Here is a 46,753-nt window from a genome sequence, read left to right as displayed (position 1 = left end):
AATGAGCCCGATACAATATCGAACTCATTTTTATAATTATTAATTTTTAATCTGTCCAAACTTTTGGGTGCAGTCTACAATGGTTGGCTTTGTTTTTATTGTTTAAATCGTTCAAATTGATGCTAATATTTATCTATTGTGAATAGAGATTGAAATCTCGAACCGACTACAGATTTTGTTACAAATACGTCAAAATATTCCCTCTAGTTTTCAACCAACCTGTAATACTATATCTTGGTCGATGGACGGTTTTTACTTCGTGCGGAATACTTTTACTATCAAAAACAGCCAAACGACCAGCTAGAGGTAAAATATCTAATTCTTTTTCTACCGTATTTTCATCTGACAAATGCAAAGTCAATTGTCCTCCAAATTCATCTTTCCATTGTTCATCATTCAAATACAACACAACAGATAATGTTCGTCTATCATCATTTTTAAAGGCATCAATGTGCTTCTGATAAAAAGTTCCTTCAGGATAAATCGCATAATGAAACTCACTTTCTTCAATTCCCATGTAGCATGTTAAGTTGAGATAGTCAATGAAATCATTTATTTTCTGAAAGAAAATATCTTCTGTGTGCGATTTATTTTCTTCATCAATCCATTTAATTTTATCACCTCTAATTGATTTTACAATCTGTTCGTTAACCGAACTTCCAATGGCTGCTTGATGAAAATTTTGTTTATCTTCTTTACGAATTATGGCTTCGCGAAGTTGTTTAGTTTCTTCTTCTGAGAAAAAAAAGTCTGAAATAGAGTATTTTTGATTTGATAAGTCATCAATAATCTTTTCATAAATTGGGTTTAATGTAATACTACTCATTCATTATTATGAAAACAGCAGTAAATGTAGATTTAATTAAAAAAACAATAATCATAAATATTATTTTTTTTCAAAAAAAAGACAGAACTATTCTCTTGCCTAATAGTTATATGATCTAAAAATCACTTAAACCACTCATCTTTATCAAGTTGGTAAATAAAATTTAATTTTGGTTCTTCTCCAAAATAAGTTATTTCTTCTGTTTTTACTTTTCTACAACCTAATCGTTCTACTGCAACCTGAGAACGTTTGTTCTCTGCACCAACATGCAAATAAACTTTGTCCACAAATTGAAAAATATAATCGAACATCATTTTTTTTACTGACGGATTATAGCCTTTTCCCCAACAATTAGTGGAATAAAACGTATAACCAATTAATATAGAAACATCTTTTTCATCATAATCATAGAAACGAGTACTTCCAACAACAAGATTTGATTGCTTATCTATTACTTTGAAAGCGCCCTTGCTTTGAATTGCACCTTCAAAAAAAATCATAAAAACATCTCGTTTCCAACGATTTTTATTGGGATGTTGTTCCCAAATTTTTGGATCTGAAGCCGCAGCATAAACCTCTTCAAAATCACTAGATTTTAAAGGTTCTAATCGAATTAAATCATTTTCTAAATGTGGTTGAATATTGATCATTTGCTGTTTTTAATACATGACTAATTTATCTAAATCTAACAATAAATAATTAATATTTTGATTAATTGTTCGTGTTGCAGATTGCATTTGATTAAGCATTCGCGATCGATTATACAATTCTTGTGCGGTGTAAGTCCCACCAATTCCGAAATTCACAGATTGATTGGCTTCTTGCATATTATTTTCAAAATTGAATTCTAACCAGCGACCTTTTATATTCCCTATAATTGAAGTTCCGTCTGTATGATTAGAAAACTTTTTCTCGGTGTACATGTACCAAACAAATGGTGGAAAATTTTCTGATTCTAACTTTTGTGTCCAAATATCACGCAATAAATTTCGTTGATGTATAAATTCTATTTTTTTCCCTTTCGGATTAAGTGTTGCAAACCCCAAACCAGCACCCAAAACACCTCCACCAATATCTACTGCGCTTCCCCAGCTATCACTTTTTATAATTCCACTTGCAACAGAGGCCGCTGCACCAGCAACAATAGAATAGATTACTAATTTATTATTTCGATTATCATTCATATTTTGCAAATAACTCGCCATTTGTTCAACCCGTTCGCCTTCGCAATCAAATTCTGCTGCAACAGCGTCTAATTCTGTTAATGCAATTGTAATTTTATTATTAATCGAGTTTTTAAGTTCTAAAATTTTCACTCTCGATTCGAGCGAATTATCTTTTTTCAATTCATTGATAGTTTTTACTTCGTCTAACGAATTAAGTGCATTTAGAATTAAAATACTTTGCTCTGAAAAATCATTTCTCAAATCAGCATTAGCTAAAAGAATAGAATCGGCGTTGTAGGAAGGCAATTCTTTTTCGTAATTATACTTGTGGGGTGCCTTACAATAACTATTTTTTAGCGTAAGAATATGTTCGTTAATATGCTGATTTTTCTGTGAAACACATGAACTTATAGCTATTAAACAAATAAGTGTTGGTATCAATAATTTCATAAATCATAGGTTAGTTGTTTTATAAAAAATAATGCTTCGTTTTATTTGTCCAAATACTCGTTAATTAATAGTACTTTTTGATCAAAATAAATTAACTTACAGCATATATAAAAATAAACAATATGTTTCTAAATTTTGACGATAAAGAGAATTTAATTTCAAAATTAAAAACCTTAAAAGTAGATCAACAACCTGAATGGGGAATTATGACTCCTCAACACATGGTTGAACATTTAATTGTAACAACTAAACTATCAAATGGAGGTTTAAGTGTGCCTTGTAGAATTCCTGTTGAACAAATTCCACAATATAAAGCGTTCTTATTAGAGTCTGATCAAGAAATGCAAAAAGGAATTAAAGCAAATGGAATGGAAGGTTTATTGGATTTACGTTATCCTTCTTTAGAAGCTTCTATCGAAAAATTAGAAGAAGAAATAGATAAATTTAACACCTATTTCGAAAATAATCCAGATGCTAAAATTACAAATCCTGTTTTAGCCGAAATTGGATACGAAGATTGGAAAACGTTTCATAAAAAACATTACACGCATCATTTCAAACAATTTGGATTGTTGTAAGAAATGATAAAAGCCGCTATTAAGCGGCTTTTATAACATCTATTCAATTCTTAAACAGTGTGATATTTAAAACTTTGTTCGTTTTTAATTGTTTTAACCGATTCGTAAATCAATTCGATTACATTTTTCACATCAGCTTGATGAACCATTTCAACAGTTGTATGCATATAACGCAAGGGCAACGAAATTAGTGCAGAAGGAACACCACCATTGCTATATGCAAATGCATCTGTATCCGTTCCTGTTACGCGAGAACTTGCAGCTCTTTGAAAAGGAATATTATTTTTTTCAGCTGCATCAATAATCAATTCACGCACATTATTTTGAACTGCTGGAGCATAATATACAACTGGTCCATCGCCACATTTTTGCTCTCCTTCTTTCGATTTTGTAATCATAGGAGTCGTCGTATCATGCGTTACATCTGTTATTATTGCTACATTTGGTTTGATTGTTTGTGTAATCATTTCTGCTCCACGCAATCCTACTTCTTCTTGTACAGCATTTACAACATATAAACCAAAATCTAATTGATCTTTATTTTCGGCTAATTTACGTGCAACCTCTGCAATCATAAACCCTCCCATTCTATTATCAATGGCGCGGCAAACGAAATAACGGTCATTTAAGGTAAAAAACTCATCTGGATATGTAATGACACAACCAACGTGAATTCCAAGTTCTAGCACTTCTTCTTTGGATGTACAACCTGTATCGATCCAAATTTTATCTGGCGTTGGCGCTTCATCTTTACCTGCTTGACGTAAGTGAATTGCTGGCCAACCAAAAACTCCTTTTACAATTCCTTTTTTGGTATGAATATTCACCACCTTTGATGGTGCAATCATATGATCTGAACCTCCATTACGAATAACATAAATCAATCCATCATCAGAAATGTAATTTACAAACCAAGAAATCTCATCCGCATGTGCTTCAATCACTACTTTATATTTCGCGTCGGGGTTAATCACACCATATGCAGAACCGTAATTGTCTGTTTTTACTTCGTCTACATAAGGTTTAATATAATCCATCCAAACTTTTTGCCCTTCACTTTCAAAACCTGTTGGTGAAGCAGTATTTAAATATTTAGACAAAAAATCTAACGATTGTTGATCAAACAAATTATTTGTACTCATTTTAGTTTATTTATCTAACAAATGTACTAATTTTAGGAACAATTTTTGAACTAATTCACACATGAAATTTTATATCTATCACATAACATTAATGCTCACTTTTTTGGGATTTTCACATCTAAATGCCCAAATTTTCGGCTTAGATTTAGGAGGTAAAAGCCCATCTCAAGAAATCAAAAATGACTCGATAAATATTGATGAATTAACTTTTAGTCCTTTCGATACTATACATTTAAATGAATCAAGTTTTTATTCTGTTCATTTAAAATCAGATTTAGAAAAAAAATATTATATATGGCTAAGAAAGCGCGTGCGTGATGTTTGGCCCTATGTAAGAACAGCTGTTAGAGAATATAATTATGTTTCTGATACCATTCAAACAATGGATAAAAGACGAGATAAAAAACGTTTTATTAAAACGAGACAAAAAGATTTAGCAGATCAGTTTGAGAATCAATTAAAAAATATGTCAAGTTCTCGAGGTCAAATTTTAACGAAATTAATTTACAAAGAAACAGACAAAACAACTTACGATATTATTAAAGAATTACGTGGAGGATTAAATGCTTTTCTGTACCAAGCTGCAAGTGGAGCATTTAACATCGATTTAAAACAAACCTTTGATCCTAAACGTACTCGTGAAGATTTATATATCGCTGTCATTCTTCAACGAGATTTTGCCGATGGTATTTTAAAACCCGTCGACGAAGATTAGTTTATCTTTAACAATTACCTGTTACAATAATATTCTGTTTTTTTATTATATTTGATTTAATAAGGGAAAAACGTGAAAAACAATATAAAAAGAATCGGTGTATTAACCTCTGGAGGTGATGCGCCAGGAATGAATGCTGCCTTACGTGCCGTAGTTAGAGCATGCAAATATTACAACATTACATCTGTTGGCATTCGTCAAGGATTTGAAGGCTTGATTAACAATGATATGATAGAACTTGGACCTCGTTCAGTTAAAAATATTATTAATCAAGGTGGTACAATTCTTAAAACTGCTCGTTCAGCTGAATTCAAAACTATGGAAGGTCGTCAAAAAGCCTATGAGCATCTCAAAAAAAACAACATAGATGCACTTGTCATAATTGGTGGTGATGGATCTTTTACTGGAGCAAATATCTTTCACAAAGAGTTTGGGGTTCCGTTTATTGGAATTCCTGGTACTATTGACAACGATATCTTTGGAACAGACTTTACAATTGGTTATGACACAGCGTTGAATACTGTAATTGATGCGATTGATAAATTAAGAGATACTGCAACTTCGCATGATCGTGTATTTTTTGTAGAAGTGATGGGACGTGATGCAGGTTTTATTGCATTAAATAGTGGAATTGCTTCGGGAGCACAAGATATTTTGATTCCTGAACAACGTGATAGTGTAGAAGAATTATGCTCATCGTTAGAACGTTCAGAAAAATCTGGAAAAAAATCAAGTATCGTTGTGGTAGCAGAAGGCGAAAAATTAGGTGGAGTTTATGAATTAGCGAAACAAGTTCAATCGAAACATCACGAATATGATATTCGCGTTACAGTATTAGGACATATTCAACGTGGAGGATCACCATCATGTCATGATCGTGTGTTGGCAAGTCGTTTGGGAATTGCTGCTGTTGAAGGTCTTTTACAAGATCAATATAACTTAATGGCGGGTATTCGTTCCAATAAAGTGGTCTTCACCCCTATTGCTGAAGCTATTAAAAAACACAACGAAATCGATATGGAATTGATAAAAGTTGCAAATATATTAGCCATCTAATCTATAAATAAAAATATAAAGGGAAATTATATACTATGTCAAAAATTAAAATTGGAATCAACGGATTCGGAAGAATAGGTAGCCTTGTTTTTGGGGTTGCGATTGAAAGAGAAGATATTGAAATCGTAGGAATTAACGATTTAGTAGACGTTGATTATTTAGCTTATATGCTAAAGTACGACTCTGTTCACGGAAAATTTGACGGAGAAATTAAAGTCGAAAACGGAAATTTAATTGTCAATGGACAAACCATAAGAGTTACAGCTGAAAAAGATCCAGCTAACTTAAAATGGGACGAAGTTGGTGCTGATATTGTCGTAGAAGCCACAGGTTTGTTTTTAACTAAAGAAACAGCAGGTAAACACATCGAAGCTGGAGCAAAAAAAGTCGTTTTAACTGGACCTTCTAAAGATGATACACCAATGTTTGTAATGGGAGTTAACCATAAAGATGTTACTGCAGCTGATACCATTGTTTCGAATGCATCTTGTACTACAAATTGCTTAGCACCATTAGCTAAAGTTGTACATGAAAAATTTGGAATCGTTGAAGCTTTAATGACAACTGTCCACGCAACTACAGCAACACAAAAAACTGTCGATGGTCCATCTAATAAAGATTGGAGAGGTGGTAGAAGTGCAATGGTTAATATTATTCCTTCTTCAACTGGAGCAGCAAAAGCCGTAGGAAAAGTAATTCCAGAATTAAACGGGAAATTAACAGGAATGTCTTTTCGAGTACCTACAGTTAATGTTTCCGTAGTTGATTTAACAGTTAAATTAGCAAAAGAAACTAATTATGACGAAATCAAAAAAGTAATGCAAGAAGCAGCTGAAGGAGAACTGAAAGGTATTTTAGGATACACTGACGAACCTTTGGTTTCTCAAGATTTCGTAGGAGATACAAGAACTTGTGTTTTCGATGCGGGAGCAGGAATTATGTTAAATCCAACTTTTGTTAAATTAGTTGCTTGGTATGATAACGAAATTGGTTACTCAAACAAAGTTGTTGATTTGATTCAACATATGGCAAAAATTTAAAAGCTTAAATACTTTATTTTTAAAGTCTTCTCTTTTTTGAGAAGACTTTTTATTTTTTCACATTCTATTCGTATTTTATGGTTTAATATTTGATTTTGGATATACTAAACATTAATATGAAAAAAGAAATTGAATTTTCTGGTCCTAAAAAATCAACCATAGATAAACTATTGGCTTATTCTAAATCTATAAAAAATGTTAACACACAGAAAAAAGTTCATAAGGTTTTTATTTCCTTAAATTAATTTTATACATCAGAATTTTAAAGCATTACAATATTCTTATTAATACTACTTAATTATTAAGAATTAATACAAAAATTAACAATTATTTATTTTTTTAAGAATTTATTAATTTATTTTAAGAATAATTATGTTAAAAAACTTGTAAGATTTTTTTGTTTAACTATATTTGGATAAACAAAAAAATTACAGCCTATAGATTTAACTCTACTTTAAAATTAACATTTACTATTATGAACTATGAAGACGACTCTTTATTAATCCAAGATTATTTGAGAGGTAACGAAAATGCTTTAGAAACATTGATAGAGAAATACAAAGGAAGAATCTATAGTTTTATATACTCCAAAGTCTTAGATAAGGATATAACTGAAGATATATTTCAGGACACTTTTATCAAGGTTATCCTTACATTAAAAGGAGGACGATACAACGAAGAAGGTAAGTTTTTGCCTTGGGTTATGCGTATTGCTCACAATTTAACTATTGACTATTTTCGATCAAACAAAAGAATGCCGACTGTTAGTGAAACTGTAGGATACAATGAAGATTATAATATTTTTGATTTCATTGGGATTTGTGATGAATGCTCTGAAACTAAACTTATTAAATCTCAAATTGAAAATGACTTAAGAAATTTAGTTACTCAATTACCAGAAGACCAGAGAGAAGTTTTAGAATTAAGGATTTTTAAAGAACTTAGTTTTAAAGAAATTGCAGAGGAAACAGATGTAAGTATCAATACGGCATTAGGAAGAATGCGATATGCGATTATTAACTTAAGAAAAGTGATTGATAATAATAACATTATTTTAACAGTTGATTAAAAAATAAACTTATCTATTTAGCGTTTTTAGAATAAATAAGTTTAAAAATGATAGAATTATACTCTGAAAATATTGAGCCCTCTCAATTAACAATTGATAAAATATTAGCTTTTTCAAAATCGATAAAGAGTATAAATTCGACTATTTTAAATAAAAATTTCATCATTAACATAAATTAAATTGTTTTTAAATTTTCAATAAAAAAGGTCTAAAATGTAAACATTTTAGACCTTTTTTTATACTGATATTCTCTAATTACTTGTGTGTAAAAGTAGATGTGATATTTAATTCGTCCATTTGAGTTTGATCAATTGGAGATGGTGCATCAATCATCACATCACGACCTGAATTATTTTTCGGGAACGCAATATAATCACGAATTGTTTCTGATCCATCTAAGATTGATACAAAACGGTCAAATCCAAATGCTAAACCTCCATGAGGTGGCGCTCCATATTTGAAAGCATTCATTAAGAATCCAAATTGAGCTTCTGCTTGTTCAGGTGTAAATCCTAATAATTCGAACATTCTTGCTTGTACTTCTTTATCAAAAATACGGATAGAACCTCCACCAATTTCATTACCATTTAGCACTAAATCATAGGCATTTGCACGCACTTCTCCTGGATTAGTAGCAATCAAATCCATATCTTCTGGTTTAGGAGAAGTAAATGGGTGATGCATGGCGTGGTAACGTTCAGATTCCTCATCCCATTCTAATAAAGGGAAATCGACAACCCATAAAGGTGCAAAAACATCCGGATTACGTAATCCTAAACGTTCAGCAATTTCCATACGTAAAGCAGATAATTGCGCACGAACTTTGTTTGCATTTCCAGACATCACTAACATTAAATCGCCTGGTTTTGCATTCATTCGTTCAGCCCAAGCGGATAAATCTTCTTGCGAATAAAATTTATCAACAGAAGACTTGAATGTTCCATCTTCATTGTAACGTACCCAAACTAAACCAGTTGCGCCAACTTGTGGACGTTTTACCCACTCGATTAACTTATCAATCTCTTTACGTGTATAAGAATTACATCCTTCGGCAGCGATACCCACGATTAATTCTTGCTCATCAAAGATTTTGAAATCATGACCTTTTGCTAAATCAGTAATTTCTCCGAATTCCATTCCGAAACGGATATCAGGTTTATCATTTCCATAACGACGCATTGCATCAGCAAATGTCATACGCGGAAATTCTCCAAATTCTAAACCTTTGAAGGTATGTAATAAATGTTTGGCTAAACCTTCAAAAACATTCATAATATCTTCTTGCTCAACGAATGACATTTCACAGTCAATTTGAGTAAATTCTGGTTGACGGTCTGCACGTAAATCTTCGTCACGGAAACATTTAACAATTTGGAAATATTTATCTAAACCTCCTACCATTAACAATTGTTTGAACGTTTGAGGAGATTGTGGCAATGCGTAAAATTCACCTGGATTCATACGAGATGGTACAACAAAATCACGTGCACCTTCTGGTGTAGATTTAATCAAAACTGGTGTTTCAACTTCAACAAAATCTTGCGCATCTAAATATTTACGAACTTCCTGAGCAACTTTAGAACGGAAGATTAATTTATTTTTAACTGGATTACGACGAATATCCAAATAACGATATTTCATACGAATATCTTCTCCACCATCCGTATTATCTTCAATCGTGAATGGAGGTAATGCAGATTCATTTAAAATCGTGATATTTTCTGCTAAAATTTCGATATTTCCTGTTGGAATATTTGGATTTTTTGAAGCTCTTTCGATCACTGTTCCTGTTACTTGAATTACGAACTCGCGTCCTAACTGACGAGCAGTTTCAAATAATTCTTTTGAAGAACGTTCTTCGTCTAAGATGATTTGAGTGATTCCGTAACGGTCACGTAAATCGATCCACATCATAAAACCTTTATCACGTAAAGTTGATACCCAACCGCTTAACGTAACTTTTTCATTAATGTTGGCTTGTGTTAATTCACCACAAGTATGAGTTCTAAACATTTGTCGTCAAATTTATTGAACAAAGGTAAAGTTTTGAGTCGAAATAAAGAAGTTATCTAACTTTTTTGAGCAAATAAATTCAATAAAAAAAACGATTCAAGATTGAATCGCTTTTATCAAATTATGATTTCTGGTTTTTCAACTTACTATGTTTATAACCGTAAGTAAAATAAATTGTTAAACCTATTGCAATCCACACCAAGAAAATCATCCAGTTTTTTAACCCTAACTGCGCCATCATATAAAAACAACACAACATACCTGCTAATGGAATGATAGAAGTTCTTTTGAAAAACGTTCGGATGACCATAAAAACATAAATGAATAAGAAAATCACCATTGGAATTTTGTGTTTAAAAACATCCCAACCTTTCTCCATTTTCTTTTCTTCGTAAACAGGTAATTTTTCAATTGTAGATTTGTATTCTTCTGCTGATAAACTCGCTAAATAATCATCCAAATATTCTACCTCATCTCCAGTCAAACTATTAATTGTTGAATAAGAATCTTTTAATTCCTTTGGTGTTAACGAACCAACAAATTGCTCAATAGGCATAACTTGTGGTTCATTTGTAAAGAAACTAACTGTGTCTTCCTTGAATGTCGTTGCGCATAAAAATACAATCACGGCCGTAACAATTGGCATAACAAATTTAGCATCTATAAAAGGTGTTTTGAAATTACCTCTTATTGCATTTGGATCTGCATCCATCTTTAAAACAGCAGCACAAACTAAAACAAAAGCAAATAAAGTTCCGATCGAACAGGCGTCTACAACCAACTCTAAATCTGTAAACAAAATTGGAACACCAACTACAAATCCTGTGAAAATTGTTGCAAAAGATGGTGTTTTAAATTTTGGGTGAATGGTAGAAAATTTCTTTGGTAATAAACCATCTCTGGACATTGTCATCCAAATACGTGGTTGTCCAATTTGAAATACGATAAACACACTCGCCATTGCTACCACAGCTGAAAAAGCAATAATTCCGGCGAGCCATTTTAGGTCTTTAATTTTATCAAAAACATAAGCTAATGGATCACCAACATTTAATTCAGAATAATGCACCATTCCTGTAATCACCAAGGCGATCAACACATATAAAATGGTACAAATAATAATTGAAGCAAAAATACCACGAGGTAAATCTCGTTTCGGATCTTTACACTCTTCCGCAGTCGTACTAATCGCATCAAACCCAATATAGGCATAGAAAACAGATGAAACACCAGCTAAAACACCTCCTACTCCATTTGGTGCGAATGGATCCCAATTATCTGGATTCACATAAAAAGCTCCAACAACAATCACTAATAAGACAACAGCTAATTTTAAAACAACCATTGCATTACTTGCTTTTCGAGATTCGTTAATTCCACGATAGACCAAGGCAGTAATCAAAAAAGTGATGACTAATGCAGGAATATCCACTACCATGTTAAATCCTAAATAAGGAGCATCTTTAAATGCTAAATATTTTGGAATTTCTTGTGCATAAGCTGAATTTGCTATCCCTTCTAAAGTTTTACCTTTTGCCAATTCATTCGAAACAAATTCAAAACCTTCTTTTGCTGTAAAGTAGTCCATTGTCATCCATTCAGGTAAATGTATTCCCAATCCGGAGAGCAAGGTGGTAAAATAATCACTCCACGAGATGGCGAGTACAATATTTCCAATTGCATATTCCATAATCAATGCCCAACCAATTACCCAAGCAAACAACTCACCAAACGCAACATAGCTATATGTGTAAGCACTTCCGGAAACTGGAACTAATGAAGCAAATTCGGCATAGGCAAAAGCAGTAAAACCACATGCAATAGCCGTAAATATAAATAAGAAGATAACTGCTGGACCGCCTTCGTAGCTTGCTCGACCAATGGTACTAAAAATACCAGCTCCAACAATTGCGGCGATACCAAAACCTGTTAAATCTCGAACACCTAAGGTTCTTTTCATTGTAGCAGTATTCTTCGCTGATTCTGCTAAAATAGATTCTACAGATTTTTTTCTGAATAATTGTGACATAATTTATTTAAAAACGGGCAAATATAAAAAAGACAAACCCAAAAACGGATAGAATCCGTATAAATATTGGTTTTTTATTCAGATTTTCTTTTTTATTCTGCTTGGTTAGATTAATTTTAAATTTAATTCAAAAAATTTACATGAAACAATTTTTATTTGCAATTGCTATAGCGGCGACGTTAGTAAGTTGTGATTCTACAAAACCAATTTCACAAGAGAAATACCAAAAAAGTCTGGTAAAATATACAGATAAAGTTTCTGAAGCCGAACTAAAAAAACAGTTATACATCATTGCTGCTCCTGATATGGAAGGTAGAAATGCAGGAACTGAAGGAGAAATAAAAGCGGGGAATTATATTTCGAATTATTACAAAGAATTAGGAATTAATGGACCAAATAATAATTATTTCCAAATTATTCCTGCTGGAACTTTTAATCGTGTAAAAGGTCAAATGCGTAATGTAATGGGATTCATCGAAGGAGCTGAAAAGCCAGAAGAAATCGTTGTTATTTCTGCACATTATGATCACGACGGAATTAAAGATGGAAAATTATATCCTGGTGCTGATGATGATGGTTCTGGAACTGTTGCTGTGATGGAAATTGGTCGTATTTTCCGCGAAGCTGAGAAGAAAGGAATTCGTCCAAAACGTTCGGTTCTTTTGTTGCATGTTTCAGGTGAAGAAAAAGGATTGTTAGGTTCTAAATATTATTCAGATCACCCAATTTATCCTTTAGAAAACACGATTGCAAATGTTAATATTGATATGATTGGTCGTGTAGATTATGAGCATAATGAGAAAACAAGAGATTTTGTGTATGTAATTGGTTCTGAAATGCTATCGTCAGATTTGCACAAAGCTGTTTTAGCAGCAAACGAAGGTTTAGGAATTAATTTGGATATGCGCTACAATACACCAGACGATCCAAATCGTTTCTATTACCGTTCTGACCATTATAATTTTGCAAAACATAACATACCGTCTGTATTCTTTTTTAATGGCGTTCACGATGATTACCACAAACCAGGCGATACACCAGATAAAATTGAATATGATTTGTTGACGCGTCGCACAAAATTAGCGTTCAATACAATTTGGATTTTAGCAAATGCTGAAAATAGACCAGTTGTAGACAAAGAATCGCCAATGCCTTCGACAAGATAATTAAAAACTATTATATAATAATAAAAAAGGAAGCTTCTCGTTGTGTAATGAGAAGCTTCTTGTTGTGTAACAGCAAGGCAAAACTTATTTGCGCCCTACTTACCAATAGTTATAAACTTGCCTTTGTTATACTTTTATTTTAGTGTTTTTACTAATCAAATCAAGCTTCTGACCATTATAAAAAATAGTATAAAATGAATGATTGATGCAACGTTAACTTTATAAAATAAATTTAAAACTTCTTTCATAAAACTATATTGTCTCAATTCCGTAACTTTGGAGAACAATAAAAAAACGAACAATGAATAACGATATTCTTAATTTGGAACCAAAAGCAATCTGGAAAAACTTCTCAGCATTGAACTCAGTTCCAAGACCTTCTAAAAAAGAAGAAAAAGTACGTCAGTTCATCATCAAATTTGGTGAAGATTTAGGTTTACCTGTCGAAACGGACGAAGTAGGAAATGTTTTAATCAAAAAAGCAGCTTATCCAGGAATGGAAGACCGTAAAACAGTTGTGATGCAATCGCACTTGGATATGGTTTGTCAAAAAAATAACGATGTAGAATTTGATTTCGACACACAAGGAATCGAAATGTACATTGAAGACGAGAAGTTTGTAACGGCAAACGGTACAACTTTAGGTGCAGATAATGGAATTGGAGTTGCGACAATTATGTCTATTTTAGAATCGAAAGATATTCCTCATCCAGCTATTGAAGCATTCTTTACAATTGACGAAGAAACGGGCATGACAGGTGCTTTAGGATTGAAAGCTGGTTTTTTATCTGGTAAAATTTTGTTGAATTTAGATACAGAAGAAGATGATGAATTAGACATTGGTTGTGCTGGTGGAGTTGATGTAACCGCTACAAAATCATATACTGCTGAAACAGCAAACGGAACCGCTTTTACTTTAACTTTAAAAGGTTTGAACGGAGGTCACTCTGGAATGCAAATTCACGAAGGTTTAGGAAATTCAAACAAATTAATTGCTCGTTTGTTAAATGCTGGAACCGAGTTTGGTTTACAAATTGCGCATATGGAAGGTGGAAGTTTACGTAACGCTATTCCTCGCGAATCATGGGCGACAATTGTAATTCCTACAGACAAAGTAGATGCTTTCAAGGCTGCATACGAAACTTTAAGAGCCGAAATCATCGAAGAATACGAAACAAAAGAGCCTAAAATGGTGATTACCTTAGAGTCTACTGATACTACTTCTGCAATGTCAGCGCAAGAATCTAAAGTTTTTATCCAAACTGTGATGGCTGCTTTCAATGGTGTTTACAGAATGAGTCCAGACGTTGAAGGTTTAGTCGAAACATCTAATAATGTTGCACGCGTAGAAATTATCGAGGGTAATATTCGTATTTTATGTTTAACTCGTTCTTCTGTAGAATCAGGTAAAGAAGCATTGGCTCAAACCTTAAAAGCTGGATTCGAATTAGGAGGTTTTGATGTCAATTTTTCTGGCTCATATCCTGGTTGGAAAGCCAATACTCATTCAGAAATTTTAGAAGTTTTAAAAGAAATTTATATCAAACAAAATGGTGAAGAACCAAAAGTTGTGGCATGTCATGCTGGATTAGAATGTGGGATTATTGGTACAAATTATCCTGGTTTGGATATGATTTCATTTGGTCCAAATATTTCGGGAGCACATTCACCTGATGAAAGAGTTGAAATCGTATCAGTTCAAAAATTCTGGAAGTATTTATTGGAGATTTTAAAAGAAATTCCAAATGATGGTCCAGTTGATTACAGCTGTGCAAATTCAAAAAACATTTAGTTTAAGGTATTAAAATAGATCAAAAGCCACTTTACAGTGGCTTTTTTATTACCTATATAATTAATTAATCTATTATTTATTCAAAAAACCACAATAAAAGATGATTAAATTAACAAAGATTAGGACAACTACAGATAATCAATTATTTTAGCATTTCGTAAAATTGAAGACTAACAAATAATGAAAAAATTTTTATTATCCACTCTCTTAGTGGTTATGCTTTTTCCTTTTAAAGTGAAAGCTGACGAAGGAATGTGGTTTTTGATGTTCATCGAACGTCTGAATCACCGTGATATGGAAAAACAAGGGTTACAATTAACTTCAGAAGAAATCTATAGTATCAACAACAACTCTTTAAAAGATGCTATTGTTCAATTTGGTGGTGGATGTACTGCTGAAATGGTATCTGGTCAAGGTTTAGTTTTGACAAACCACCATTGTGGTTATGGTGCAATTGCTGAATTATCTGCTCCTGAACACGATTATTTAAAAGATGGTTTTTGGGCTAAGGATAAAGCTGCTGAGTTAAAACCAAAAAACTTAAAAGTACGTTTTTTCGTTCGTATGGATGATGTTTCTAAACGTATTTTAGGTGTTGTGAACGATAAAATGTCTGAGTTAGATCGTGAAAAAGCAATTAACCAAGAGATTGCTAAAATTGAAAAAGAAAACAGCGAAAATGGGAAATATGTTGTTTCTGTTCGTTCATTCTTCCAAGGAAACGAATATTACTACTTCGTTTACCAAGATTATGAAGATGTACGTTTAGTAGGAACACCTCCAAGCTCTATTGGTAAATTTGGTGGAGACACAGACAACTGGGAATGGCCTCGTCACACAGGAGATTTTGCAATGTTCCGTGTATATGGTGACAAAGATGGAAATCCTGCGGCTTACTCTACTTCAAACAAGCCATTACAACCAAAACATCATTTACCTGTATCTTTAAAAGGTTACCAACCAGATGATTTTGCTATGATTTTGGGTTATCCAGGTCGTACAAACCGTTGGATGCCAGCTCAAGGTGTAGCTCAAAATGTTGAGTTCGCTTATCCTGCATGGGTAGAAGCTTCAAAAGTAACAATGGATCAAATGAAAAAATATATGGATCAAAATCAAAAAGTTAATATTGATTATGCATCTAAATATGCTGGAGTTGCGAACTATTGGAAAAACCGTGATGGTATGATTGAAGCATTAAAACTTCATGGAACAGTTGCGAAAAAAACAAAAGAAGAAGAAAAATTCAATAAATGGGCTCAAAAAGGAGCTAACAAAGCTGAATATGGTAATGTTGTTTCTAATTTGAATGATTATTATGCGAAAACAAATTTAGATGCTCGTCATAACAATTACATCAATATTTTATTACGCTATTCTACTTTAGCAAGTGCACCATACTCTATCGGTAAAGCGTTAGAAAATTATGCGGCTGCAAATGATGCAAAACGCAATGAAATGCGCCCTCGTATTCAGAATGCGATCAATGCATACTATGAAAAAATGTACTTGCCTTTAGAAAAAGATTTATTGGCTGCTCAATTAAATCTTTATACTTCTAAAGCAAATGAAGCGGGATTAGCACCTTATGTTGCTGATTTAGCAAAACAAAATAACAACAATTTTACTGCTTTTGTAAACGATGCTGTTGAAAGAAGTTTCTTCGCTGATCAAAAACAAGTTGAGAATTTCTTAATCTCTCCAGATGTAGAAGTATTGAAAAAAGATCCATTATATGTTTTATCAAACGCTTTAGTAGAAAGAGCTTCTAAGCAAACAGATGAGCAAGCGAAATTAAATGATGTTTATTCTAAAAACTTCCGTTTATTGGTAAAAGGTTTACGTGAGTCTAAAATCGGAAATATCTTATATCCTGATGCAAACTCTACGTTACGTTTAACGTACGGATCTATCCAAAATTTACCAAAAAGTACAAATCCAAAACGTCAACCAGACGTTGCATCTAACTACTTTACAACTTTAGAAGGTACAGTTGCAAAACACATCCCTGGTGACGAAGAATTCGAAAATCCACAACGTTTATTAGATTTGGCTAAAGCTAAAGATTATGGACAATATGCGGATAAAGACGGATACTTACACGTAAACTTCTTATCAAACAATGATATTACAGGAGGTAACTCAGGTTCTCCAGTAATGAATGGGAAAGGTGAATTAATCGGTATTGCATTTGATGGAAACATCGAAGCAATGGCTGGTGATGTTATTTTCGATCCTAAATTACAACGTACGATATCTGTAGATATTCGTTATGTTTTATGGGTTGTTGATAAATTTGCTGGAGCAAAACATATTGTTGATGAAATGACAATTGTAAAATAAATTACAACAATCATATCGCTTAAGGCTTCCGTTTTGGAAGCCTTTTTTGTGGTGATAATTTAAACAAATACCTTTGTAAAAAGTTTTAAAAAAATGAAAGTTATTCCACTATTTGAAGGAGTTTATCATGTAGATGAAAATAAGGAATTTCAATTTAAAAGTCAAGATATAATCGAGGGCAAACCAGAAAGTGGTTATTATTTAAACGTTCGTCCTTTTTTGGTTCAGGTTGCAGACGATAATATTTTGATTGATACAGGTTTTGGAGGAGAAATAGATTGCGAACCTATTGTACTTAGGAAGTTGCGCGAACATCATATTGAGCCCAATCAAATTACAAAAGTATTGATTTCACACCTGCATAAAGACCATGCAAATGGATTAGGAAATTGGGTTGGTGAACAATTTGTATGTAATTTTCCGAATGCTCTTATTTACATTCAACAACGTGAATATGATTACGCAATTTCTCAAACAAATAATTCGTATAATTACGAACATCTAGAAAAACTAAAATCATTCAAGAACATTATTTGGATGAATAAAAATCAAGGTCAAATATCAAATCAAGTTGAATTTGAACTCACAGGTGGACATGTTCCTTTTCAACAAGTTTTCTGGATTAAAGAAAATGATGAAACTGTTTTTTATGGAGCTGATAATTTACCTCAATTAAATTATCTTAGATATCATGCAGCTTTCAAAAATGATATTGATGGTATAAAAGCAATGGAAGATCGTTTGCGTTGGGAAGTTGAAGCTAAGAAAAAACATTGGACGATTCTTTTCTATCATGGAAAACGGACAGCTACAAATAAATTTTAATAAAAAAGTCAGGTAAGTTACCTGACTTTATTAACTTATAGTTTTTCCTCACTATATTCTCCAATTAATGCATAATAGCCAAATAAAGCCATTCCAAAAACTATAATTGGAGTCAAAACAAAGAGTATAATAATTCCAAAAACCAAATCATCTTGAGAACCTGATGTTAATTTTGGAATTCCAAATTCCATAATACAAAAGTATGCCACAACGAGTGATAACGCGATCCATACAATTCCTAATATTTTTTTAAGTATTTCCATTTTGTATTTTTTTTTAATTCACATTTCTATCTTTGTTACTAATATAAATTGCTCCAATTATAAAACATACTGCAGCAATACCAATAGGATACCAAAGTCCTTCTAAATAAAATTGAGGATCACCATTGTTCTTTGCATTTGTAACTAAATACGTAGAAACTGCGGGTAATAAACCACCAAATATTCCATTTCCGACATGATAAGGCAACGACATTGATGTATAACGAATTTTGACTGGAAACATTTCTACTAAAAATGCTGCTATAGGTCCATATACCATTGTAATAAACACGATTTGTATCCAAATTAAACCAATTAATTTCCATTTATTACCGCTTGTAATATGCGTTGTTCTTTTTACAATTTCACTTACTTTACCATCTACAATCTTCGCTTGTCCATTTTCTAAATGACGTATAGTCACTTGTTTATACGTTGTGCCATCTGTAAACGACTGATTAAGAGTATAAATAGAATCCGTAACTTCGCCATTCACTTTCATTTCTGCTTCGTGCTTTGTATCTGCTACTATTTCTTGTTTATTTTCTAAATTAGAAGTTTGATACATTGATTCGTAAATTGGACGATACGAAAAGACAGCTAAAATCATCCCTATTAACATCACCCATTTTCGACCTACCTTATCACTTAACCAACCAAATACAACAAAAAAAGGAGTTCCAAATAACAATGCTATTCCTAACAATGAATCAACTTGATTTGAATCTACATTCATAACAGTTTTCATATAGCTCATCGAATAAAATTGTCCCGTATACCAAACAACACCTTGTCCCATTACCGCACCAAAAAGAGCTAATAGTACGAATTTCATATTATAGCGGTTACCAAATGATTCTTTCAAAGGATTTTTAGATGTCGTTCCTTCATCTTTTGCCTTTTTAAAAGCAGGAGACTCGTCCATATTTTTTCGGATTATATAAGAAACATATACCATAAAAATAGATAAAACAAATGGCACCCTCCATCCCCATAAATCAAACTGTTCTTCAGAAAGAACTGATTTAGTTAATAAAATAACCAATAGCGATACAAACAAACCAATTGTAGCAGTTGTCTGTATCCAAGAAGTCCAATAACCTCTTTGTCCATCTGGAGCATGTTCGGCTACATATGTCGCAGCACCACCATACTCACCACCTAAAGCCAAACCTTGTAATAAACGTAATATTAAAACCAATAATGGTGCAAGAAAACCTATTGTTTCATAAGAAGGTATACAACCAATCAAGAAAGTAGCACCTCCCATCAAAATTAGAGTTGCCATAAAGGTATATTTTCGACCAATTATATCTCCTAATCTACCAAAAAATAAGGCTCCAAATGGACGAACTACAAAACCAGCTGCAAATGTTGCAAGAGTAGAAAGAAAGGCTGCGGTAGGATTTTCTGCAGGGAAAAATTTTGTGGAAATAACAACTGCAAGACTTCCAAAAATAAAGAAATCATACCATTCGATCAAAGTTCCCATAGAGGAAGCTCCAATCACTTTCCAGATTGTTTTTTTACTTGTTGTTTCACTCATAAATTTTGTTTTTTTTTGTGTTAATTATAGTTATAGTGTTATTTTATAATAATATCATTGCTTGTAGTGTGATCATATCATCCATATGTTTTGGTTGATCGAAAGATTTTTGGTATTCAACTGATATTTTTGCATTCTGCCCATCGATGTACCAATTGCCACCAATTTTAAATTCATTTGCAGGTTTTACTAACCCTTTAAAATCTCGATATGAATACCCTACATAAGGTTGAATTCTATTGCGAAATTTCCCCTCTCCTTCTTTAATATTTTTAGGTAAAAGATAACCAACATGACCAGAGAATTGACTACCATCACCTACAACATTCCCCTGAACATAAGCATCTCCCATATCAGAATATTGATATTTTGTATAAGCAGTAATAGAAGAAGATTGTCCAATTGGCGCATCATAAAAAGCATCAACTGCAAGATGTGTAACATTTTCTCCTATCAAATTATCATGCTCTTTTTTTACAATTGCATTACTTTGATTAAAAAATCCTGCTCCAATATTAAACACTTTTTTTGTTCCTAAATAAGTTCCTACACGATAAGGTAATGCATTCGATTCTTGATCAAGAAATTGATAATCAAAATAACCTGAAACAGCATATTTCCCTTCACCAAGTAAAGCTTTACCTAAGTATTTTTCTTGTCCATTCTCTAAAATTGAATTCGAATTTCCATCCAACGTATTTGTAATTGCATCGCTTAATGCTAAACGGTAATTTAATTTTCCTACACGTCCTTTTGCAAAAACCCCTAAATGATTTGAAAATTGATCTGACAAACCAAGTGTAGCCCAATCTGCGCGATTATTATCTAACATTAACATATTAATAGATCCTTGAGCATTACCTCGAGAAATCCCTCCAAAATTATGTACTCCTGCCCCTAACGCTAAGTTATTTGTGACTTTATATTGTAAAAACATTTCGTGTAAAAAAAATGAAACATCAGAACTCTTTCCAACTGGAGAAAGATTATTGTCGTAAATTCCATTTGCACCAAAATGAGTTAAGATCATAAAACGATCATTAATTTGTGAATAAGCCAAGACACGAGCTCTTTTAATCGAAAATCCATCATTCGCATGTTTTCCTTCGTAATCCTGAAACCAAGTTTGTCCCCATAAAATAAAGCGAACATATTTGTTTCCTTCTGGATTCAGTTTAACCACTAAACCTCCATCATACTCCGAAGCATATTGCGCTTTTGTATGCGATAATCCAATGGTTAATAAAATGCTAATGGCCAAAATATTTTTCTTCATGATATAATAATTAGGTGTTAATTTTACAATAGTTATGATTAAATATTTTCAAAACACAAAACCTTAACTTTATCTAAAATAATATGTTGAAAAATAAAAATATCATATTTTTCAAAAAAATGAATGATTTTATTAATAGTGTAATTAAGACACTAGTATTTTTTAGAAATCCTTAAAAAAAAATGATAAAAAAGTTTAAATTAATAATTAACGATCTTCATTTTCTTAAATTTTTTTAAAAAAGACGATAAAAATTTAAATGATTTTTATTTAATCAAGAAGCAAATAATTTCATTTTTATTAAAATCGAATCAAAAATTTATAAATTCTATCTAATTGCTACTATTATAATCAATTTGTAAATATTCAAATTCTCTACTTATATTTATAAAAAAACGAATGTTTATAAATCGATACCCTCAACGCATTGTTTGCTTAACAGAAGAAGGAACCGAAATTTTGTATACTATTAACGAACAACATCGTTTGGTGGGTATTAGCGGCTTTACTTATCGACCACCACAAGCACGAAAAGAAAAACCAAAAGTTTCAACTTTTTTAGATGCAAAATTTGAAGAAATTATTGAACTTAAGCCTGATTTAGTTATTGGATATTCAGATTTACAAGCAGATATTGCTGCTGAATTAATTCGAAGAGGAATTAATGTTTTAATTTTTAACCACCGAACAGTTGAAGAAATTTTAAATATGATTCTTCAATTTACTTCATTAATTGGTTGTCAAGACAAAGGAATAAAATTAGTTGAATCGTATGAAAAACGAATCGAAACAATAAAAAAACAAGCTTCTCTTCTTCCCTATCAACCAACTGTTTTCTTCGAAGAATGGGACGAGCCAATTATTTCTGGAAGTGCTTGGGTAAATGATTTGATAGAAATTGCTGGTGGAAAATTAGCTTTTCCTGAACTTAAAAATAAAGCATTAGCAAAAGATCGAATTTTATTGGATAAACAAGTGATTGAACGAAATCCTGAAATTATTATTGGGTCTTGGTGTGGTAAGATGTTTAAACCCGAAAAAGTAGAACAACGAATAGGTTTCGAAAAAATAAAAGCTGTGCAGAATAATCATTTATATGAAATAAAATCTGAGTTGATTTTGCAACCTGGTCCTGCTGCTTTAACAGATGGTTTGGACGAAATTGTACAGATAATTAACAATTATAAATAAAAAAATTCTGCTAAAGGCGTGATTTTAATTATTGCATTACATTAGAAAATCATCAAAATAGGAAAATAGACATATCACCACGTAGCACTAATTTTTCACAGAACTATAACTAATAAAGATTTTCAAACTTTTATTTATCGAACTGAAAATCACCTCACTTATCTTTACCAACAATTTAATTAAAATAGAAAAAGTAGCCCGATAAAGACTACTTTTTTTTGACAATTTTTTATTTATACCAACTACTATACATCAAATAATTATTTGCAATACGTTCAATTTCGCCTTCTTTTAATTCTTTCGGGACATCTTTTACTTTTTTTGCAGGAATTCCAGCCCATAACTCACCTTCTTTAACATGTGTACCTTTGGTTAAAATAGCTCCCGCTGCTATCAACGAATTAGACTCTACAATACAATCATCCATCACAATTGCTCCCATTCCAATCAAAACATTGTCATGAATAGTACATCCATGCACGATTGCATTATGTCCAATCGAAACATTATTCCCTATAATCGTCGGAGATTTTTGATACGTGGCATGTATCGTAGCGTTATCTTGAATATTCACTTTATTACCCATTTTTATAAAATGAACATCTCCACGTACCACAGCAGAAAACCAAATTGAGCAATCATCGCCCATTTCTACCTCACCTACAACCACTGCGTTATCCGCTAAAAAGCAGTTTTTACCGAACTTTGGTGCATGTCCATTTAATTCTTTAATTATTGCCATAACAAAATCTATAATTCTTATGATAAAGATACATTTTTATAGTGTATTTTTGTACTATTATGAGAGTATACGAAGAAATTACACCAAATAATAATGTGATGAAGTTTGTTTGTGACGAGACTTTAACACAAGGTGGCGTTGAATTCGATAAAGAATCTACAGCTACCGAATCTCCTTTAGCGCAAGTTTTATTGACTATACCATTTATTCAAAAAATATTTATCACTGCAAATTTTGTCGCGATAGAAAAAATAGATGCAGTTGATTGGGCTGATGTTACAGAAGATTTGAAAGAAATTATCAATGAACATTTAGAAGAAAACGCAATTTTAATGCCGATGAAAAAGGCTCCCATTTCTATTTATGCAGAAATGACGCCAAATCCTGCGGCAATGAAATTTGTTTCAAATTCTATGTTAGCTCCAGAAATCATCGAAATAAAATCGAAAGAAAAAGCTGCTGGAGTTCCTTTAGCTGTTGCGATTTACAAAGAATATCCTTTTGTAGAGGAAGTATTTATTGTTGATAATTATGTTTCTTTAACGAAAAACGAATCAGAAGATTGGTCGCTTTGGGCAATGGATGTTCGCTCGTTTATCACAAACTATTTACAAGCTGGAGGTCCTGTTTTTGATGAATTTTATGAATTCACAACAGAAGTACCAGAGCATATTGTTGTAAAATCTGCTGAAGAATTTTCTTCTGTTGAACAACAAATCAAAGCTATTTTGGACGAATATGTTCAACCTGCTGTAGCAAATGACGGTGGTAATATCGAATTAATTGAGTTTGATGAAGAAACACGTACTGCTAAAATGTTGTTACAAGGCGCTTGTTCGGGCTGTCCTTCTTCTACAGCAACACTTAAAAATGGTATCGAAGGAATTTTAAAACAAATGATGCCTGACGTTGTGGATAACGTTGAAGCTGTAAACGGATAAAATTAAATATTTTTTAATCTGAAATCAATAAAGCCTTCTGATTAGAAGGCTTTATTGATTTTTCTAAAGTTTAATTAGAAAGCGCTTCATAATATTCTCTTTCTATTTGTTCTCTAAAATTTGGATGCGCAATTTCTACCATTGCTTTTACACGTTGTTTAATATTTTTTCCAAATAAATTTGCTACTCCATATTCTGTTACAACGTAGTTTACGTGAGCTCTTGTTGATACTACTCCTGCTCCATGTTTCAGAAATGGAACAATTTTATTTGCTCCTTTAACTGTTGTTGATGTTAAGGCAATAATTGATTTCCCTCCTTTACTTAAAGAAGATCCATAAATAAAATCAACTTGCCCTCCTACACCAGAAAATATTTTTGTTCCGATTGAATCAGCACTTACTTGTCCAGTTACATCAACTTCGATAGCGGAATTAATCGAAACCATTCGGTTATTCTGGCTAATTTTGATTGGATCATTTGTAAAAGATGCATCACGCATTTCTATTGCTGGGTTATCATCAATAAAATCATATAACAATTGAGAACCATGTACCAAAGTTGATACAATTTTCCCTTTCAACAATTTTTTATGTTCACCTGTAATTACACCAGATTTTACTAAAGGAACAATTCCATCTGAAAATAACTCAGTATGAATTCCTAAACCTTTATGATTCTTCAAATTATTTAAAACTGCATTTGGAATAGAACCAATCCCTAATTGCAAACAACTTTTATCTTCAATCAATTCAGCAATATAACTTCCTATTCTGGCTTCTTCTGTCGTTATATTTCCGTTATCCAAAACATCTAATAATTGATGATGCTCTACTAAATGGGTGATTTTTGATATATGAATAATCCCATCACCAAATGTTCTTGGCATATGTTTATTCACTTGCGAAATAACCACACGAGATGTTTCTATGGCTGCTTTAATGTTCTCGACAGACGTTCCCAAAGAACAAAATCCGTGGGCATCAGGTTCAGAAATCTGAATCAGTACAACATCAATCGTAAGTTCCGTTTTAATCACTTTTGCCATTTCACTAAAAGAAATTGGCAAATAAGAACCATTCCCTTCTTTTATGGTGTGACGAACATTGGCTCCTAAAAAAAAAGAATTGACAAAAAAAGAATCTCTATAAGCAGGATTTGCATATTCTGCTGCACCTGTCGTATAAATATGACAAAACTCTACATCTCTCAATTCATGTGCCCTCTTCGATAATTCTGTCACCAAAATTGTTGGTGTAGCAGCTGCTGCATGAACGTAAACACGATCACCAGATTTTATTTCTTTCACTGCTTCTGTTGCAGAAGTATATTTCATAAGTAGATTTTTATTATAGTGCAAAAGTAAGCTCTTGTGAACTTTATAAAAAACGATTTTTTTCAGCAAAATCTAATCAAATTTTATACCTAATCATTCATTATTTAACAAAGCAGAAGGTTTATTGATTTATTCATCAAAAAAATCGATAGAACGACGATAATTATATAAAAATAAACGTCTGCGAGCTTCTAAATCATTAACTCGAATAGATGAGATATCATCAATCTGAAAATACAATGACCCCTCATCTGTTCCTTCAGAACCGATACATTTCAGCTCAAAATCATCTTCTGTTAAATTTCGGACAAAGCCTGAAAAACGACTATTGTTGTTAAATTGTAATCGCGAAACGTATTCTGTTTGATTACAAATTTCTCCTAAAATTTGATTCATCCAATTATCTTCGCTTGTTGCTGAAAATGTCACGGTATTTTCTTCATCCAAATCGGTATGATGCTCCTTCAAATAATTTAAACATTTACAATAATCATCGACATCAATTCGGCTAATTTTGAAATAAGGTTCAATTAAAATTCCATCTTTTTTACCGAACTTCGAAATATGTTGCATCGTAAAAAATTCATCATTAAAATCTAAAATATAACCTGCCCAAAAATTATCTCCTTCTGGATCATTGTATATGGCGATAATAGATTGATTTTCTTTCGAATTTTGTAAAATTTTATAAAAATTAGAGTTCATATTCTTTTGGTTAAAAACTGAAAATACGAATCTTTTGTACATAAAAAAAGGTTCTTGAGAATTCAAGAACCTTTTCATTATGATTAATTCGCCTTTCTTAAAATAACCGCCTCATAACTTAATGACTGCCAATCTCCTTTTTGCAACTGATCTAATTTCATTTTTTTATAGATATTTTCTTCACCCGCAACTGTCATAGTAAACTGCGTGCGATCTAAAATATTTTTTTCTGATAAAGAATAATTAATATCAAACTTCTTTTTTGTTGATTTTTCTACTATCGGTTTTAGATATTCGATTGCATTTTCTGGCGTTTTGAATTGTTCGTTAACAGGAAACTGAACTTCAAAATAACCTTCATATGTAAAATCAGGTTCAGTAACAATCAAATTATAAGGATCTGCAAATAAAGCTGGACGTTGTTTTTGATATTCTTTTTCGTTTTTATATTGTCGCTTTTCTTCTTTATAAATTAACGGATACTTTTCTGCAAGAACTGCTAATTTATCTGCATCATAAGAATATGGAATTCCATCGTGAAAAGTGTTGTATAAAGCTGGATTCACTAACCATTGATCAACAATTTTTTTATCTTTCACCATGTAGATCATCAGCCCATTCTCTTGCGCTTGAAAAGTTGATGATTGATACCCGTATTCAAGAAGATATTTTGCTAACTGAATTGCAGCTGAATTTTCTAACATAAAGTTAAATTTCTCATAGGCTTTGGATTCATCATTCAAAGGAGCCATTCCATAAACTTTAGTGGAAGCATCTACATTTTGATCATTAATCATTGATGTTACTTGAGCTGTTGCAACATTAGAAAGTGCAATTGTAGCTGTAAGCAAAATTTGTTTTATCATTATTGTTTTTCTTTTAATTATAAAAATGAGTTTCAAATTTATTGATAAATTTCGATAGTTATCTTACCCGATTGCGTAATACTTCCGCGATACATGCCTGCGGTATTAAAAGGAAAACTTGCTTGACCATTTTTATCTAAAATAATCATACCTCCATCACCACCTAATTGACCAATTTTTTTGATGACCTTATCTCCTGCTTGTTTGGAAGAAAGTTTTTTATATTCCATTAATGCAGCCACATCATACGCTGCTACAGCTTTTATAAAATACTCGCCCCAACCTGTACTCGAAATACCAACTTCACTGTTTGCATAGGTTCCAGCACCAATAATTGGAGAATCTCCAACACGACCAAAACGTTTATTTGTCATACCTCCTGTTGAAGTTCCCGCAGCAATATGACCTTTTTGATCTAATGCAACTGCACCAACAGTTCCAAACTTTTCGTCAACAAAATTAAATGGTACATAAGCCTGTGTTTTGGCATCATGATCCAATTCCATTTTATCTTTATCTTTTTCGATTACTTTTTGCAAAGAATTCCAACGCTCTTCTGTTTTGAAATAACTTGGATCAACCAATTCTAAGCCTTGCTTTTGAGCAAATTCTTCTGCCCCTTTTCCAACCATCATCACATGTGCAGAATTTCGTAAAACTGTTTTAGCTGCTGTAATAGGATTTTTGATTGTCGTAACTCCAGCCACAGCACCAGCTTGCATTGTATGTCCAAGCATCAAAGAAGCATCCATTTCATTCTTGCCTTCATGTGTAAAAACCGCTCCTTTTCCTGCATTAAATAATGGCGAATCTTCCATCACTTTTATGGCTTCTATAACAGCTTCTTCACTTTCTCCTCCTTTTTTTATAACTTCAAAACCTTTCGTTAAAGATTCTGTTAATGCTTCTCGGTAAGCTTTTTCTTTTTCAGCTGTCATATATTTTTTCAGAATTGTTCCAGCTCCACCATGTATTACTAACACAACTTTGTCTTGTTTTGATTGTGCAGAAACAGAAATTGTCAAAACAGACAAGATTAAACCAACTATTTTTTTCATGTGTAAAATTTTATTCAATGCTTAAAAATAAAAAAGTTTACAGAAAATAACTATTTTTAGCATTGATTTTGATACATACAAAATATCAATAACCGTTATTAAACAATAAGTCACCTATGAACTCACAAAAACATTATCTTTCTAATAATATTTTATTACAATTAGCATTTATTGCAGTTATACTTTTAGTTTTTGGGTTAATATCTAAAAATCTTTTGGCTTTTTTCCCTGGATTTCTTGGCGCTTTATGCTTGTATGTACTTCTTCTAAATCCTTTACAATGGTTGGTTAAAGAAAAAAAATGGAACAAATTAGTAAGTGTAATTTTACTAATGATTAGTAGTGCTATTTTAATTATTGGTCCATTGTATTTATTGATTCAAATGCTGACGAATAAAGTAATGGTTTTATTAAATGATACAGTTCAAATTAAAAAAGATGTCAATAAAATCATTGAAATGTTACAAACAAAATTTCATATTGATGTATTTAGCGCAACAAATATTGAAAAAATTACACAAGTCGGTGGAAAATTATTAGAAAAAACCCTGAATGCCTCTATGGATATGACAGTGCAATTAGGTGTTGCATTTCTTATTCTATACTTTATGTTAATGAATCATCAGAAACTTGAAAACTGGTTTTACTCAGCAATTCCTTTTAAAACAAGCAACCTTAAACGAATGAATACTGATTTAAAAGATTTGGTAATTTCTAACGCTATTGGAATGCCTTTGACAGCGTTTATACAAGCCGTAATTGCTTACATTGGATACTTAATATTTGGTGTAGACGATGCATTTACTTGGTTTGTTTTAACCATTTTTGCTGCAATGTTACCCGTCGTAGGAGCTGCATTAATCTACGTTCCTTTAGCTTTATTTTTACTTGCAAGTGGAGAAACAGGACACGCAATTGGATTATTGATTTACTGTTTTGTAGTGGTAGGACTTTCTGACAATTTGATTCGTTTAGTTTTACAAAAAAAGATGGCAGATGTTCATCCATTAATTACTATTTTTGGAGTAATCGTTGGTTTAAATCTTTTCGGATTTATCGGAATTATTTTCGGACCAATCTTATTTTCTGTATTCTTTTGGTTAGTAAAATTGTATCGATACGAATTTATTGATCCAAATCCCGAAGACAATTAATACAAAACCCAATAATAAATGAACTTAGAAAACTTTAAATTCTTTAAACCCTTAGAACCTCGTTGGAGTGATTTTGATCCAATTGGTCACGTAAATAATGTGTTTTATTTCGAGTATTTTCAAATTGGTCGCGCCTATTATATGCAGGCTTCAAGCAAAAAGTGGCAATGGACACGACATATGTTTGTGATTGCTCACATGGAAGCGAATTATCAAATAGAATTGCGTCCTAATGCTTTAGAACCACGTATTGGCGTTCGTGTATCGAAATTAGGAAACAAAAGTTTTGATTTCGAATATATCGTAACAAGTAAAAATGAAAACGGGGAAGATTTGATTCATTGTACCGGAAAAAGTACACAAGTAATGTACGATATGGAAGCAAAAAAATCAATGGAATTACCTGATTGGGTAAAAAATGATTTTAAAAATTACGAAGGTAATCTTTAAAAAAATCAATAAAATTTTAACAGTAGTTAATTCTTTTTGTTAGATAATGATTAGATTTAACTACTGTTTCTTTTTTAATTAATTGCGTTATGAAAAATTTATTTTTAATGCGTCATGCAAAAAGTAAATGGAACGAAAATGTGTCTGATCAATTCCGTTCTATTACTGACATTGGTGAATTGAAAACGAAAAAAATTGCGCACTATTTAAACGAAATTTTTGAACTAAACTTTGACCAAGTATTTTCGAGCAAAGCCGTTCGAGCTAAAGAAACTTCTCAATTGGTCAAACCAATTCTTTTTCCCTCGCAAATAATTCATATCGAAGATGATTTATATACATTTTCTCATTATTTATTAGATAAATGGATTAGAAATTTGGACAATCAATTGCAAAATGTTCTTATTTTTGGACATAATCCTGCGTTTACCGACATTACAAATCAATTAGGAAACGAAATGATTTACAATCTCCCAACATCTGGATTTGTATGGATACAATTCGATTCAGATAATTGGAAAACGATTGCAAAAGGTAAAACCATGAAAATAATTACACCTAAAGAAATTAAATGAAAAAATACATCAACCGAGAAATCAGCTGGCTTTCTTTCAATGCACGTGTGTTGCAAGAAGCTTCTGACGAAACTGTTCCATTGTTAGAACGAATTCGTTTTTTGGGAATTTATTCTAATAATTTAGACGAATTTTATTCTGTTCGCTATTCAACAATTTTGCGTTCAATACAGTTCAAAGACGTTGAAATTGTTTACCAAAATATTGTACCCGATCAAACCGATGAAGAATTGATTGACGAAATTAATGAAATTGTTCGTCAACAGCGTGTTCAGTACGATGATTTACACAATCAATTGTTCAAAGAATTAGAAAATCACAACATTTTTGTAATTGATGACACTTCTATTCCAGAAAATTATTTAGAATTTATTTCCGAATATTTTTATAACGAATTTATTCATACTGTTGGTGTATTTATTTTAGACGACATCAAAAAAGCACCGCCTTTGCGTGATGGATCGTTTTATTTAGCTGTCAAAATGCAATTAAAAGATAAAATTCAATATGCTCTTTTGATTGTGCCAACCCATTTATTTCCACGCTTTATCGTGCTTCCAAAGTTTGACGAAAATACGTATGTGATGTACTTGGAAGATATTATTCGTTATCATTTGAAAGATATTTTCAAGATGTTTGATTTCGAATCAATCGAAGCACATTCAATTAAAATTACGCGCGACAGTGAACTCGATTTTGATAATGACTTAGAACATAGTTTATTAGAAAAAGTGATAAACAGTTTAGAAAATCGTAAAAAAGGAGTTCCTGTTCGATTGGTGTACGATGCCGAAATTGCGCCAGATACACTAAAATTTTTCTTGAAAAAATTACGACTTGACGAATATGACAGTATCAATCCAGGAGGAAAATACCACAACAAACGCGATTTGATGAGTTTTCCAAGCTTTGATATTTCTGGTTTAACATATGATAAAATCAAACCAATTATTCAGAATAAACCATTTAGCTACAACAGTTATTTTCAGGCTTTTTCTGAAAACGAAGAAATGATGATGGCACCATATCACGATTATTCGTTGCTATTAAAATTTTTGAGAGAAGCCGCAATTGATCCTAAAGTAACAAAAATTAAAATCACTATTTATCGCGTTGCCAAAGATTCGCAAGTGATGCATTCGTTGATAAACGCTGCAATGAATGGCAAAGAAGTTACTGCTGTTTTAGAACTTCGCGCACGTTTTGATGAATCAAACAACGCCATGTGGTCAAAGAAATTACAGGAAGCTGGTGTTAATGTTATTTTCGGAGTTCCTGGACTGAAAGTACATTCGAAAATTGGTTACATTGAACGTAAGCCTGATAATGGTTTAGCTCAGAAATATGTATTTATCAGCACAGGTAATTTTCATGCAGGAACAGCAAAGATTTATACGGATTACACATATTTCACAACAAATCCTGGAATCACGAAAGATGTAGAACAGATTTTTAAATTTTTCGGAGCAAACTATTTAAATTTAACCTACAATCATTTATTGGTTTCACCTTATGGAACGCGCAAAAAAATTGTGAAGATGATTAAGCGAGAAGTTAAAAATCATCAAGCTGGTTTACCTGCCGAAATCAATATGAAACTAAATAGTTTAAGCGATAAACAAATCATCGATTTATTATATAAAGCATCACAGAAAGGTGTCAAAGTACGTTTGGTTGTTCGTGGAATTAATTGTTTGATTCCAGGAGTTAAAAATCTATCCGAAAATATCGAATGTGTAAGTGTAATTGATAAATTTTTGGAACATCCACGAATTTATTGGTTCAAAAATGCAGGCGATGATAAAGTTTATATTTCTTCGGCTGATATGATGGAACGAAATTTAGATAACCGTGTCGAAGTGGCTTGTCCAATTTACGATCATAAATTCAAGAAAATAGTCATGGATACGTTTAACCTTAGCTTTGAAGATAATATAAAAGGCCGTAAAATTACAGCGGCATCATCGTTAGAATATAAACGAAATAATAAAAAACCAAATCGCTCTCAATACACAACCTACGAATATTTAAAAGAATTAAACGAACAAGAAAATGAAGATTAGAAAATTAGGCGCAATTGATATAGGTTCTAACGCTATGCGGTTGTTGATTAATTATGTTTATGAAGAAGAAGGTCGTGCACCTATTTTTAATAAAACGAGTATTGTCCGCATGCCAATTCGTTTGGGACATGACGTTTTTATTGATGGACAAATTTGCGAAAATAACGTGGAACGTATTTGTGATGCCATGTTATCGTATGCCTTAATGATGAAAGTTTATGATGTAGAAATATATAAAGCTTATGCAACTTCTGCTATGCGCGAAGCAAAAAATGGCAATGAAGTAGTTAAAAAAGTGATGAAAAAGTCTGGCATTAACATCGAAATTATTGATGGAAAAACAGAAGCAGAATTACTTTTTAATACCGAATTAGGTGCATTTATCAAAGATAAAAAAATCTATTTATATGTGGATGTTGGTGGTGGTAGTACTGAATTAACTTTATTAAAAGATAACAAGGTTTTTACATCAAAATCATTTGAAGTTGGTACTGTTCGTTTATTAGAAAACAAAGTTGCTCCAACTACTTTTGAAGAAATGAAAGAATGGATTCAAGAAAACATTGGACATGATGAAATAGAATTAATTGGTTCTGGAGGAAATATCAACCATGTGTACAAATATTCGGGAGTAAAATTGGGAATGCCATTAAGCAGTACTTATGTTAAAAAACATTACCAAACCCTACAAAGCATGACTGCTGAAGAACGAATGCAAAACTTTAATATGAAACCCGATCGTGCAGATGTTGTTGTATATGCTTTAGAAATATATAATAATGTGCTAAAATGGTCGCATGCAAAAAAAATACATGTTCCAAAAGTTGGACTTTCTGATGGAGTTATTCGAGAAATTTATAAAAATTTATAATAAAAACTTATTTAATTTTGGTCAGAACGAATTCTGACCTTTTTTATTTCTACAAAACTCTATTAAATGAGTTTATTATTCAGACTTCCTCAAAGAGCTTTGCCTTATAATTTAACTGCTTTTATTTTTAATTTGCAACTTTTTTCTTCAAAATCTAATCATTAATTTAGTTTTCGAATTAACACAATATTGAAATGAAGAAAAATTTAACGCTGCTATTTTCAGCGTTTGTTTTATCTATGGCTGCGCACGCCCAAACGGCAGAGCAAATTGTAGATAATTACGAAACGAAGGCAATAGCTGGTAATGTTGAGTACAAATTTGCTCAAACAATTAATGACAACGCCACACAACGAGTTTACACGCAAAGAACTTATCAAGGTATTCCGATTTATAACAGTTACTCAACTTATATTATTAAGGAAAACCAAGTCATCTCTAAAACTTCATCAGAGAATTTTAATATTTCTTTAAATAATGCCAACATTTCTCCTGCTCTTAGTATGGACGATGCTTTGAACAAAGCCGCACAATTTGAAGGTTTAAAAATTTTATCTAATACCAACTCAACTCAAGAAGGAATTTATTTCTCTAATGAAGAGTCTGCTGAACTTGTTTATTACATTAATGAAGATAATCAAGCAATCTTAAGCTATACATTTAGTTATCAATTAGTAAAAGAAAACCAAAACGATATCATTCATGTTGTCATCAATGCAATGAATGGCGAAATTATCGAAAAACATAACAACACATTAAGTTGTGGATTTGACCATGGATCTTTTCATAATGAGAATTTAGCAACATTCAATAAAGCAGATTGGGATTGGTTATATAGTGACGTTAATAATGCAGCTGCTCCTCAATACAATGTTTACCAATTACCTTTAGAAGCTCCTAATCGTGGAGGAAGATCTTTTGCCAATTCCTCTGTTTTTAACGCTGTAGCTTCTCCTAACGGTTGGCACAATACAGCAGATTCAACAATAAAAACAAGAACAGAAGGTAATAACGTGCGAGCTGTAAGAGATCATAATTCTATTGGATATCAAACTTATAATTCTGCATACAACACAATCACATTAAAAGATACCGATTATGCTGACGGTGGAAATAATTTGAATTTCGATTTTCCAATGGATTTAACTGAACATCCTTACACAAATTGGGAAGCTGCAACTACAAACTTGTTCTATATGAACAATATGATGCATGATATTTTCTACAACTATGGATTCACAGAAGCTAACGGAAACTTTCAAAAAGAAAACTTTGACAAAGGTGGTACAGCAAATGATGATGTTGTTGCATTGGCACAAACAGGTTTGTCAATAGGAGCTATTAACAACGCTACATTTGCTACTCCGCCAGATGGTAGATCTCCAAGAATGGCGATGTATCTATGGAAAAAAACACCAGTACCACTTATTATCAATTCACCCGAAAATATTGCAGGTGGATATCAAGCAACTATCCCTACTTGGGGAGGAGCTTTGACTTCTACAGCTTTAACAAAAGACTTAACTTTACTTTTAAAAAGTGAAACCACTAGAACTCCATACGATGGATGTGGAACAATTACTAACACAGCAGAAGTAAATGATAAAATTGCTGTCATCTATCGTGGAGATTGTTCTTTTGAATCAAAAGTAAAAACCGCACAAAACGCAGGAGCAAAAGGAGCTATTATTGTAAATAATGTCGCTGGAATGATTAATATGTCAGGTAGTGATACCACAATTACAATTCCTGCAATTTCTATTAGCAAAGCAGACGGTGACGCTATTATAAAAGAATTAGAAAATAAAACGGTTGTGAATGCTTCGCTTGTAAAAGGTGAAGATTCTTATATTGACGGAAGTTTAGACAACGGTATTATCGCTCACGAATATGGACATGGAATTTCTAATCGATTAACAGGTCCTATTACAAATGCGAACTGTTTAAGTAACCTTGAACAAATGGGAGAAGGTTGGTCTGATTTCTTTGGATTGATGATTACGCAATTACCAACAGATACAAGTACAACCAAAAGAGGTATTGGTACTTTTGCTACAAATCAATCTCCAGAAGGCGCTGGTATTCGTCCTACAGTCTATTCTACTGACAAAACTGTTAATCCTGCCAGATACGGTTTATTAAAAAGCTTTGGAAATGGCGACTCTCCTCATAATACAGGTTATGTTTGGGCATCTATGCTTTGGGATTTAAACTGGAAAATGGTAAACAAATATGGCTTCTCTCCAGATATGTATAACGGAAAAGCAGGTAACAACATGACTATACAGTTAGTAATGACAGGACTAAAACTACAACCTTGTGCTCCAGGTTTTGTTGATGGTCGCGATGCAATCTTAAAAGCAGATGAGCAATTATTTGAAGGTGCTAACAAGTGTGATATTTGGGAAGCATTCGCTAATCGTGGTTTAGGTTACAGCGCAAAACAAGGAAGTGCAAATAGTAGAATTGATGGTACAGAAGCTTTTGATATGCCTCCTGCAGATGTATTAGAATGTAAATTATCTACGTCTGATATCAAAGAATCTACATTCCAAATGTATCCTAACCCTGCTAAAGATATCGTTTATATTACAGATAAATCTATCAAAAATGATATCAAAGTTGATATTGTTGATATGACAGGAAAAGTCGTTTCAACTAAAACAGTGAAATTTGACGGTCAAAAAGGAAGTATTTCTACCGAAAATTTACCAAAAGGTGTTTACATCTTAAAATTTGAAACAACTAACGGAACAGTAACAAAGAAATTAATCAAAAACTAATTTCGATTTTCAAATTAAATATAAATCCGAGAAATTTCACTTTCTCGGATTTTTTTATTCAATGATTTTTTTTGAATTAAATCGAATATTATTTTGTTTCAATATTTCTAAAAATTTAGCTTCTTGATTATTCTTAATTTGTTTTATTTTTTAAAATACATTGTAGTTTCTATGATTGTATTATCTTTTTTTTGTTTCTGTAAGACTTGAAAATAACAATTTTGATTTTGTTTAATATTTTTAGGATCAAAGAATAAATATTTACTTGTTGAACTAGAGTTTACTTTTTTGTCTATAAATACTGTATCATAAATTTTTATGATTTCTTTATTTGAAAAGTCATTAACTAATTTATCAGAACAAAGTATGCAAACGTAGGTTTCTAATTTTTCAAAGCTTGATAACATATATTTCGGAATATTTACAATGATAGAATCTTTCGTGTGTTTATAATAAAAACTGAAATCATTATTTATAACTCCTTTTTTTAAGTTTTCTGATTGTTTAAAAACTTTATATTGATTTTTATATATTTTTCCATTAATTCTAATATTTTGAGACATAGCAACAGTTTCTAATTTATCATTTACATGATGTAAATCTGAACTCCATCCAATTAAACTTCCTATTTCTTTATTTTTACCTAATAAACGAAGCGTGTCAATAGTTTTTAAAAGATGATTTTTAGTGAAACCATTTTCCAAGTAAGTTGAATCATCAATATATCTTCTTGTAAAATAGTCAAGAGAATCGTTTTTCTTTCTAAATGTTGAAGTTTCTAAAGTTTCTATTTGTGCTTTATTTTTACAATTAAAGAATAATAAAAAGAAGAAAATAAGGTATAAATATTTCAATGTCGTGTTTATTAAAATTAAATAAATCTACAAAATAATTCAATTATCTTTGCCGCAATTATTCGATAAAAATATGATTACAGTTAATGATATTGCCGTTCAATTCGGTTCTACAACGTTATTTAGTGGAGTTAGTTTTGTGATAAATGAAAATGACAAAATTGCCTTGATGGGCAAAAACGGAGCAGGTAAATCTACTTTACTAAAAATTGTTGCAGGTCTCAACAAGCCTTCTTTAGGGAATATATCAGCGCCAAAAGATGCAATCATCGCTTATTTACCTCAACATTTGCTTACTGAAGACAATTGTACAGTTCGCGAAGAAACGTCAAAAGCGTTTGCTGAATATCTTTCGATGAAAAATGAAATTGATGAAATCAATGAGCAATTAACTGTAAGAACTGATTACGAAAGTGATGCGTACATGAAATTAATCGAGCGTATGACAGAAGTAAGCGAAAAATTTTATTCGATAGAAGAAGTAAATTACGAAGCCGAAGTAGAAAAAGTTTTGAAAGGAATGGGATTTTCGCAAGAAGACCTCGATCGATCAACTTCCGAGTTTTCTGGAGGATGGCGTATGCGAATTGAATTGGCTAAAATTCTTTTACGCAAACCAGATTTAATTTTATTGGATGAGCCAACAAACCACTTGGATATCGAATCGATTCAATGGTTAGAGGATTTCTTAAAAAATCAAGCCAAAGCTGTCATGGTTATTTCGCATGACCGCGCATTTGTTGACAATATTACCAATCGAACAATTGAAGTAACGATGGGCCGCATCTATGATTATAAAGCAAAATACACCGACTATTTGGTTCTGCGTCAAGATCGTAGAATTCATCAGCAAAAAGCGTATGATGAACAACAAAAATTTATTGCTGAAAATAAAGCATTTATCGAGCGCTTTCGTGGCACATTTTCTAAAACAGAACAAGTGCAATCGCGTGTTCGTATGTTAGAAAAATTAGATATAATTGAGATCGATGAATTGGATACTTCTGCTCTTAAATTGAAATTCCCACCAGCTGCACGTTCTGGTCAATATCCTGTTATTGTCGAAAATTTAGACAAATCCTACGGTGATCATATTGTCTTTAATGATGCGAATATGGTGATTGAACGTGGTCAAAAAGTTGCTTTGGTTGGAAAGAATGGAGAAGGAAAATCGACAATGATTAAAGCAATTATGGGCGAGATTGATTATAATGGAAAATTAGAAATTGGTCACAATGCTCAAATTGGATATTTTGCTCAAAACCAAGCTGCATTATTGGACGAAGATTTGACTATTTTCGAAACTGTTGATCGTATTGCCGAAGGTGATATCAGAACACAAATCAAAAGTATTTTGGGTGCATTTATGTTCAAAGGCGATGATATCGATAAAAAAGTAAAAGTTTTGTCAGGTGGAGAAAAAACACGTTTGGCGATGGTAAAATTATTATTAGAACCTTATAATGTGTTAATTTTAGATGAGCCAACAAATCACTTGGACATGAAAACAAAAGATATCATCAAAGATGCGTTGAGAGAGTTTGAAGGAACCGTAATTTTAGTTTCTCACGATCGTGATTTCTTAGATGGTTTAGCAGAAAAAGTGTTCGAATTTGGAAATAAACGCGTCAAAGAACATTTTGAAGATATTAAAGGCTTCTTGGCTACAAAAAAAATGGAAACATTGAATGAAATAGAAAAATAAACACTTTTCAAAATATGAATAAACAAAAACTATTTGCTGTATTATTCTTGATTATTTCAAGCTTTACTTACGCTCAAAAAAGGTATGTAGATGTAGAATTAGTGAAGATGAATAATGATACAATCCAATCAAAAATGATGGTAATTGTCAATCTATTTAATAAAAAACTTATTAACGATGCCAGTTTTTATAAAAAATCCATCTTAGTTGATGACAACAAGAAGAAAACAGCAAAAATTAAAGCAAAAGATATCAAATCTTTATCTTTCACTAACTTATATGATCGTAAAGTGACTTATGTAAACGATGGAAATCAATTGAAAGTTTTAGTTTATGATGGAAAAATAAAATGGTATCAAAGAATTTCTCAACATCCGATGGATGGCTCGATAAGCTACCACGATTATTTAGTTAATGAAAAAAATGAAGTTTTTCCTTTGGGCATGTTTAATCATCGTAAAAACCAACTTAATAAAGCGATTGCAGACCATCCTGAATTATTAAAGGAAATTGAAAATCAACGCATGGATGATATTGATTTATTGGATATTTTAACACGTTATAACAACTCAACACTATAACTTAAAGCCTCTTTATCAGAGGCTTTATTATTTAATAAAACTCTCCATCTACATAAAACCATTTGCCATTTTCTTGCACAAATGTAGAAAGCTCGTCATGCTCATAGATTTCCCCTTGTTTATCTTGATAATAAGCTCTAAAACGAACTTTATCGGCATTTGCAAAAACAATTTCTAACTTCAACCATTTATTTGATTTTGCCCAATCTTCGATATCACTAAAATCATTATTTTTTCGGGTAGATTCGTGCGTCGTATCAACCAAATATTTAGGCATAACTTTTGAAAAAGCTGAATAACGAGAACGCATCAATTCCTCTGGCGTTTTTGGAACTTCATTGTTTAAATGAAACGGTTCGCAACATTTTTTATATTCTTTTCCTGAACAACAAGGACAATTCATTTCTTCTAAATTTTATGCAAAGATACTGTTTACTTGTCTTTGTGGTAATGATAATGATCTTGAATCACAACTTGTATAAAATCAATATTTCCTAAACCATCACTTTTTACTTCCATGATTTCCTCTAATTTTCGAGTTAATTTTAGTAGAATATCATAATTATTATTCTCCAAAGCAGATGTAAAATTTTCTTTTACAATATTAATATCACGATCCGATAAACGATAAACCTCTGGAAAACGAATCTTATACGATTCTGAAACTTCGGCAAAAATGGTTTGAGACAAATCTAATTTCGGGTTCAAATCAATTAAACAAGTATTCGCCACAATATCGCCTAAACGTTGACCTTTTTTATTAACAATCATCGTAATTAATGCGATAAATCCACCAAATAAAAACAACTCAACTATACCAATCACCCAACGTAAAAAATAATCAAAATTATTCGCTCGGTTTCCATCTATCCGAATCACGCGAATTTTCATCAACCATTTTCCAATCGTTTGACCTTTCATCAAAATCTCTAAAATCAATGGATACAGCAAAAATATAAATCCATTCACACTATAAATCCCCATCAGAAACCATTCATCTCTGTTAGGTATAAAATCAGAAAAATAAGCCAATGCATACACCATTATGATACGAATAATCATATCGATAATATACGCCAGCAATCGTTTTCCGATAGGTGCAATATTGTAAGCGATTTGCACGTTTTGAGGTGTATTGACTAAAAGTTTATTCATATATTTGATTCACTAACAACTACTCTACAATGAGAGAAGCGCATTTTATTGATAAAAATAAGGCTAAATGGTCTGATATTGAACATAATTTAAAAAATAAAATTGAAGTTCATCCAGATGTTTTAGCAAAAAATTACATCGAAATTACAAATGATTTGGCGTTTGCTCAAACTTATTATCCAAAAAGTAAGACGAAGGATTATTTGAACGAGTTAGCCTTGTTTGCACATCAATCAGTTTACAAAGATCAACGAACATCAAGCAATCAATTTGTACAATTTTTTAAAGAAGATGTCCCAAATGTGGTGTATAAAAACCATAAAATGTTGTTATATTCTTTCCTGATCTTTGCTTTAGCAGTTTTAATTGGAATTCTATCTTCACATTTTGATCCCGATTTTACACGCTTAATTTTAGGAAATCAATACGTGGACGAAACCTTAATGAACATCAAAAAAGGTGATCCGGCAGCAATTTATAAATCGGGAAGCCAAACGGGTTCTTCTTTAGCAATTACCATAAACAATATTCGTGTTGCATTTTTAGCTTTTACCTTAGGTTTATTTTTCAGTATTGGCTCAGGATATATTCTTTTTTCGAACGGAATTATGTTAGGCGCTTTTCATTATATGTTTTTCAAAGAAGGTGTTCTTGGTAAAGCGATGACAGCAATTTGGATGCATGGAACAATCGAAATTTCTGTGATTATTATCGCCGGAGCATGTGGACTTATGTTAGGAAATGGATTTATGTTTCCTAAAACGTTATCCCGAAAAAAATCGCTGATTATCAAAGCAAAAGAAGCTGTTATGATTCTTTTAAGTACAGTTCCAATGTTTATTCTTGCTGGTTTTATCGAAGGATTTATCACACGTTTATACGATGTTAATATTTTTATTAGCCTTGCTGTTATCCTGCTTTCTTTATGTCTAATTGTGTGGTATTACATCATTTTTCCTATTCAAAAAAATAGACAAAAAACGAAATTGTTTAATCAAATTTTGGAATCGAATGAAACAGTTTAAATTATTTTTGACAATTTCACTATTTTTCGTTCAACTTTTCATTTTCGCACAAGAAAAAACTGCAGAATTTAAAGCATTTAAAGAAAAATATACTGGAAAAGATTTTGATTATAATGATGTTCCAAAACCTGAAAAAGAATTTGAACCTGGATTTTTTACAAAATTATTCGAAAGAATCATACAATTTCTAACTTACTTACCTTGGGAAATAATTTTTTATTTCACAATTGGTTTATTCCTAATTTTCATAGCGTTCCGTGTTTACAAAAATGGTGGAATCATGAAAAAAAATGCTAAAAATTTATACGATGAATCTGATTTTGATCTTATAGAAGAGAATTTGGTTAATGTTAACCTTGATTCGTTAATCAACAAAGCAGAAAATGAAGAAAATTACGCTTTAGCAATTCGTTATTTACATTATCAAAACTTACAAAATTTAGATAAAAAAGGTTGGATTGAATGGAATCCTAAAAAAACCAATCAACAATTTATCAATCAAATTAAAGACGAAAAAGCTCAACGTACATTCAGTCAAAATACAAAAATTTTTAATCAAGTTTGGTTCGGAGAATTTCAATTAGATGCGAATAAATACACTGAATTCAAATCAATTTTTAATCAATTTAATCAATATTTAGCCTCATGAAGAAAAAATTAAGCATTCTATTTGGCGTTGTTTTATTGATTGGATTTATTGCTTTTTCAATGCAAAAACTTCGCTACGATTTACCTAAATCGTGGAAAGTAAATCTTGTTCAAAACAGTAAAGATCCTTACGGATTATATGTGATGCACAAAGAAATTGGTAATTTATCAAAAGGAAAAGTACATGATTTAGAAAAGCTATCTGAACTAAAAATCGATTCTAAAAAGGCAAAAGATTATGCGGTTGTTGTCATCGGCTCAGAAGTTTATTTCGATACTGTTGCAAAAAATCTATTAAGTAATATTGCCAGAAATGGTGGTATTGTATTCATCGCAGATTATTACGATAATTTTGGAGACGACACGAATGGTTTGGATGATGCAATCGTTTTTGACACTGTATATGCGGATTCTACTGTTATCGAAGAAGATTTACTATACAACAAAACGCAAATCATTAAAAATGATTTTAAACTTAAAACGGACAAAACATTTAAAATAAAGAAGAAAAAAGAAGTTGATCATCATTATTTTAGTGAAATCACAACTGATTCTGAAGTTATTGGAACTATTACGTATGAAAATAAGACTTATCCAAATTACCTGAAAATAAAACCTGAATCTTATAAAGGTTTTTATTTATATCATGCTGAACCTCTTTACTTTTCGAATTATTATTTACTGAATGAAGATAATTATTTTTATGCAAAATCGGTTTTAGAACCCTTAAATGGAAAAACTATTTTTTGGTACAATACCTCAAAAACCTATGCAGGAAGTTCTTCGATGATGCGATTTATTATGGCAGAACCTGCATTAAAAGCAGCTTGGACAACTTTATTGATTTTACTTTTTCTCTTCCTTATTTTTAGAAGTAAAAGCGAACAACGTATTATTCCAATCTACACAAAAGAAGAAAACCATACCGTGGAATTTGCCAAAACAATTTCTTCTTTGTACCAAGAAAATGGTGAAGTAAAAGACATTATTTCAAAGAAAATTGACTATTTTTTATATAAATTGAGAAAAACATTTTTAATTGATACAGATGATATTACCAACAAACAATTCATCGAACTTGTCGCACAAAAAGCAAATTTAAGTCAAGAGGAATGCCTTGAAAATTTTACAATTCTAAAAAATATTTCCCAGAAAAATCAACCGAATGAACACGACCTGAAAGTTGTGTATCAAATCATCGAAAACTATAAACAAAAAGCAAATATCTAATGAACTACGAAAATACTTATCAACCATTCGAAAATAGAATTGATTTTTCCGATGTACAACATAAAATGCAAGCTGTAAAAAATGAATTGAAAAAAGTAATCGTTGGACAAGACGATGTGATTGATCAATTGATTTTAGCTTTATTATCGAACGGACATTCATTGATAGAAGGTTTACCTGGAGTAGCCAAAACAATGATGGCAAAATTATTGGCAAAAACCATCGATTCTGGTTTTAGTAGAATTCAGTTTACACCAGATTTAATGCCTTCTGATGTGATTGGAACGTCTATCCTTAACTCAAAAATCAATGAATTTGAATTCAAACAAGGTCCTATTTTTTCGAATATTATCTTAATTGATGAAATCAACCGTTCTCCTGCAAAAACGCAAGCCGCTTTATTCGAATCGATGTCAGAAAGACAAGTCACTGTAGATGGTATAACTTACCCGTTACAAGCACCTTTTTTAGTTTTTGCAACACAAAATCCCATCGAACAAGAAGGAACTTATCGATTACCTGAAGCGCAATTGGACCGTTTTATGTTCAAGATATATGTTAAATATCCTTCACTTGAAAGTGAAATTGAATTATTAAAAGAACAACAAGAACGCAAAAATATTGACAAAGAATCGTTAATTGAAAAAGTAATTACTGGCAATGAAATCATTGATTTTCAAGATCGAATAAAATCTGTTTTTGTACACCATGCATTGATTACCTACATTGCAACGATTGTTCATCAAACCAGAATCGATCAAACATTATACATAGGCGCTTCGCCTCGTGCTTCTATTGCCATTTTAGATGCTGCTAAATCAAATGCAGCAGTTAATGGGCGTGATTTTGTAATTCCAGAAGATATCAAACAAATTGCACATACAATTTTAGGGCATCGCGTTGTTATGGTTCCTGAGAAAGAAATGGAAGGTTTTACAACTGAACATATCATTCAGCAAATTATTGATCGTGTAGAAATTCCTCGTTAATGAAATTTTTCAAAAGCCTATTTCTTACCAATCGCTTCTTTTATGCGGGATTTTTTGTTGCATTTTGTTATGTGATTGCCTTTTTCTTATCTCCTATTTTCTTGGTGGCAAAAATGGTAACACTCTTATTTATAGTGAGCGTTATCCTTGAAATTTTTTTGGTTTTTCTTCCTAAAAATTCATTAGAAATTAGTCGAAAATATCCGGAACGATTTTCAAATGGAGATGAAAATGAATTAGAACTTTCAGTTACAAATAATTATCAATTTTCGTTAAATGTGAGAATTATAGAAGAATTTCCACTTCAGTTGCAATTGAGAGAATTCGAATTGAAAAAACGATTTAAAAGTAGTCAGAACACCAAATTTGATTTCAAAATTCGTCCAACAGAAAGAGGTTCGTATAAATTTGGAAGTACAAATGTCTTTATTTCTATTTTTGGTTTCATTGAGAAAAAGATAAAAGTTAACGAACCAATAGCGATCGCTTGTTATCCTTCCTATCTACAATTCAAACAATTTCAGTTGTATTCAACTGCTCAAGTTCAGAATCAATTTGGAATGAAAAAAATTCGAAAAATTGGAACCAATACAGAATTCGAAAACATCAAAAATTATACAACTGGTGACGAATACAGATTGATTAATTGGAAAGCTACTGCGAAAGCAAATCGGTTAATGGTCAACCAATTTCAAGAAGAAAAATCGCAACCTGTTTATTCGTTAATTGATTTGGGAAGAACGATGCGGATGCCTTTTGATGGTTTAAAATTAGTAGATTATTCGATCAATTCGAGTTTAGTCATCGCAAATATTTCACTCCAAAAAAATGAAAAAGCTGGGTTAATTACTTTCAACAAAAAAATTCAAGATCATGTCGTTGCAGATCGAAAAAATCATCAAATGCAATTGATTTTGGAAAAATTATACAATGTACAAACCGATTTTTTGGAAAGTGATTTTGGACAATTGTATGCTTACATTAAACGAAAGTTAACGCAACGTTCACTCCTATTTATTTACACCAATTTTGAAACAATTGACGCTTTAGAACGTCAATTACCTTATTTGAAATTGATTAAAAAATCGCATGTAGTCGTTTTGATTATGTTCAAAAATTCGGAATTAAAGAAATTAAATCATCAAAAAGCGAAAACAACAACAGATATTTATGATCAAACGATTGCAGAAAAATTTAATTACGACAAAGAATTAATCATCAACCGTCTGCATCAATTCGGAATTTTAACCATTTATTGCGAACCAAAAGAATTATCTATTAACCTTATCAATAAATACTTAGAAATTAAAGCGCGTGGATTATTTTAAAAAATGTTTTTTTAACTATGTTTTTAGAAAAATATGCACAATTCTTGCTAAAAGTTGATCAAAATAATCTTAACAACCATGAAAAAAATAATTCAGATCATTTGTTTATTTATAACAACAGGTCTTTTTGCGCAAACAAATTTTGTTGACAATAAAATTACTTCACCAAAACGTATTATTCTATTAGATGCAGGTCACGGTGGGACTGACACAGGCGTAAAACGAGAAGAATTTCAAGAAAAAGATATTGCCTTAAAAATTGCAACGGTAATACAAGAAAAAAATCCTTTCGAAAATATTGAGTTTGTTTTGCTACGCAAAGGTGACGAACAAATTATCAATACCAATCGAGCGAAATTAATTAACGAAATCAAACCAGATTTAGTTTTGTATCTTCACGCAAATTATAATGTAAAAGATTCGAAAAAAGGAACTGAAATTCATCTTTCTCCATTGAATCCTACTTTCGAAGAATCTAAAATACTTGGCGAAAAAATAGGAAATAACATCAGCAGTTTAGGTTTCGAAAATCTTGGAATTGTAGAGTCTAATGCAAAAATACTACGTGATTCTCAAGTTCCTATTGTGATGATCGAAATTGGATATTTGACAAACATTGAAGATCGAAAACTATTGACAAACGAAGAAAATTATCCAAAAATCGCAGATAAAATTTTTGAAGCATTGAAGAATTAATATCTTAAAAAAGATGATATATCCAATTAGATTTTTGTTTCATAAATAATTGATTATCTTCAAAATAATTTAAAACACTATTCGATGAAAAAGAAAATCCATTTTTTTGCGATTGCAGGTTTGATCACAACTTCAGCTTTATTTGCACAAAATTCTAAAACTTTTGTAATTGATGCTGGTCATGGAGGACATGATATTGGATCAAAAAATAGCGTTATCACCGAAAGCGAATATTCGTTAGAATTGGCACAAAAAATTCAAAAATTAGCAAGAGAAAAAAATATCAAGGTAATTTTGACGAGAACTGAAAATGATTTTTTGGATTTGCAATCATGATGCCGAAACATTACAAAGCACTACTTATAAAAATCAATTAGCAGAAAAGATCGTTCAATATTTAGAAAATTACCAATCAATATAAAAAAAAGGACTTCTATTAGACTGCACCCAAAAGTTTGGACAGATTAAAAATTAATAATTATAAAAATGAGTTCGATATTGTATCGGGCTCA

At 31.6% G+C, this 46,753-nt stretch carries 43 protein-coding genes; 26 read left to right on the top strand and 17 right to left on the bottom strand.

The genetic code is table 11. The annotated features are described in order from the left end of the window. Positions 1 to 178: 178 nt before the first annotated feature. The 3 genes from HX088_RS08775 to HX088_RS08765 all read right to left on the bottom strand — a co-directional run bounded on the left by HX088_RS08775 (position 179) and on the right by HX088_RS08765 (position 2,442). Positions 179 to 826, bottom strand: a complete 648-nt coding sequence (locus tag HX088_RS08775) for a 2OG-Fe(II) oxygenase (RefSeq protein ID WP_286483952.1) — start codon at positions 824 to 826, stop codon at positions 179 to 181. Between the two features lie 122 nt (positions 827 to 948). Then, a complete protein-coding gene (locus HX088_RS08770) occupies positions 949 to 1,476 on the bottom strand; it encodes a GNAT family N-acetyltransferase (RefSeq protein ID WP_286483951.1) in 528 nt (175 codons plus the stop codon). A gap of 9 nt (positions 1,477 to 1,485) precedes the next feature. Then, positions 1,486 to 2,442, bottom strand: a complete 957-nt coding sequence (locus HX088_RS08765; protein WP_286483950.1) for a hypothetical protein — start codon at positions 2,440 to 2,442, stop codon at positions 1,486 to 1,488. A gap of 122 nt (positions 2,443 to 2,564) precedes the next feature. Here HX088_RS08765 and HX088_RS08760 point away from each other — a divergent pair, with 122 nt between their 5' ends. Then, complete coding sequence (locus HX088_RS08760) at positions 2,565 to 3,020, top strand: hypothetical protein (protein ID WP_225539420.1); 456 nt, start codon at positions 2,565 to 2,567, stop codon at positions 3,018 to 3,020. A 50-nt stretch (positions 3,021 to 3,070) separates the two neighbouring features. Here the strand turns inward: HX088_RS08760 and HX088_RS08755 are convergent, their stop codons facing one another. Continuing rightward, positions 3,071 to 4,162 (bottom strand): M42 family metallopeptidase, encoded by a 1,092-nt coding sequence (locus tag HX088_RS08755; protein ID WP_225542533.1) that lies wholly within the window; start codon positions 4,160 to 4,162, stop codon positions 3,071 to 3,073. A gap of 61 nt (positions 4,163 to 4,223) precedes the next feature. On the opposite strand from HX088_RS08755, the gene HX088_RS08750 reads away from it, so the two are divergent. From HX088_RS08750 to HX088_RS08735, 4 genes are all read left to right on the top strand, one after another. Next, on the top strand, positions 4,224 to 4,877 hold the full coding sequence (locus HX088_RS08750; protein ID WP_171622299.1) for a DUF4294 domain-containing protein: 654 nt from the start codon (positions 4,224 to 4,226) through the stop codon (positions 4,875 to 4,877). A gap of 72 nt (positions 4,878 to 4,949) precedes the next feature. Further along, the gene (pfkA, locus tag HX088_RS08745; RefSeq protein WP_286483949.1) at positions 4,950 to 5,933 is read left to right on the top strand and encodes a 6-phosphofructokinase; all 984 of its coding nucleotides are present in this window, start codon (positions 4,950 to 4,952) and stop codon (positions 5,931 to 5,933) included. Positions 5,934 to 5,968: 35 nt separating this feature from the next. Further along, entirely contained in the window at positions 5,969 to 6,973 is a 1,005-nt protein-coding gene (gene gap / locus HX088_RS08740; protein ID WP_225539418.1) for a type I glyceraldehyde-3-phosphate dehydrogenase, read from the top strand. A gap of 475 nt (positions 6,974 to 7,448) precedes the next feature. After that, entirely contained in the window at positions 7,449 to 8,042 is a 594-nt protein-coding gene (locus HX088_RS08735; RefSeq protein ID WP_260543546.1) for an RNA polymerase sigma factor, read from the top strand. A gap of 255 nt (positions 8,043 to 8,297) precedes the next feature. On the opposite strand, the gene aspS is transcribed toward HX088_RS08735, so the two are convergent. Further along, on the bottom strand, positions 8,298 to 10,055 hold the full coding sequence (gene aspS, locus HX088_RS08730) for an aspartate--tRNA ligase (RefSeq protein WP_171622296.1): 1,758 nt from the start codon (positions 10,053 to 10,055) through the stop codon (positions 8,298 to 8,300). Between the two features lie 121 nt (positions 10,056 to 10,176). Beyond that, entirely contained in the window at positions 10,177 to 12,084 is a 1,908-nt protein-coding gene (locus tag HX088_RS08725; RefSeq protein ID WP_286483947.1) for an amino acid permease, read from the bottom strand. 140 nt (positions 12,085 to 12,224) lie between these two features. On the opposite strand from HX088_RS08725, the gene HX088_RS08720 reads away from it, so the two are divergent. The 4 genes from HX088_RS08720 (at position 12,225) to HX088_RS08705 (ending at position 18,210) form a co-directional block, all read left to right on the top strand. Then, positions 12,225 to 13,250: a M28 family peptidase gene (locus HX088_RS08720; protein ID WP_171622294.1), complete on the top strand. Its 1,026-nt coding sequence runs from the start codon at positions 12,225 to 12,227 to the stop codon at positions 13,248 to 13,250. Between the two features lie 301 nt (positions 13,251 to 13,551). Beyond that, a complete protein-coding gene (locus HX088_RS08715; RefSeq protein WP_188319870.1) occupies positions 13,552 to 15,042 on the top strand; it encodes an aminoacyl-histidine dipeptidase in 1,491 nt (496 codons plus the stop codon). A 180-nt stretch (positions 15,043 to 15,222) separates the two neighbouring features. Continuing rightward, entirely contained in the window at positions 15,223 to 17,385 is a 2,163-nt protein-coding gene (locus HX088_RS08710) for a S46 family peptidase (protein ID WP_286483946.1), read from the top strand. Positions 17,386 to 17,478: 93 nt separating this feature from the next. Beyond that, on the top strand, positions 17,479 to 18,210 hold the full coding sequence (locus HX088_RS08705; RefSeq protein WP_286483945.1) for an MBL fold metallo-hydrolase: 732 nt from the start codon (positions 17,479 to 17,481) through the stop codon (positions 18,208 to 18,210). Positions 18,211 to 18,245: 35 nt separating this feature from the next. Here the strand turns inward: HX088_RS08705 and HX088_RS08700 are convergent, their stop codons facing one another. From HX088_RS08700 to HX088_RS08690, 3 genes are read right to left on the bottom strand one after another with little or no spacing between them, the layout of a single operon-like run. Next, a complete protein-coding gene (locus HX088_RS08700; RefSeq protein WP_171622290.1) occupies positions 18,246 to 18,473 on the bottom strand; it encodes a DUF6814 family protein in 228 nt (75 codons plus the stop codon). Between the two features lie 13 nt (positions 18,474 to 18,486). Continuing rightward, positions 18,487 to 20,019, bottom strand: coding sequence for an MFS transporter (locus tag HX088_RS08695; RefSeq protein ID WP_225539414.1), 1,533 nt, complete (start codon positions 20,017 to 20,019; stop codon positions 18,487 to 18,489). A gap of 43 nt (positions 20,020 to 20,062) precedes the next feature. After that, the gene (locus HX088_RS08690; protein WP_171622288.1) at positions 20,063 to 21,295 is read right to left on the bottom strand and encodes a hypothetical protein; all 1,233 of its coding nucleotides are present in this window, start codon (positions 21,293 to 21,295) and stop codon (positions 20,063 to 20,065) included. A 399-nt stretch (positions 21,296 to 21,694) separates the two neighbouring features. Between HX088_RS08690 and HX088_RS08685 the strand changes: the two genes are divergently transcribed. Next, entirely contained in the window at positions 21,695 to 22,486 is a 792-nt protein-coding gene (locus HX088_RS08685; protein ID WP_260543560.1) for a cobalamin-binding protein, read from the top strand. Between the two features lie 229 nt (positions 22,487 to 22,715). Here the strand turns inward: HX088_RS08685 and HX088_RS08680 are convergent, their stop codons facing one another. After that, positions 22,716 to 23,228, bottom strand: a complete 513-nt coding sequence (locus HX088_RS08680; protein WP_260543561.1) for a gamma carbonic anhydrase family protein — start codon at positions 23,226 to 23,228, stop codon at positions 22,716 to 22,718. Between the two features lie 56 nt (positions 23,229 to 23,284). On the opposite strand from HX088_RS08680, the gene HX088_RS08675 reads away from it, so the two are divergent. Continuing rightward, the gene (locus tag HX088_RS08675; protein ID WP_396127092.1) at positions 23,285 to 24,169 is read left to right on the top strand and encodes a NifU family protein; all 885 of its coding nucleotides are present in this window, start codon (positions 23,285 to 23,287) and stop codon (positions 24,167 to 24,169) included. A 70-nt stretch (positions 24,170 to 24,239) separates the two neighbouring features. On the opposite strand, the gene HX088_RS08670 is transcribed toward HX088_RS08675, so the two are convergent. The 4 genes from HX088_RS08670 to HX088_RS08655 all read right to left on the bottom strand — a co-directional run bounded on the left by HX088_RS08670 (position 24,240) and on the right by HX088_RS08655 (position 28,134). Further along, positions 24,240 to 25,529, bottom strand: a complete 1,290-nt coding sequence (locus tag HX088_RS08670) for an acetyl-CoA hydrolase/transferase family protein (RefSeq protein ID WP_502875137.1) — start codon at positions 25,527 to 25,529, stop codon at positions 24,240 to 24,242. 105 nt (positions 25,530 to 25,634) lie between these two features. Next, entirely contained in the window at positions 25,635 to 26,210 is a 576-nt protein-coding gene (locus tag HX088_RS08665) for a hypothetical protein (protein ID WP_225532371.1), read from the bottom strand. 83 nt (positions 26,211 to 26,293) lie between these two features. After that, positions 26,294 to 27,076, bottom strand: coding sequence for a hypothetical protein (locus tag HX088_RS08660; RefSeq protein ID WP_286483943.1), 783 nt, complete (start codon positions 27,074 to 27,076; stop codon positions 26,294 to 26,296). A gap of 38 nt (positions 27,077 to 27,114) precedes the next feature. Further along, positions 27,115 to 28,134 (bottom strand): isoaspartyl peptidase/L-asparaginase family protein, encoded by a 1,020-nt coding sequence (locus HX088_RS08655; RefSeq protein WP_286483942.1) that lies wholly within the window; start codon positions 28,132 to 28,134, stop codon positions 27,115 to 27,117. A gap of 116 nt (positions 28,135 to 28,250) precedes the next feature. Here HX088_RS08655 and HX088_RS08650 point away from each other — a divergent pair, with 116 nt between their 5' ends. The 6 genes from HX088_RS08650 (at position 28,251) to HX088_RS08625 (ending at position 36,030) form a co-directional block, all read left to right on the top strand. Continuing rightward, on the top strand, positions 28,251 to 29,288 hold the full coding sequence (locus HX088_RS08650) for an AI-2E family transporter (RefSeq protein ID WP_286483941.1): 1,038 nt from the start codon (positions 28,251 to 28,253) through the stop codon (positions 29,286 to 29,288). Positions 29,289 to 29,306: 18 nt separating this feature from the next. Next, complete coding sequence (locus tag HX088_RS08645) at positions 29,307 to 29,738, top strand: acyl-CoA thioesterase (RefSeq protein WP_260543577.1); 432 nt, start codon at positions 29,307 to 29,309, stop codon at positions 29,736 to 29,738. An 89-nt stretch (positions 29,739 to 29,827) separates the two neighbouring features. Next, positions 29,828 to 30,313 carry a SixA phosphatase family protein gene (locus tag HX088_RS08640; RefSeq protein ID WP_286483939.1) on the top strand — a complete coding sequence of 162 codons (486 nt, stop codon included), beginning with the start codon at positions 29,828 to 29,830 and terminating at the stop codon, positions 30,311 to 30,313. Continuing rightward, positions 30,310 to 32,376: a polyphosphate kinase 1 gene (ppk1, locus tag HX088_RS08635; protein ID WP_284583886.1), complete on the top strand. Its 2,067-nt coding sequence runs from the start codon at positions 30,310 to 30,312 to the stop codon at positions 32,374 to 32,376. The genes HX088_RS08640 and ppk1 overlap by 4 nt, the downstream gene beginning before the upstream one ends. After that, the gene (locus tag HX088_RS08630) at positions 32,366 to 33,247 is read left to right on the top strand and encodes a Ppx/GppA phosphatase family protein (RefSeq protein ID WP_225540079.1); all 882 of its coding nucleotides are present in this window, start codon (positions 32,366 to 32,368) and stop codon (positions 33,245 to 33,247) included. Before ppk1 ends, HX088_RS08630 begins: the two co-directional genes overlap by 11 nt. A gap of 194 nt (positions 33,248 to 33,441) precedes the next feature. Continuing rightward, on the top strand, positions 33,442 to 36,030 hold the full coding sequence (locus HX088_RS08625; RefSeq protein WP_286483938.1) for a T9SS-dependent M36 family metallopeptidase: 2,589 nt from the start codon (positions 33,442 to 33,444) through the stop codon (positions 36,028 to 36,030). A gap of 143 nt (positions 36,031 to 36,173) precedes the next feature. Here the strand turns inward: HX088_RS08625 and HX088_RS08620 are convergent, their stop codons facing one another. Then, positions 36,174 to 36,884, bottom strand: a complete 711-nt coding sequence (locus tag HX088_RS08620; RefSeq protein WP_286483937.1) for a hypothetical protein — start codon at positions 36,882 to 36,884, stop codon at positions 36,174 to 36,176. 73 nt (positions 36,885 to 36,957) lie between these two features. Here HX088_RS08620 and HX088_RS08615 point away from each other — a divergent pair, with 73 nt between their 5' ends. Together HX088_RS08615 and HX088_RS08610 are read left to right on the top strand one after the other, a co-directional pair. Next, positions 36,958 to 38,589, top strand: coding sequence for an ABC-F family ATP-binding cassette domain-containing protein (locus tag HX088_RS08615; protein ID WP_260543594.1), 1,632 nt, complete (start codon positions 36,958 to 36,960; stop codon positions 38,587 to 38,589). 14 nt (positions 38,590 to 38,603) lie between these two features. After that, positions 38,604 to 39,170 (top strand): hypothetical protein, encoded by a 567-nt coding sequence (locus tag HX088_RS08610; protein ID WP_171621620.1) that lies wholly within the window; start codon positions 38,604 to 38,606, stop codon positions 39,168 to 39,170. A gap of 31 nt (positions 39,171 to 39,201) precedes the next feature. Here the strand turns inward: HX088_RS08610 and HX088_RS08605 are convergent, their stop codons facing one another. Continuing rightward, positions 39,202 to 39,573 carry a YchJ family protein gene (locus HX088_RS08605; RefSeq protein ID WP_284583889.1) on the bottom strand — a complete coding sequence of 124 codons (372 nt, stop codon included), beginning with the start codon at positions 39,571 to 39,573 and terminating at the stop codon, positions 39,202 to 39,204. A gap of 29 nt (positions 39,574 to 39,602) precedes the next feature. Further along, complete coding sequence (locus HX088_RS08600; RefSeq protein WP_284583890.1) at positions 39,603 to 40,325, bottom strand: RDD family protein; 723 nt, start codon at positions 40,323 to 40,325, stop codon at positions 39,603 to 39,605. A gap of 29 nt (positions 40,326 to 40,354) precedes the next feature. Here HX088_RS08600 and HX088_RS08595 point away from each other — a divergent pair, with 29 nt between their 5' ends. From HX088_RS08595 to HX088_RS08565, 7 genes are all read left to right on the top strand, one after another. After that, the gene (locus HX088_RS08595) at positions 40,355 to 41,350 is read left to right on the top strand and encodes a stage II sporulation protein M (RefSeq protein ID WP_225542557.1); all 996 of its coding nucleotides are present in this window, start codon (positions 40,355 to 40,357) and stop codon (positions 41,348 to 41,350) included. Continuing rightward, positions 41,337 to 41,999, top strand: coding sequence for a hypothetical protein (locus HX088_RS08590; RefSeq protein WP_260543604.1), 663 nt, complete (start codon positions 41,337 to 41,339; stop codon positions 41,997 to 41,999). The genes HX088_RS08595 and HX088_RS08590 overlap by 14 nt, the downstream gene beginning before the upstream one ends. After that, positions 41,996 to 43,228: a DUF4350 family protein gene (locus HX088_RS08585; RefSeq protein WP_286483935.1), complete on the top strand. Its 1,233-nt coding sequence runs from the start codon at positions 41,996 to 41,998 to the stop codon at positions 43,226 to 43,228. The genes HX088_RS08590 and HX088_RS08585 overlap by 4 nt, the downstream gene beginning before the upstream one ends. Continuing rightward, entirely contained in the window at positions 43,228 to 44,217 is a 990-nt protein-coding gene (locus HX088_RS08580) for an AAA family ATPase (RefSeq protein WP_286483934.1), read from the top strand. Before HX088_RS08585 ends, HX088_RS08580 begins: the two co-directional genes overlap by 1 nt. Further along, on the top strand, positions 44,217 to 45,545 hold the full coding sequence (locus tag HX088_RS08575) for a DUF58 domain-containing protein (RefSeq protein ID WP_286483933.1): 1,329 nt from the start codon (positions 44,217 to 44,219) through the stop codon (positions 45,543 to 45,545). The genes HX088_RS08580 and HX088_RS08575 overlap by 1 nt, the downstream gene beginning before the upstream one ends. 78 nt (positions 45,546 to 45,623) lie before the next feature. After that, a complete protein-coding gene (locus tag HX088_RS08570; protein WP_286483932.1) occupies positions 45,624 to 46,241 on the top strand; it encodes an N-acetylmuramoyl-L-alanine amidase in 618 nt (205 codons plus the stop codon). A gap of 84 nt (positions 46,242 to 46,325) precedes the next feature. Next, on the top strand, positions 46,326 to 46,577 hold the full coding sequence (locus HX088_RS08565) for an N-acetylmuramoyl-L-alanine amidase (protein WP_260543619.1): 252 nt from the start codon (positions 46,326 to 46,328) through the stop codon (positions 46,575 to 46,577). The last annotated feature ends 176 nt before the right edge of the window (positions 46,578 to 46,753 follow it).

It is taken from the genome of Empedobacter sp. 225-1 (genome assembly GCF_030328185.1).
Lineage (GTDB): Bacteria > Bacteroidota > Bacteroidia > Flavobacteriales > Weeksellaceae > Empedobacter > Empedobacter stercoris.
The sequence above is the reverse complement of the archived record's forward strand: the minus strand, read 5'-3'. Positions and strand labels throughout refer to the sequence as shown.

Coding starts and splice junctions, on each gene's coding strand:
- HX088_RS08650 (WP_286483941.1), top strand. CDS start 28,251: ATGAACTCACAAAAACATTATCTTTCTAATAATATTTTATTACAATTA.
- HX088_RS08585 (WP_286483935.1), top strand. CDS start 41,996: ATGAAGAAAAAATTAAGCATTCTATTTGGCGTTGTTTTATTGATTGGA.
- HX088_RS08680 (WP_260543561.1), bottom strand. CDS start 23,228: ATGGCAATAATTAAAGAATTAAATGGACATGCACCAAAGTTCGGTAAA.
- HX088_RS08575 (WP_286483933.1), top strand. CDS start 44,217: ATGAAATTTTTCAAAAGCCTATTTCTTACCAATCGCTTCTTTTATGCG.
- HX088_RS08705 (WP_286483945.1), top strand. CDS start 17,479: ATGAAAGTTATTCCACTATTTGAAGGAGTTTATCATGTAGATGAAAAT.
- ppk1 (WP_284583886.1), top strand. CDS start 30,310: ATGAAAAAATACATCAACCGAGAAATCAGCTGGCTTTCTTTCAATGCA.
- HX088_RS08755 (WP_225542533.1), bottom strand. CDS start 4,162: ATGAGTACAAATAATTTGTTTGATCAACAATCGTTAGATTTTTTGTCT.
- HX088_RS08710 (WP_286483946.1), top strand. CDS start 15,223: ATGAAAAAATTTTTATTATCCACTCTCTTAGTGGTTATGCTTTTTCCT.
- HX088_RS08715 (WP_188319870.1), top strand. CDS start 13,552: ATGAATAACGATATTCTTAATTTGGAACCAAAAGCAATCTGGAAAAAC.
- HX088_RS08580 (WP_286483934.1), top strand. CDS start 43,228: ATGAACTACGAAAATACTTATCAACCATTCGAAAATAGAATTGATTTT.
- HX088_RS08610 (WP_171621620.1), top strand. CDS start 38,604: ATGAATAAACAAAAACTATTTGCTGTATTATTCTTGATTATTTCAAGC.
- HX088_RS08655 (WP_286483942.1), bottom strand. CDS start 28,134: ATGAAAAAAATAGTTGGTTTAATCTTGTCTGTTTTGACAATTTCTGTT.
- HX088_RS08595 (WP_225542557.1), top strand. CDS start 40,355: ATGAGAGAAGCGCATTTTATTGATAAAAATAAGGCTAAATGGTCTGAT.
- HX088_RS08570 (WP_286483932.1), top strand. CDS start 45,624: ATGAAAAAAATAATTCAGATCATTTGTTTATTTATAACAACAGGTCTT.
- HX088_RS08750 (WP_171622299.1), top strand. CDS start 4,224: ATGAAATTTTATATCTATCACATAACATTAATGCTCACTTTTTTGGGA.
- HX088_RS08645 (WP_260543577.1), top strand. CDS start 29,307: ATGAACTTAGAAAACTTTAAATTCTTTAAACCCTTAGAACCTCGTTGG.
- HX088_RS08760 (WP_225539420.1), top strand. CDS start 2,565: ATGTTTCTAAATTTTGACGATAAAGAGAATTTAATTTCAAAATTAAAA.
- gap (WP_225539418.1), top strand. CDS start 5,969: ATGTCAAAAATTAAAATTGGAATCAACGGATTCGGAAGAATAGGTAGC.
- HX088_RS08770 (WP_286483951.1), bottom strand. CDS start 1,476: ATGATCAATATTCAACCACATTTAGAAAATGATTTAATTCGATTAGAA.
- HX088_RS08665 (WP_225532371.1), bottom strand. CDS start 26,210: ATGAACTCTAATTTTTATAAAATTTTACAAAATTCGAAAGAAAATCAA.
- HX088_RS08565 (WP_260543619.1), top strand. CDS start 46,326: ATGAAAAAGAAAATCCATTTTTTTGCGATTGCAGGTTTGATCACAACT.
- HX088_RS08765 (WP_286483950.1), bottom strand. CDS start 2,442: ATGAAATTATTGATACCAACACTTATTTGTTTAATAGCTATAAGTTCA.
- HX088_RS08625 (WP_286483938.1), top strand. CDS start 33,442: ATGAAGAAAAATTTAACGCTGCTATTTTCAGCGTTTGTTTTATCTATG.
- HX088_RS08615 (WP_260543594.1), top strand. CDS start 36,958: ATGATTACAGTTAATGATATTGCCGTTCAATTCGGTTCTACAACGTTA.
- HX088_RS08720 (WP_171622294.1), top strand. CDS start 12,225: ATGAAACAATTTTTATTTGCAATTGCTATAGCGGCGACGTTAGTAAGT.
- HX088_RS08600 (WP_284583890.1), bottom strand. CDS start 40,325: ATGAATAAACTTTTAGTCAATACACCTCAAAACGTGCAAATCGCTTAC.
- HX088_RS08605 (WP_284583889.1), bottom strand. CDS start 39,573: ATGAATTGTCCTTGTTGTTCAGGAAAAGAATATAAAAAATGTTGCGAA.
- HX088_RS08640 (WP_286483939.1), top strand. CDS start 29,828: ATGAAAAATTTATTTTTAATGCGTCATGCAAAAAGTAAATGGAACGAA.
- HX088_RS08630 (WP_225540079.1), top strand. CDS start 32,366: ATGAAGATTAGAAAATTAGGCGCAATTGATATAGGTTCTAACGCTATG.
- HX088_RS08735 (WP_260543546.1), top strand. CDS start 7,449: ATGAACTATGAAGACGACTCTTTATTAATCCAAGATTATTTGAGAGGT.
- HX088_RS08590 (WP_260543604.1), top strand. CDS start 41,337: ATGAAACAGTTTAAATTATTTTTGACAATTTCACTATTTTTCGTTCAA.
- HX088_RS08725 (WP_286483947.1), bottom strand. CDS start 12,084: ATGTCACAATTATTCAGAAAAAAATCTGTAGAATCTATTTTAGCAGAA.
- HX088_RS08700 (WP_171622290.1), bottom strand. CDS start 18,473: ATGGAAATACTTAAAAAAATATTAGGAATTGTATGGATCGCGTTATCA.
- HX088_RS08695 (WP_225539414.1), bottom strand. CDS start 20,019: ATGAGTGAAACAACAAGTAAAAAAACAATCTGGAAAGTGATTGGAGCT.
- HX088_RS08660 (WP_286483943.1), bottom strand. CDS start 27,076: ATGATAAAACAAATTTTGCTTACAGCTACAATTGCACTTTCTAATGTT.
- HX088_RS08690 (WP_171622288.1), bottom strand. CDS start 21,295: ATGAAGAAAAATATTTTGGCCATTAGCATTTTATTAACCATTGGATTA.
- HX088_RS08775 (WP_286483952.1), bottom strand. CDS start 826: ATGAGTAGTATTACATTAAACCCAATTTATGAAAAGATTATTGATGAC.
- HX088_RS08685 (WP_260543560.1), top strand. CDS start 21,695: ATGTTTATAAATCGATACCCTCAACGCATTGTTTGCTTAACAGAAGAA.
- aspS (WP_171622296.1), bottom strand. CDS start 10,055: ATGTTTAGAACTCATACTTGTGGTGAATTAACACAAGCCAACATTAAT.